41 protein-coding genes (1 of these 41 running past the window's edge) are annotated in these 57671 nt (G+C 67.3%); 28 read left to right on the top strand and 13 right to left on the bottom strand.

Annotation, left to right across the window (positions count from 1 at the left end; translation table 11 throughout):
• The 3 genes from polA to AC5I49_RS14500 all read left to right on the top strand — a co-directional run.
• Positions 1-2448 carry the 3' portion of a DNA polymerase I gene (gene polA, locus AC5I49_RS14510; RefSeq protein ID WP_016451119.1) on the top strand. The gene continues 396 nt to the left of window position 1, outside the view, so only the last 2448 of its 2844 coding nucleotides appear in the window; its start codon lies off the left edge, out of view; the stop codon is at positions 2446-2448.
• 57 nt (positions 2449-2505) lie between these two features.
• Positions 2506-3402 (top strand): dienelactone hydrolase family protein, encoded by an 897-nt coding sequence (locus AC5I49_RS14505; RefSeq protein WP_016451120.1) that lies wholly within the window; start codon positions 2506-2508, stop codon positions 3400-3402.
• A gap of 304 nt (positions 3403-3706) precedes the next feature.
• Complete coding sequence (locus AC5I49_RS14500) at positions 3707-4540, top strand: ZIP family metal transporter (protein WP_016445804.1); 834 nt, start codon at positions 3707-3709, stop codon at positions 4538-4540.
• Between the two features lie 17 nt (positions 4541-4557).
• Here the strand turns inward: AC5I49_RS14500 and AC5I49_RS14495 are convergent, their stop codons facing one another.
• Complete coding sequence (locus AC5I49_RS14495) at positions 4558-5220, bottom strand: response regulator (RefSeq protein WP_017405417.1); 663 nt, start codon at positions 5218-5220, stop codon at positions 4558-4560.
• Entirely contained in the window at positions 5217-6629 is a 1413-nt protein-coding gene (locus AC5I49_RS14490) for a cache domain-containing protein (RefSeq protein ID WP_074921076.1), read from the bottom strand. The genes AC5I49_RS14495 and AC5I49_RS14490 overlap by 4 nt, the downstream gene beginning before the upstream one ends.
• A gap of 638 nt (positions 6630-7267) precedes the next feature.
• On the opposite strand from AC5I49_RS14490, the gene AC5I49_RS14485 reads away from it, so the two are divergent.
• Together AC5I49_RS14485 and AC5I49_RS14480 are read left to right on the top strand one after the other, a co-directional pair.
• Positions 7268-7738 (top strand): Rid family detoxifying hydrolase, encoded by a 471-nt coding sequence (locus tag AC5I49_RS14485; RefSeq protein ID WP_016445807.1) that lies wholly within the window; start codon positions 7268-7270, stop codon positions 7736-7738.
• A gap of 27 nt (positions 7739-7765) precedes the next feature.
• Positions 7766-9250, top strand: a complete 1485-nt coding sequence (locus AC5I49_RS14480) for an aminotransferase class V-fold PLP-dependent enzyme (protein WP_016445808.1) — start codon at positions 7766-7768, stop codon at positions 9248-9250.
• A gap of 158 nt (positions 9251-9408) precedes the next feature.
• Here the strand turns inward: AC5I49_RS14480 and AC5I49_RS14475 are convergent, their stop codons facing one another.
• Positions 9409-10170, bottom strand: coding sequence for a LytR/AlgR family response regulator transcription factor (locus AC5I49_RS14475; RefSeq protein ID WP_034366324.1), 762 nt, complete (start codon positions 10168-10170; stop codon positions 9409-9411).
• Positions 10151-11305 carry a sensor histidine kinase gene (locus AC5I49_RS14470; protein WP_495789558.1) on the bottom strand — a complete coding sequence of 385 codons (1155 nt, stop codon included), beginning with the start codon at positions 11303-11305 and terminating at the stop codon, positions 10151-10153. The genes AC5I49_RS14475 and AC5I49_RS14470 overlap by 20 nt, the downstream gene beginning before the upstream one ends.
• 211 nt (positions 11306-11516) lie before the next feature.
• Between AC5I49_RS14470 and argH the strand changes: the two genes are divergently transcribed.
• The 3 genes from argH to AC5I49_RS14455 are packed head-to-tail and all read left to right on the top strand — an operon-like array spanning position 11517 to position 15540.
• Positions 11517-12998, top strand: a complete 1482-nt coding sequence (argH, locus tag AC5I49_RS14465; RefSeq protein ID WP_016445811.1) for an argininosuccinate lyase — start codon at positions 11517-11519, stop codon at positions 12996-12998.
• 25 nt (positions 12999-13023) lie between these two features.
• Positions 13024-14022, top strand: a complete 999-nt coding sequence (locus AC5I49_RS14460; protein ID WP_016445812.1) for a Bug family tripartite tricarboxylate transporter substrate binding protein — start codon at positions 13024-13026, stop codon at positions 14020-14022.
• Between the two features lie 21 nt (positions 14023-14043).
• Entirely contained in the window at positions 14044-15540 is a 1497-nt protein-coding gene (locus AC5I49_RS14455) for a rhomboid family intramembrane serine protease (protein WP_392415015.1), read from the top strand.
• On the opposite strand, the gene AC5I49_RS14450 is transcribed toward AC5I49_RS14455, so the two are convergent.
• Positions 15541-16866, bottom strand: a complete 1326-nt coding sequence (locus tag AC5I49_RS14450) for a tetratricopeptide repeat protein (protein WP_495789557.1) — start codon at positions 16864-16866, stop codon at positions 15541-15543. It abuts the gene before it with no gap.
• A gap of 420 nt (positions 16867-17286) precedes the next feature.
• On the opposite strand from AC5I49_RS14450, the gene AC5I49_RS14445 reads away from it, so the two are divergent.
• The 13 genes from AC5I49_RS14445 (at position 17287) to pbpC (ending at position 37442) form a co-directional block, all read left to right on the top strand.
• Positions 17287-23349 (top strand): alpha-2-macroglobulin family protein, encoded by a 6063-nt coding sequence (locus AC5I49_RS14445; RefSeq protein WP_495789556.1) that lies wholly within the window; start codon positions 17287-17289, stop codon positions 23347-23349.
• A gap of 89 nt (positions 23350-23438) precedes the next feature.
• Complete coding sequence (locus tag AC5I49_RS14440) at positions 23439-23966, top strand: DUF2867 domain-containing protein (RefSeq protein WP_313280429.1); 528 nt, start codon at positions 23439-23441, stop codon at positions 23964-23966.
• Between the two features lie 206 nt (positions 23967-24172).
• Positions 24173-26260, top strand: coding sequence for a BCCT family transporter (locus tag AC5I49_RS14435; RefSeq protein WP_026062436.1), 2088 nt, complete (start codon positions 24173-24175; stop codon positions 26258-26260).
• A gap of 95 nt (positions 26261-26355) precedes the next feature.
• Positions 26356-27300, top strand: a complete 945-nt coding sequence (locus tag AC5I49_RS14430) for a helix-turn-helix domain-containing protein (protein ID WP_016445818.1) — start codon at positions 26356-26358, stop codon at positions 27298-27300.
• Positions 27301-27431: 131 nt separating this feature from the next.
• Complete coding sequence (locus AC5I49_RS14425) at positions 27432-28832, top strand: amidase (protein ID WP_034396725.1); 1401 nt, start codon at positions 27432-27434, stop codon at positions 28830-28832.
• A gap of 75 nt (positions 28833-28907) precedes the next feature.
• The gene (locus tag AC5I49_RS14420; RefSeq protein ID WP_495789555.1) at positions 28908-29975 is read left to right on the top strand and encodes an ABC transporter ATP-binding protein; all 1068 of its coding nucleotides are present in this window, start codon (positions 28908-28910) and stop codon (positions 29973-29975) included.
• Positions 29976-30066: 91 nt separating this feature from the next.
• Entirely contained in the window at positions 30067-31362 is a 1296-nt protein-coding gene (locus AC5I49_RS14415; RefSeq protein WP_473041782.1) for an ABC transporter substrate-binding protein, read from the top strand.
• 21 nt (positions 31363-31383) lie between these two features.
• Complete coding sequence (locus AC5I49_RS14410) at positions 31384-32280, top strand: carbohydrate ABC transporter permease (RefSeq protein WP_495789554.1); 897 nt, start codon at positions 31384-31386, stop codon at positions 32278-32280.
• Positions 32277-33125, top strand: coding sequence for a carbohydrate ABC transporter permease (locus AC5I49_RS14405; RefSeq protein WP_074921071.1), 849 nt, complete (start codon positions 32277-32279; stop codon positions 33123-33125). Before AC5I49_RS14410 ends, AC5I49_RS14405 begins: the two co-directional genes overlap by 4 nt.
• Positions 33126-33173: 48 nt before the next feature.
• A complete protein-coding gene (locus tag AC5I49_RS14400) occupies positions 33174-33563 on the top strand; it encodes a VOC family protein (RefSeq protein ID WP_016447842.1) in 390 nt (129 codons plus the stop codon).
• A complete protein-coding gene (locus AC5I49_RS14395) occupies positions 33560-34429 on the top strand; it encodes an endonuclease/exonuclease/phosphatase family protein (protein WP_212644961.1) in 870 nt (289 codons plus the stop codon). The genes AC5I49_RS14400 and AC5I49_RS14395 overlap by 4 nt, the downstream gene beginning before the upstream one ends.
• 94 nt (positions 34430-34523) lie before the next feature.
• Positions 34524-35084: an HdeD family acid-resistance protein gene (locus AC5I49_RS14390; protein WP_495789553.1), complete on the top strand. Its 561-nt coding sequence runs from the start codon at positions 34524-34526 to the stop codon at positions 35082-35084.
• 33 nt (positions 35085-35117) lie between these two features.
• The gene (pbpC, locus tag AC5I49_RS14385; RefSeq protein WP_425558414.1) at positions 35118-37442 is read left to right on the top strand and encodes a penicillin-binding protein 1C; all 2325 of its coding nucleotides are present in this window, start codon (positions 35118-35120) and stop codon (positions 37440-37442) included.
• A gap of 38 nt (positions 37443-37480) precedes the next feature.
• Here the strand turns inward: pbpC and AC5I49_RS14380 are convergent, their stop codons facing one another.
• Complete coding sequence (locus AC5I49_RS14380; protein ID WP_016447839.1) at positions 37481-38446, bottom strand: bifunctional helix-turn-helix transcriptional regulator/GNAT family N-acetyltransferase; 966 nt, start codon at positions 38444-38446, stop codon at positions 37481-37483.
• A gap of 155 nt (positions 38447-38601) precedes the next feature.
• Positions 38602-40260 carry an L-lactate permease gene (locus AC5I49_RS14375; RefSeq protein ID WP_016447838.1) on the bottom strand — a complete coding sequence of 553 codons (1659 nt, stop codon included), beginning with the start codon at positions 40258-40260 and terminating at the stop codon, positions 38602-38604.
• A 219-nt stretch (positions 40261-40479) separates the two neighbouring features.
• Here AC5I49_RS14375 and AC5I49_RS14370 point away from each other — a divergent pair, with 219 nt between their 5' ends.
• Positions 40480-41655, top strand: coding sequence for an alpha-hydroxy acid oxidase (locus tag AC5I49_RS14370; RefSeq protein ID WP_495789552.1), 1176 nt, complete (start codon positions 40480-40482; stop codon positions 41653-41655).
• 64 nt (positions 41656-41719) lie between these two features.
• On the opposite strand, the gene AC5I49_RS14365 is transcribed toward AC5I49_RS14370, so the two are convergent.
• On the bottom strand, positions 41720-43420 hold the full coding sequence (locus AC5I49_RS14365) for a 2-isopropylmalate synthase (RefSeq protein ID WP_495789551.1): 1701 nt from the start codon (positions 43418-43420) through the stop codon (positions 41720-41722).
• Between the two features lie 296 nt (positions 43421-43716).
• On the opposite strand from AC5I49_RS14365, the gene AC5I49_RS14360 reads away from it, so the two are divergent.
• The gene (locus AC5I49_RS14360; RefSeq protein WP_017404188.1) at positions 43717-44574 is read left to right on the top strand and encodes an AraC family transcriptional regulator; all 858 of its coding nucleotides are present in this window, start codon (positions 43717-43719) and stop codon (positions 44572-44574) included.
• Positions 44575-44593: 19 nt separating this feature from the next.
• Here the strand turns inward: AC5I49_RS14360 and AC5I49_RS14355 are convergent, their stop codons facing one another.
• Positions 44594-45142: a DUF3455 domain-containing protein gene (locus tag AC5I49_RS14355; protein ID WP_016447834.1), complete on the bottom strand. Its 549-nt coding sequence runs from the start codon at positions 45140-45142 to the stop codon at positions 44594-44596.
• Between the two features lie 304 nt (positions 45143-45446).
• Between AC5I49_RS14355 and AC5I49_RS14350 the strand changes: the two genes are divergently transcribed.
• From AC5I49_RS14350 to AC5I49_RS14330, 5 genes are all read left to right on the top strand, one after another.
• Complete coding sequence (locus tag AC5I49_RS14350; protein ID WP_126310845.1) at positions 45447-46031, top strand: RNA polymerase sigma factor; 585 nt, start codon at positions 45447-45449, stop codon at positions 46029-46031.
• A gap of 37 nt (positions 46032-46068) precedes the next feature.
• On the top strand, positions 46069-46896 hold the full coding sequence (locus tag AC5I49_RS14345) for an anti-sigma factor (protein WP_016451141.1): 828 nt from the start codon (positions 46069-46071) through the stop codon (positions 46894-46896).
• A gap of 232 nt (positions 46897-47128) precedes the next feature.
• Positions 47129-48067, top strand: a complete 939-nt coding sequence (locus tag AC5I49_RS14340) for a DMT family transporter (protein WP_017404187.1) — start codon at positions 47129-47131, stop codon at positions 48065-48067.
• A gap of 42 nt (positions 48068-48109) precedes the next feature.
• Complete coding sequence (locus tag AC5I49_RS14335) at positions 48110-49423, top strand: Y-family DNA polymerase (protein WP_016447830.1); 1314 nt, start codon at positions 48110-48112, stop codon at positions 49421-49423.
• Between the two features lie 191 nt (positions 49424-49614).
• Entirely contained in the window at positions 49615-51174 is a 1560-nt protein-coding gene (locus tag AC5I49_RS14330) for a methyl-accepting chemotaxis protein (RefSeq protein WP_046239606.1), read from the top strand.
• An 86-nt stretch (positions 51175-51260) separates the two neighbouring features.
• On the opposite strand, the gene AC5I49_RS14325 is transcribed toward AC5I49_RS14330, so the two are convergent.
• From AC5I49_RS14325 to AC5I49_RS14310, 4 genes are all read right to left on the bottom strand, one after another.
• A complete protein-coding gene (locus AC5I49_RS14325; RefSeq protein WP_495789550.1) occupies positions 51261-52358 on the bottom strand; it encodes a hypothetical protein in 1098 nt (365 codons plus the stop codon).
• 201 nt (positions 52359-52559) lie between these two features.
• On the bottom strand, positions 52560-53105 hold the full coding sequence (locus AC5I49_RS14320) for a hypothetical protein (RefSeq protein ID WP_495789549.1): 546 nt from the start codon (positions 53103-53105) through the stop codon (positions 52560-52562).
• A gap of 587 nt (positions 53106-53692) precedes the next feature.
• Positions 53693-54241, bottom strand: a complete 549-nt coding sequence (locus AC5I49_RS14315; protein ID WP_310041379.1) for a hypothetical protein — start codon at positions 54239-54241, stop codon at positions 53693-53695.
• Positions 54199-57636, bottom strand: a complete 3438-nt coding sequence (locus tag AC5I49_RS14310; RefSeq protein WP_495789548.1) for an RHS repeat-associated core domain-containing protein — start codon at positions 57634-57636, stop codon at positions 54199-54201. The genes AC5I49_RS14315 and AC5I49_RS14310 overlap by 43 nt, the downstream gene beginning before the upstream one ends.
• Positions 57637-57671 lie beyond the last annotated feature (35 nt).

Genomic DNA, 57671 nt, shown 5'->3' with positions numbered 1-57671 from the left:
AACGTGGTCATCTCCAGTGGAGACAAGGACCTGTCCCAGCTGGTGGATCCCCACATCATGGTGATGGACACCATGAGCGGCAAGCGCCGCGACGTGGCCGGCGTGACGGCCGAGTTCGGCGTGCCGCCTGCGCAGATGATCGACTACCAGGCGCTGGTCGGCGATGCCGTGGACAACGTGCCCGGCGTTGCCAAGGTCGGCCCCAAGACGGCCGTCAAGTGGCTGGCCGAGCACGGCTCGCTCGACGGCCTGATCGCTGCGGCCGACGGCATCAAGGGCGTGGCTGGCCAGAACCTGCGCGATGCCATCGCCTCGGGCCAGCTGGCACTGAGCCGCCAGCTGGTCACCATGAAGACCGACTGCGACCTGAGCGCCGAAGTGCCCACCCTGCCCGTGCTCGACGCGCTGGCGCCGCGCGAGCCCGATACCGCGCCGCTGCGCGAGTTCTATGAGCGCTACGGCTTCAAGGGGCTGGCACGCATGCTCGGCGGTGCCGCGCCCGAGCCCGATGCGCTGCAAGCCGTCAAGGCCGGCCGCAAGCCAGCGGCCAAGCCGCGTGCCGACCAGTCCACGGGCGACATGTTTGCCCAGGAGCAGGCCGAATCCGACGACGCCACCGCCGAGGCCGAGACCGCCCAGCAGCGTGCGCTGGACTACGACGTGGTGCTGACCTGGGAAGCGTTCGACCAGTGGCTGGCCAAGATCAACGCCGCCGAACTCACGGCCCTGGATACCGAAACCACCTCGCTGGACGAGATGCGTGCCGAGATCGTCGGCATCTCGCTGAGCGTGGAGCCCGGCGCCGCTGCCTACATCCCCCTGCGCCATGCCGGCCCCGACGCGCCCGAGCAACTGCCGGCCGACGAAGTGCTGCAGCGCCTCAAGCCCTGGCTGGAGGATGCGGCCCGGCCCAAGCTGGGCCAGCACGTCAAGTACGACCGCCATGTCTTCGCCAATGCCGGCATCGAGGTGCACGGCTATGTGCACGACACCATGCTGCAAAGCTATGTGCTGGAAGTGCACCGCCCGCATGGCCTGGCCAGCCTGGCGCTGCGCCACACCAACCGCACGGGCATCAGCTACGAAGACCTGTGCGGCAAGGGCGCCCACCAGATTCCCTTTGCCCAGGTGCCCGTGGACAAGGCTGCCGCCTACGCCTGCGAGGATGCGGACCAGACCCTGGACGTCCACCGCGTGCTGTGGCCGCAGCTGCAGGCGCACGACGGCCTGCGCGGCATCTACGAGCTGGAGATCGCCACCAGCGAGGCCCTGTTTCGCATAGAGCGCAACGGCGTGCTCATCGATGCCGCCACGCTGGCCAGGCAGAGCAACGATCTGGGCCAGCGCATCGTGCAGTTGGAGCAGGAGGCCTACGACATCGCGGGCCAGCCCTTCAACCTGGCCAGCCCCAAGCAGCTGGGCGAAATCTTTTTCGACAAGCTGGGCATGCCCGTGGTCAAGAAGACGGCCACCGGCGCACGCAGCACCGACGAAGAGGTGCTGGAGAAGTTGGCCGAGGACTATCCGCTGCCCGCCAAGCTGCTGGAACACCGCAGCCTGTCCAAGCTCAAGGGCACCTATACCGACAAGCTGGCCCAGCTGGCGCTGCCGCGCACGGGCCGGGTGCACACGCACTACGCCCAGGCCGTGGCCGTGACGGGGCGCCTGTCCAGCAACGACCCCAACCTGCAGAACATCCCCATCCGCACGCCCGAAGGCCGGCGCGTGCGCGAGGCCTTCATTGCCGCGCCCGGCCATGTGATCGCCAGCGCCGACTACTCGCAGATCGAGCTGCGCATCATGGCCCACCTGTCGGGCGACGAGTCGCTGCTGCGCGCCTTCCACGAAGGCCGCGACGTGCACCGGGCCACGGCATCGGAAGTCTTCAACGTGGAGCTGGAGCAGGTCAGCAGCGAGCAGCGCCGTTATGCCAAGGTCATCAACTTCGGGCTGATCTACGGCATGAGCAGCTTTGGCCTGGCCAAGAACCTGGGCATAGAGACCAAGGCTGCCGCCGCCTACATCGACCGCTATTTCCAGCGCTATCCGGGCGTCAAGCGCTACATGGACGAGACGGTGGAATTCGCGCGCGACCACGGCTACGTGGAAACCGTCTTCGGCCGCCGCCTGTACCTGGTGGACATCAACGGCGGCAGCGGCCCGCGCAAGAAGGCGGCCGAACGGCAGGCCATCAACGCGCCCATGCAGGGCACGGCGGCCGACCTGATCAAGAAGGCCATGGTGGCGGTGCAGGCCGAGCTCGATGCCAGGCAGTCCGAGGTCCGCGTCATCATGCAGGTGCACGACGAACTGGTGTTCGAGCTGCCCGAAGGCGAGTCGGACTGGGTGCGCACCGAGATCCCGCGCCTGATGGCCGGCGTGGCGGAACTGAAGGTTCCCTTGCTCGCCGAAGTGGGCGTCGGCCCCAACTGGGACAAGGCACATTGAGCTTCACGCGCGCATCGTAGACTTGGCCGGTTCTCAACCACCACCAAGGAGAGATGCATGCGTGACGATCAGCAGCAAGACCTGAAGGCCCTGGTTCCGGGGCGCAGCAGCGAAGAGGGGCCCACGCGGCGCCTGGCATTGCAGACGGCCCTGGGCCTGGGCTATGCCGCCGCGGCCACGCCGCTGATGGCGCAGACCGCCATCTCCACGCCGGCCGACGGCCTGACGGCCGGCGAGGTGCATTTCACCGTGAACGGCTTCAAGGTGCCGGCCTACCGCGCCGCGCCCGCCGGCAAGAAGAATGTGCCCGTGGTGCTGGTGATCTCCGAGATCTTCGGCGTGCACGAATACATTGCCGACACCTGCCGCCGCCTGGCGCGTGCCGGCTACCTGGCCATCGCCCCCGATCTGTATGCGCGCCAGGGCGACCCCAAGACCTATACCGAGATCGCCAAGCTCATGAGCGAGCTGGTCTCCAAGGTGCCCGACGAACAGGTCATGGCCGACCTGGACGGCGCCGTGCAATGGGCGGGCACGCAGGGCGGCGATACGGCGCGCGTGGCCATCACGGGCTTTTGCTGGGGCGGGCGCATCACCTGGCTGTATGCGGCCCATGGCCCGGTCAAGGCCGGCGTGGCCTGGTACGGCCGGCTGGAAGGCGCCAAGACCGCGCTGCAGCCACGCCATCCGCTGGAGCTGGTCTCCAGCCTCAAGGCGCCGGTGCTGGGCCTGTATGGCGGGCAGGACACGGGCATTCCGCTGGAATCCGTGGAGCGCATGCGCGAAGCGCTCAAGCAGGGCTCGGCAGCGGCCAAGGCCTCGGAGTTTGTGATCTACCCGGAGGCGCCACACGCCTTCCATGCCGACTACCGGCCCAGCTACCGCGAGCAGGCTGCGCGCGACGGTTGGCAAAAAATGCTGGCCTGGTTCAATAAGCATGGGGTGACCCCCTGAGCGGCTGCGCCGCTTCCCCCCTCTCTCGCTTCGCGGGAGGGGGACGACACCCTCGGTGCGGGGCGGCCCTTCCTCGGTGTCCCTGGTGTGAGGACGCGCCAGTTTTTAAGGTATTGCTGACTAGCTTTCAACTTTATTCGCGCAGGGGGGGCTTGACAGCTTCTGTAGGCTGAAACCGAGGGCGCCCGACACCGTGGCCTGCTTCCTTCATGGGATCGCAGGCCACGGCTGCGATGGGGCCGGTCTTTCTGCGAGAATTCGCGGGTTTCGCCTGCAAGGGCATACGGTTGAAGCACAAATCGCTATGACATTGGTAGCAATCATTCTGGCCACCCTGGCCGCCGGTATTGGCAGCGTCTGGGTGGCCGCGTTGTTGATGGGGCTGGGAGGCAACCGCTCGCCGGGCATGATGCCGCAGCGGCTGTTGAGCCTGGCGGCGGGCGCGCTGCTGGCCACGGCCTTCATGCACCTCTTGCCCGAAGCCTTCGAGAGCGAGGCCGGCGCGCACGACCTGTTCGTCACGCTGCTGGTGGGCCTGGTGTTCTTTTTCCTGCTGTCCAAGGCCGAGCTGTGGCACCACGGGCATGAGCACGGCGCGCCGCCGGCCCATGAGCACGATCACCACGAGCATCACGATCACCAGGGCCACGCCCATGACCATTCCCATGGCCACCATCATGGCCACCGCCACGGCGGCTGGGCGGTGCTGACCGGCGACAGCGTGCACTGCTTCGGCGATGGCGTGCTGATCGCCTCCGCCTTCATGGCCGACATGCGCCTGGGGCTGATCGCGGCGGTGTCGGTGCTGGCCCACGAGGTGCCACACCACATGGGTGACATCGTGGTGCTGCGCCAGTCCAGCTCCAACCGGCGCGTGGCCCTGATCAAGGTGTCCATGGCCGGGGCCGTGACCACGCTGGGCGGCATTGGCGGCTATTTCCTGGTCGGCCAGCTGCAGGAGCTGCTGCCGTACTTCCTGGCCGTGGCCTCCAGCAGCTTCATCTATGTGGCGCTGGCCGACCTGATTCCCCAGCTGCAAAAGCGCCTGAGCGCGCGCGAGACCGTGGCCCAGGTGGGCTGGCTGATGCTGGGCATCGTGCTGGTCACCGTGGTCAGCCGCGCGGCCCACGCGCACTGAGCGGGCGGCGTTTCAGGCTATCCCGCACCGGCCTGCACGGGCGTGCTGCCCAGCAGGTCGGCATAGTCCACGGCGTACTTGATGAAGGCCGCATGGCCGTCGATGCGCAGCTTGCGGCGCAGGTGCAGCCGGTGGGTTTCCACGGTACGCACCGAGGTGCCCATCAGTGCCGCAATCTCCTTGTTGGAGCGGCCCTCCGAGATCCACTGCAGCACGCTGGCCTCGCGCGGCGTGAGGGCGCGCCGGGGGCCGGCACCGGCGCCGTCGTCCTCGACCACGGGCTGCAGGCCGGGGCTGAAATACAGGCCGCCCGCGTAGACCCGGTCTATGGCCTCGATGAGCTGCTGCGCCGGTGCATCCTTGAGCACATAGCCGCGTGCGCCCAGTGCCACGGCGCGCCGCACGTATTCGGGGTCCTCGTGCATGGACAGCACCAGCACGCGCACCAGGGGGAACTGATCGCGGAACAGCGCGGCCAGGTCGATGCCGCTGGCGCCCGGCATGCGGATGTCGGTCACCACCAGGTCGGGCGACAGCTCGCGCGCCAGCGGCAGGGCCTGGTCCATGCTGGCGGCCTCGCCCACGACACGGATATGGTCGGTGGCCTGCAGGCGCATGGACACGCCGTCGCGCACAAGAGGGTGGTCGTCCACCAGGAGGATGCGGATCATGGGGTTCATGCAGCGGCCTGTGGGAGTTCGAATTCCGGTGAGGGAGACAGCGGCATGCCGCCGCTGCGGTAGAGCACGGCGACCAGCCGGGTGCCCCGGGCGCCCGAGCTGATGCTCAGATGGCCGCCCAGGCCCTCGATGCGCTCGCGCATGTTGCGCAGGCCGATGCCGCCCTGGCGGTCGCGCTGCACGCGGCGCATGTCGAAGCCCTGGCCGTCGTCGCTGACCTGCAGCACCACGCGGCGGCGCTGAAAGTGCAGGCTGACGTCGATGCGCGTGGCCTGCGCATGGTTTTGCGCATTCGTCACGGCCTCCTGGGCCACGCGGAACAGGGCCGTGGCGTGGCTGGGCGGCAGAAAGCGGGTCTCGCCCCGGCAGCCGAACTGCATGCGCAGGCCGTCCTCGGCCTGCATCTGCTGGCTCATCAGTGCCAGGGCCGGGGCCAGTCCCAGGTCGTCCAGCAGGGCGGGGCGCAGGCCGTGGGAGACGCGCCGTATCTCCACCAGCGCGTGGTTGAGCTGCTCCAGTCCCTGGTCCACCATGCGCTGGGCCGTGGCCGGGTCCTGTGCGGCCAGGCGCCTGAGCTGGGCCTGGGCCGTCTCCAGCAGGAACTTGGACGAGACCAGCACCTGGACCACCCCGTCATGCAGGTCGCGCGCCACGCGCGTGCGTTCTTCCTCCTGCGAATGCACCACGCGCTGGGCCAGGCGCTGCAGCTTGGTGCTGGACACGCGGTGGTCGCTGAGATTGAACGCCAGCCCCGCCACGCCGATGAGCACGATGCACAGCGCCGCAATGCCGAAGATGCGCCAGCGCGTGGCCGCGATATTGGCCTGGGCGCTTTCGTCGATCTGGCGCAGCGCCTGCTCCACATCGTCCAGGTACAGGCCCGTGCCCAGCGACCAGCCCCATTCGGGGACCGTGGCCACGTAGGCGAGCTTGGCCTCGGTACGCAGCGAGGACGGCTTTTGCCACTGGTAGCGCACCAGGCCGCCGCCGCTGCGCGCGGCATCCAGGATGATCCTGGCGGGCCCTGCGCCGCCCGGGCTGTTGGGATCGCACAGGTCCACGCCCGACAGGCCCATCTGCCGTGCATCCAGCAGCACGTTGCCGTGTTCGTCGTAGACAAAGAAGTAACCGTCCTCGCCGAACTGCATGCGCGCCAGCGTATCCAGCGCCTGGCGCCGCTGCACGGATGGCTCCTCGCCGCTGGACTGGATGCGCGTGAGCGCCGTGGTCGCCAGCTGGACGTAGTGGCGCAGCTCGGTCTCCTTGCTGTGCAGGTAGGCGGTCTCGACCAGTTCCCGTTCCTGGTGGGCCAGCTCCAGTGTCTGGTGTTGCACGGTCACCGCGACCAGGCCCAGGGCCAGCGCGATGGCGGCAATCGACAGAAGCGCAAGTTTCAGCGGAAGTTGCATGGGAGCCTGTGTGGGGTGCACCGACGATCTTTTCCGCCCAGTGCACGGACCTTGTCAACAGGGCTTGCGCGCATGGCGCCGGGGCCCGGCAGCGGACCTTGAATGGCGGGCGTCGTATCTGCCAATGGCCTGTGCGCGCTGCATATCCACGCGCGCAGGAAAAGGAATTTGAATATCCCAAGGAAAATGCCATGGATAATATATTTCGCGCACGAAAGAATATCCCATTGACATAGGGAGTCCGATATGCATTTTCTTGGTGCGTTGTCCCCTTTTTGGGGTCTTGAATAATGGTTTTGCCGTATTGTGGTGCGCCGTCCCTCATCTGTCTGACATGCCTGGCTACGGTTGAGCAGGTTCCGTGCCAAGCCGTTGTTTCAGAAGAGAGTTATCCTGCTGCGTAGCACTGCGCAAGCGGTCCTGCGTAGTGGTGCGTAGGGGAAAATTCATTATCGAATGCTCCAGATCCCTGCCTAGAATTTCTCCGTGAAATCACTGATTCGAATCATTTTGTGTCAATGATTCATGTCGCCTTCGATGACCCAATTAAATGGTGACGAAGTGTTTCCGGGGCGCCGTTGCAGTAATGCGCGGCACGGCAGTGGCAGTTTGTATTCTTGTTTCAGAAAGGCAATACCATGGATATTCGATCGAACCTGCGGCGCGTGGCGCTGGCATGCGGTGTGGCGGCGGCGGTAGCGACGCTGGCGGGCTGCGCCGCGCCCCACAAGCGCGAGGTGCTGTCCACCACGCAGATCTATCCGGCCATCGGCCCGTATTCGCAGATGGTGGCGCATGGCAACACGATCTACTTCTCGGGCGTGCTGCCGCTGAACGCGCAGGGCACGGCCATCCAGGGCACGACCATCGAGGAGCAGACGCGCGCCGTGCTGGACCACATCGGCGCCAAGCTCAAGTCCCAGGGACTGGGCTATGAGGATGTGCTGTCCACCTCGGTCTTCATGAAGGACCTCAACGAGTTCGCCGCCATGAACAAGGTCTATGGCGAGTACTTCAAGACCGGCGCCCCCGCTCGGGCCACGGTGGAGGTGGCGCGCCTGCCGCGCGATGTGAAGATCGAAATCTCGGCCATCGTCGGCCGCCGCTGACCGCTTGCGCAACGACAGGAGGACCGCATGAACGCACGACACCCCCAGATCGCGGCCGAGCAGGCCACATCCCTGACCGCCACTGCGGCCGCCGGCGAATCCGGCTATCCCGCGCGCTGGACTTCCAAGCGCCGCGACTTCCTGCGCATGCTGGGCTACGGCACCGGCGCAGCCACGCTGGGCCCGCTGCTGGCTGCCTGCGGCAGCGGCAATGCCCAGACCTCGGCCGCTGCGCTGCGCGAGCAGCTCATGCGCGACGAGGCCTTCTGGACCGACGTGCAGAGCATGTTCATCCTCAAGCCCGAGAAGACCTATATGAACATCGGCACGGCGGGCTCCATGCCCAAGCTGGTGCTCGATGTGTTCGATACCGAAAACCGCAAGAAGGCCGCCGACTCGGGCAACGGCTACAGCAACCTGCTGGACCTGCGCAAGCAGGTGGCGCCGGGCTTTGGCGTGGATGCCGACGAGCTGGCCTTCTCGGCCAACACCTCCTCGGGCATGTGCCACGCCATCCTGGGCATCGACTGGCAGCGTGGCGACGTGGTGGTGACCACCAACCACGAGCACGGCGGCGGCGACACGCCGCTGAAGATCGCCCAGGACCGCTACGGCATCGAGGTCTCGCGCATTGCGCTGCCCGTGGGCAACAACCAGACGGCCGCCACCTACGTGAACCTGTTCGACGAGCGCATCCGCGCGCTCAAGGCCCAGGGCAAGCGCGTGCGCGCCATGATGTGGTCCTCTCCCACCTACAAGACCGGCACCATGCTGCCCATTGCCGACCTGATGGGCGTGGTCAAGGCGCACGGCCTGATCAGCATCGTGGACGGCGCCCACCTGCCGGGCATGATGGCCTACAACTATGCGGAGCTGGGCATGGACTTCATGTCGGGCGCGGGCCACAAGTGGCAGTGCGGCCCGGGCTCCACGGGCATCCTCATCATCCGCAACAAGATCCGCGCCTCCAACCCGCTGCCCCTGCCCAAGTGGTACCCGGTGCACACCAGCGCCTACCCGGCGCTGGAGCGCACGACCACGGCCAAGGAGACCTACGACATCGCCGCCTCGGTCACTTCCTGCGGCAGCGTGCACACGCCCATGTTCATGGCGCTGGCCCAGGCCTGCGCGCAGTGGGACAGCATCGGCCGCAAGAAGATCGAGACCTATGACCTGACGCTGTCGTCCTACCTCAAGGAAAAGATCGTCGAGCGCTGGGGCGTGGACTCGCTGTACTCGCCCAAGGACGATCCCAAGCTGCTGTCGGCGCTGACCTGCTTCAACCCGTTCCAGAACAAGGACGACGTGATGAACGGGACCAAGTCCTCGACCTTTGTGGCGCGCATGCTCAGCGACTATCCGCAGGGCTTCGTGATCCGCAACTCCAACTTCCCCGTGATCGGCGCGGCGGCAGACCACTACGGCGTGCGCGTGTCCACGCACCTGTGGCATGACGCGCGGGACATCGATCTGCTGGTGGATGCGATGTGGGATCTGTCTAGAAAAATGTAGCCCCCTGAGGCGCTGCGCGCCTTCCCCCCGAGGGGGACGACACCCTCGCTGCGGGGCGGCCCTTGCTCGGTGTCCCTCGCGTTGGGCCATGCTTGTGTTGGGGGCGTGCTTTCTGGCGCAGGGGGCTGTCTTGGGCCGGGCTCCTTGAGCCCTGCGCCTCAGCCGGGCTGTCCTTCGTCGCGGATGGCGGCGCGGACCTGGGGGAGCTGGCGGCGCGAGACCATGAGCAGTTCGGGGATGCCGTGCAGGCGCAGGGCCCAGCCTTCGCCTTCGGTGGGGTCGTCGTGGCGTTCCAGGGCGCGCAGGGCGCTGCGGGCCACCAGCGCGTTGCGGTGCACGCGCAGCAGGTGGTCGGCGTGGCGGGCCTCCAGTTCGGCCAGGGCGCCGTCGAGGATGTAGCTGCGGCCCACGGTGCGCACGGTCACGTATTTCTGTTCGGCCTTGAGATAGAGCACCTCCGACAGGGGCAGGCGCACGGTGGCGCCCCGGTCCTGTATCAGCAGCACGGGGCCGCTGTCGCGTTCGGCCGTCTGGTGCGCGGCCGTGCGCGCGGCCTTGGCCAGGGCCTGCTGCAGGCGTTCGCGGCGCACGGGCTTGGTCAGGTAGTCGGCAGCATCCAGGTCGAAGGCCTCGACCGCGTGGCCGGCATGGGCGGTGACGAAGACCACGGCAGGCGGCAGCGGCAGGCGGCGCAGCATATGGGCCAGGGCCAGGCCGTCCTGGCCGGGCATGTGGATGTCCAGCAGTGCCAGCTCCACGGGGCGCGGGCCCGGCGCCTGCAGCACGGCCATGGCCTGGCGGGCGTCCGCCGCCTCGCTGACCTGGTGCGGGCCGCTGCCCGTGCATGCCTGCACGTCGGCCAGCAGGGTGCGCAGCCGCGCGCGGGCCAGGGCTTCGTCGTCAACGATCAGGATGTGCATGGTGCTTCTTCTTCGATAAAGCCTTCGTGGGTTGGCTGGCAGGCGCAGCCAGCGGCAGGCTGATGCGCACCACGAAATGCCCGTTGAGCGTGCGCGCCGTGAGGTGGGCCTGCAGGTCGTGCAGCAGCGACAGCCGGGCGCGCACATTGGCCAGCGCAATGCCGTTGCCGCGCGTGCCGGCTGCGCTGGCGGAATCGATCTCGGAGGGCAGGGTGTTGGTGATGCGCACCTCCACCAGATCGCCACGGCGCTCGGTGCGCACCTGCAGCTTGCCGCCGCGTGCGCTGGGCTCCACGCCATGGCGTATGGCGTTTTCCACCAGCGGCTGCAGCAGCAGCGGCGGCAGCAGGGCGCCGTGGGCGGCAGGGTCCAGTTGCCAGCGCACCTGCAGCCGTTCGCCAAAGCGCACCTGCTCGATGGCCAGGTAGCGCTGGGCCAGCTCGATCTCCTCGGCCAGCGTGGTCGTGCTGTGCGGCTCGGCCAGCGCATAGCGGAACAGGTCGCTGAGGTCCTCCAGCAGGGCCTCGGCCTTGGCGGGCTCGGCGCGCACCAGGGCGATGGCGCTGTTGAGCGTGTTGAACAGGAAATGCGGGCGTATGCGCGACTGCAGCTCGGCCAGCCGCGCCTGCGTGTCGGCGGGTGCGTGGCCGCGTGCGCGCAGCACCAGGGCTGCGACCAGCAGGGCTGCCAGCAGTCCGCCGGACACGGCGCTGGCCAGCCAGGGGGCGCTGGTGCCGCCGGCCAGGTGCAGCATGGCGCAGGCATACAGCCCGGCCGCCATGCCCAGCAGCACACCGGCCGCGTACTGGCCGGAGGCGGGCAGCCGCTGCAGCGGGTGCTTGAGCAGGCAGGCGGCCACCAGCCAGACCAGCGTGCCGGGCAGGCAGGCGCCGGTCAGCAGGGCCATGCCCTGCAGCCACTGCAGGGGCGAGTCGGCGCCGAACATCGAGGCCGTTGCCACCACGGCCTGCACAAACAGCACGGCGCGCAGCACCACGCCTACGTTGCAGGCGTCAAAGACCAGCGCCGCGGGCAGGGGCGGGGGGGCAGTGGTGGGGGTCGGCTGGGTCGGCAAGGGGCGGCAGGTAGTGTTTCGGCGGGTGGGGTTCGCGCCGCATGCCCGGATTATGGTCATGCCGGGCGGGCCTGCACAGCGGTCACACCGCCCATGCACACCCATGCACGCCCATGCACGCCCATGCAGGCCCATGCAGGCCCGTGTAGGCCCCTGCACGGGCGTGGCGCCGCCCAGGTCGATAGAATCTTCGCTTCCTGCCTGCGCCGGGGGGCGATGCCGCCCGCCGCCTGCGCTGCCTGCACAGCCCCATCGAAGATCGCGTCCTCACATGTCTGCCAATCAACCAACGTCCGCCTCGCACAACCAGCTCGATACCAAGGCCCAGGCCTGGTCCGCTCTCTTCGAAGAGCCGATGAGCGATCTGGTCAAGCGCTATACCTCCAGCGTGTTCTTCGACAAGCGCCTGTGGCAGGCCGACATCACGGGCAGCCTGGCGCATGCCGAGATGCTGGCGGCCCAGGGCATCATCGCCGCCGCCGACCATGAAGCCATCCGCAAGGGCATGGCGCAGATCACGCAGGAGATCGAATCCGGCCAGTTCGAGTGGAAGCTCGACCTGGAAGACGTGCACCTGAACATCGAGGCCCGCCTGACCCAGCTGGTGGGCGACGCCGGCAAGCGCCTGCACACGGGCCGCAGCCGCAACGACCAGGTGGCCACCGACGTGCGCCTGTGGCTGCGCGGCGAGATCGACCTGATCGAAGGACTGCTGGGCGAGCTGCAGCTGTCCCTGGTCGAAGTGGCCGAGAAGAACGTGGACGTGATCCTGCCCGGCTTCACCCACCTGCAGGTGGCCCAGCCCGTGAGCTTTGCCCACCACCTGCTGGCCTATGTGGAAATGTTCAAGCGGGACGCCGAGCGCATGCTGGACCTGCGCCGCCGCGTCAACGTGCTGCCGCTGGGCAGTGCTGCCCTGGCCGGCACCACCTACCCGCTGGACCGCGAGCGCGTGGCCCGCACGCTGGGCATGGAAGGCGTCTGCCAGAACTCGCTGGACGGCGTCAGCGACCGCGACTTCGCCATCGAATTCACCTCGGCCGCCAGCCTGTGCATGGTGCACGTGAGCCGCCTGTCCGAAGAGCTGATCATCTGGATGAGCCAGAACTTCGGCTTCATCCGCATCGCCGACCGCTTCACCACGGGCTCGTCGATCATGCCGCAGAAGAAGAACCCCGACGTGCCCGAGCTGGCACGCGGCAAGACCGGCCGCGTGGTCGGCCACCTGATGGGCCTGATCACCCTGATGAAGGGCCAGCCCCTGGCCTACAACAAGGACAACCAGGAAGACAAGGAGCCGCTGTTCGACACGGTGGACACCCTGAAGGACACGCTGCGCATCTTCGCCGAGATGATCGGCGGCCAGGCCGACCCGGCCACGGGCGGCAAGAAGGGCGGCATCACCGTCAACGCCGAAGCCATGCGCGCCGCCGCGCTCAAGGGCTACGCCACCGCCACCGACCTGGCCGACTACCTGGTCAAGAAGGGCCTGCCCTTCCGCGACGCGCACGAGACCGTGGCCCATGCCGTCAAGCTGGCCTCGCAAAAGGGCGTGGACCTGACCGAGCTGCCGCTGGCCGAACTGCAGGCCTTCAATCCCGGCATCGAGGCCGATGTCTTCGAGGCACTCAGCCTGGAAGGCTCGCTCAATGCGCGCAACACCCTGGGCGGCACGGCGCCGGCCCAGGTGCGCAAGCAGCTGGCAGGCCACCAGGCGCGCCTGAATGCACGCCTGAACGCGCGCCTGGGCTGATCCCCCCGTTCGCCGGAGCCACGCCATGACATCCTCCCGCCGCCAACTGCTGACGGGGGCGCTGCGCGCCGCCGGCGCAGTGACCGCCGTTGCCGCCTCGTCCGCCCTGGCCCCGCTGGCCTGGGCCCAGCCGGGGCAGGCCATTCGCATCCTCGTGGGCTTTCCGCCGGGCGGCGGCACGGATGCCATCGCACGCCTGCTGGCCGACCGGCTCAAGGACGTGCTGGGCACCACGGTGCTGGTGGACAACCGCCCCGGCGCGGGCGGGCAGATCGCGGCGCAGCAGCTCAAGGCGGCTGCGGCCGATGGCCACACGCTGTTCCTCACGCATGACCACACCATCTCCATCCTGCCCCAGGTGGTGAAGAAGCCGGGTTTCGACCCGGCCCATGACTTCGTTCCCGTGGCCGGCTTTGCCACCTTCGTGAACGCGCTGGCGGTCTCCGCCAACACGCCGGCGCGCAACCTTGCCGAGTATGTGGAGTGGGTGCGCCAGGGCGCAAAGCGCGGCAGCATCGGTATTCCCGCGCCCGCGTCCACGCCGGAATTCCTGGTCAGGCTGCTGGGCGAGCACTACAGGCTGGACCTGGTGGCCGCGCCCTACCGGGGCAGCGCGCCCATGCTGGCCGACATGCTGGGCAACCAGATCCCGGCCGGCATCGCCTCGGTGCAGGACTTCATGGAAAACCACAAGGCCGGCAAGCTGCGCGTGATCGGCGTGCTGGGCACGCGCCGCCAGGCCACCATGCCCGAAGTGCCCACGCTGGCCGAGCAGGGCGTCAAGGGCTTCGAGGACACGCCCTACTACGGCATCTATGCGCCGCGCGGCACGCCGCAGGCCTTCATCGACCGCTTCTCCGCCGCCGTGGCCACCGTGCTCAAGCAGCCCGATGTGCACGAGCAGCTCACCGCCCTGGGCCTGACCGTGGGCCACATGCCGCCCGCGCAACTGGCCGAGCGCGAGCAGGCCTATACCCAGGTCTGGAAACGCATCATCCAGACCAGCGGCTTCCAGCCGCAGTAAGCGCGCGTCCAGCGGTCCCGCATGTTCTACGCGATTCCGCTGGAGGACCGGCCCCGCTGGAGCAATCCGCCGTGGATGACGCTGCTGATCATCCTCGTGAACGTGCTGGTGTTCTTCGGGCCGCAGCGCTCCGAGGAGCGCGCCCAGCAGGCGGCAGCGCAGTTCTATGCCGCCAGCGCGCTGCCGGGCATCGAGTTGCCGCGCTTCGTGGACTGGCTGCAGCGCACGGATTCGCCCATTGCCAAGCAGGCGAAGGTGCTGCAGAAAAAGGGCCTGGTCGAGCCGCTGCTGCAGCGCATGGAGCAGGAGCCCGCCTTCCTGGCGCTGCTGCGCAGCGGCCAGATCGTTGCGGCCAGCGATCCCCTGCACGGGCAGTGGCAGACGGACCGCAGCCGCTACGAGGCCCTGAAGCCGCCGCCCTTCACCACGCGCTGGGCGCAAGACTATGGCGAGGACGCGCCGCTGCGCCCGGTGACCTGGATCACGTCGGCCTTCCTGCATGCCAGCACGGGCCATCTGGTCGGCAATATGCTGTTTCTCTTCATGTTCGGCTTTTCGGTGGAGCTGGCACTGGGGCGGGCCACCTATCTGCTGTTCTATCTGCTGGGGGCCGTCGGGGCTTCGCTGCTGTCCTCCTGGGTCCATGGGGGTGCGGGCGTCTATGGTCACGGGCTGGGCGCTTCGGGCGCGGTCGCAGCGCTGATGGGCATGTACGCCGTCATGTACCGGCTGCGGCGCATCCGCTTTTTCTACCAGTTGTTCTTCTACTTCAACTACGTCACGGCACCGGCCCTAATCCTGTTGCCGGCCTGGATTGCGAATGAAGTGCTGCAGCACTTCTTCAGCGGCCGGGGCGTGGACTACATGGCCCATCTGGGCGGTCTGCTGACGGGCGCAGCCCTGATGGCCCTGCATCTGCGCCGCAAGCCACGGGCGGCGTTGGCGGGCCGCCATTCGGCGCCGGACGATGGCTTCGACGCACATGTCGCCAACGCGCGACGCCTGGGCCAGGCGCTGGACATGGAGGGCGCCCTGCGCGCCTGGCGCGCCGCAGCCCAGCTGCGGCCTGCCGACACCGAGGTGCTGCGCGCCTGGTTTGCAGCAGCCCGCTATGCGCCTGCCAGCGAGGACTTCCACCGTGCGGCCCGGCGCATCTTCAGGCTGCCGGCCCGTGATGCCGCCACCCTGGCCTGGCAGCACGACAGCTACCGCATTTACCTGGACCTGGCCCGCCCAGGCGCCAGGATCGCGCCCGAGGACATGGCCAGGCTGGTGCGCCGCTTCACGCGTGCCCGTGCGTTCGACGATGCCGAGAAGCTGTGCCACGCGCTGCTGCAGGCAGCACCCGGCCAGCCGGGCCTGGGCGAGACGCTGTGCCTGCTGGTCAACGGCCTGCTGCAGCAGGGGCTGGCACAGCGCGCCCGCGCCTGGCTGCCACAACTGCAGCGCTGGGCGCCCGATGAGGCCGTGACCCGGCTGTTGCTCGACGGGCAGGCCCGGTCCCAGGCCACGGCGTGATCAGTGCGGGGCCGGGCGCGGGTCTGGTCCCTGTTCCGGTTCCGGGTCACGCAGCAGCCACCGCACCTCCTGCGTGGCCTCGCTGTCGGGATGGCGCGCCTGCAGCGTGGCCAGGATGCCCTGGGCCATGTCCCGGCGCCCGAATCCCTGCAGCATCAGGCGCGCCGCCAGTTCATAGGCATGGGGCACGGCGGCATGGCCCTTGAAGCGTTTGTCGAAGCCCGAGATCAGGGTCAGCGTCGCCTGTGCATCGCCCGCGCGCCAGGTGCTGCGCGCCAGGGCCAGTGTCTGGTCGGCATCGTCCAGCGCAAAGCTCGCTTCCTTGGCGCGGCAGGCCTGGAACACCTTGAGCGCCTCGGCGGTCTGGCCCTGGCGCAGCAGCAGGGCGATGAAGCGCCGGCCGTGGTCCAGCAGCGTGGCCGTCTTGTCCGACAGCAGCAGCAAGCGGTGGTAGCGGCGCTGGGCATGCGTATCGTCGGGGTGGGTGCGCTGGTCCTCGTAGGCCAGGCCCAGCGCGGCGGCCAGGTCGCCAGCGGCCACATGCTCGGCCACGTCCTCGTCCAGCTGCTGGCGGGCGATCTGTTCGGGCGTGCGCGCAGGCGCCCCGTCGGGCCCGCTGTCTGCCTGGGGCGCGGCGTCGATGCCCAGAGCCTCATGGTGCTGGTACATCACATAGCCCAGCAGGCTGGCCATGACCCAGCCGAAATAGATCATGGCGAAGTTGAACAGCGGCAGCAGGATCAGCCCGCTGAACAGCGGCAGCAGCAGTGACATGGTGATCTGCGCACCGCTGCTCAACAGGAACAGAAAAAAGCACAGCAGCGCATAGGGCTTGCCGATGATGCGCACCGTGTCCAGGATCAGCAGCGGATTGAGTGCGGAGAAAAAGCCCGTCGTCTGCACCAGCACGATGATGCTGGCCGGCAGCAAAAAGGACAGCAGCAGCAGGGCCAGCTGCGCCATGCCCAGGCTCACCCGCGCACACCATCCGACGATGATGCCGTGCACCACCAAAATGGCGAACAGCTTCCAGGGCAGATGGGTCCAGTCCGGGTCCAGGTGGCGAGGATAGTCCGCAGCGCGCGATATGCCCTGCGAACCCAGCGCTGCCACCTTGAAACCATAGCGGCTGGCGGCCAGCAGGATACCGATCTGCACCAGCCCGATGGCCAGGGGTGCGGGCAGGAAGAACAGCGCCTTGAACAGCAGGCTGCTCAGCGACAGCAGCAGCGCATAGCCCAGCGGCTGTGACTGGAACGGAAAGGCGAAGAACTGGTTGATCCGGTGCCAGAACGGCTGAGGCACGGCAACGTGGTTCGGCTTCATGGACGGACTCTCTCCCTGTGTTGTATCCGCGCAGTATAGGCAGCACGCTGTATGTAGTCTGACGGGCCTGTGGTGGGACGTGAGCCCTGTGATTGCGCGGATATGACGTGTTGATGCGCCGACGTCTTACAGATGGATACACCGCAGACCCGGTTCCGGGCACCCGCAGCAGGGCCTGCAGCGGATGCGGGCCGGTATCATCCCGCGCAGTGGTTTTCAGCCGCAGCGGATGCGGCCCTGCATTCGGCGCATGCGGGCGGCGGGCATCTGCCTCGTTGCAGCCCTTGCCGCCGAGCCCTGCCGCAGCGCAGGGCTTTTCATTTGCAGCCTGTGCACCGTGCACGGCGCGCGCCGCAGCGCTGAAAGCCTGCTCATTCCAAGAAAACACCGGGCCATCTGAGCCCGACAGAAGGGATTGCCATGGGGGTGCTTCGCACGACAGCGATCAAGGGGTTCCAGAGTCCGCCGGCGCACGGCCGGGCCTGGGGCCGGTGGGGTTTGGGCCTGCTGCTGGGATCGGCGGCGCTGGCGGCGCAGGCCGTGGGCGTGCGCCAGTTCAGCCCGCAGGGAGAGGTGGCCAAGGTCGAGCAGGTGGTGGTGCAGTTCGATGGCACGGCCGTGCGCTTTGGCGACCCCAAGGCCGCCGCGCCGGTCACGCTCAGCTGCAGCGATGCGGCGGCCACCCAGGGCACGGGCCGCTGGAACAGCGACCGCGAATGGGTGTTCGACTTCAAGCAGGCCCTGCCGCCCGGCGTGCGCTGCACGGCCCAGCTCGTGGCCGGCTACAAGTCGCCTGCGGGCACGGCCGTGACGGGCGCTGCCAGCTACCAGTTCCAGACCGGCGGCCCGGCCGTGCTGGACATGGCACCCGACACCTATGAACAGATCGACGAGGAGCAGTACTTCGCGCTGCGCCTGTCGGGCCCGGCCACCGTGCAAAGCCTGCAGCAGCACATGTGGTGCACGGCCGAAGGCGTGGGCGAGCGCATTCCCGTGCGCCTGATCGAAGGCAAGGAGCGCGACGAGCTGCTCAAGCACCGCGGCTGGGACAAGGCCGCTGCCAAGAACCCGCTGCAGTACGCCACGCTGGCCTGCAACCGCCGCCTGACGGCGGGCACGACCATGAAGCTGGTCTTCGGCGCCGGCATTGCCACGCCCAACGGCGTGGCCAGCCGCCAGGACAAGCGCTTCGAGTACCGCGTGCGCGAGCCCTTCGCCGCCGAGTTCAGCTGCGAGCGCGAGAACGCCCAGGCCGCCTGCCTGCCGATCCGTCCCATGCGCCTGCGCTTCAATGCCCCCGTGCCGCGCAAGCTGGCCGAGGGCATCCGCCTGAGCAGCGGCGCCTCCAAGGTGGCGCCCGTGATCGACAGCGAATACGGCGAAAAGCTCAGCGAGGATTCGCTGGTGCAGAACCTGAGCTTCCCGGCCACCATGCAGTCCCAGGCGCGCTACACGGTGGAGCTGCCTCCGCAGTTCAAGGACGCGGCAGGCCGCAGCCTGAGCAATGCCGACATGTTCCCGCTGCAGGTGGCCACGGGCGCGCTGCCGCCGCTGGCCAAGTTCGCGGCCTCGCCCTTCGGCATCGTCGAGCGCTACGCCGAAGGCCCGGACGGCCCGGCCCTGCTGCCCGTGACGCTGCGCAATGTGGAGTCCGAGCTGGCCACCAGGTCCCTGGATGCCAGCCGCGTGAGCACCAAGCAGCCCGGCAGCGATGCCGAGATCATCGCCTGGATGCGCCGCGTGGCCGACTACGAGTCCTCCGACATGGACCGCAAGCGCGCCTCGCGCGACATCAAGGGCCCGCTGCCGCCCGTGATCGACAACGAAAACCGCGACTATGTGCAGACGCGCATGCTGTCGCTGCTGGCCGGCCAGGGCGACGTCAAGACGCTGGAGCTGCCCAAGCCCGTCAAGGGCGATCCGCGCCCCTTCGAGGTGGTGGGCATTCCGCTCACGCCGGGCTTTCATGTGGTCGAGATCGCCTCGCCGCTGCTGGGGCAGTCGCTGCTCGATGAGCGCTACGGCTCGGCGCGCAGCATGTATGTGCGCACCTCGGCCCTGGTGACCAACCTGTCCGTGCACTTCAAGCTCGGCCGCGAGAACGCGGCCGCCTGGGTCACCACGCTGGACAAGGGCCAGGCCGTGGCCAATGCCAGGGTCCAGGTCTCCGACTGCAATGGCAAGGTGCTGACCTCGGCCACCACCGATGCCAGCGGCGTGGCGCGCCTGGACGGCCTGTCGCCCGAGCCGCCCCAGTGCACGGGCGGTGTCGGCTACCGCTCGCCGGCCTACTTCGTCAGCGCACGCGCCCAGGGCAAGGACGGCCAGCAGGAGCTGGCCTTCACCTGGAGCGACTGGCAGCGCGGCATCGAGTCCTGGCGCTTCAACGTGCCCACCAGCCGCAGCGCCCAGCGCGACGAGGTGGCCCACACCATCTTCGACCGCACGCTGCTGCGCGCCGGCGAGACCGTGTCCATGAAGCACCTGATGCGCACCCAGACCGGCATCGGCCAGGGGCAGGGCGGCTTTGCGCTGCCCGAGCAGCGGCCCACGCAACTGGTCATCACCCATGAAGGCAGCGGCCAGCAGTACACGCAGCCGCTGCAGTGGCGTTCCACGGGCACCGGCGGCCTGAGTGCGGAAAACAGCTTCTCCGTGCCCAAGGGCGCCAAGCTGGGTTCGTACTCCGTGGAGCTGCGCGGCGAGGGCAACGGCTCGCGCGGGCGCAACAACCGCTTTGGCACGGGCAGCTTCCGTGTCGAGGAATTCCGCCTGCCCGTGCTCGAAGGCCGCGTGGGCCCCGAGGGCAAGCAGGCCCTGGTCGGCGTCTCCAGCCTGCCGGTGCAGGTGCAGGTGAACTACGTCTCCGGCGGCCCGGCCGCCAATTTGCCGGTGCGCGTGTCCGCCCTGGTGCGCTCCACCTGGATGGACCGCAGCGACTGGCAGGGCTTCAGCTTCTCGGCACCGCGCAGCGCCCAGGACACGGGCCAGAGCGATGACGAGGAGGCCACGGCCTCCCAGGACAGCAAGGTGGTGGCCGACAAGCTGCCCGTGACACTGGACCGTGAAGGACTGGGCAAGCTCAAGATCGAGAACCTGCCCAAGCTGCGCGAGCCGCGCGAGCTGCTGATCGAGGCCACCTATGCCGACCCCAATGGCGAGGTGCAGACCCTGCGCAGCACGCAGATGCTGTGGCCCGCGGCCATCGTGGCCGGCGTGCGCGCCGAAAGCTGGATCACCACGGGCCGCAAGCTGCAGTTCCAGGCGCTGGCGCTGGGCGTGGACGGCAAGCCCCAGGCCGGCGTGCCGGTCAAGGTGGAGGCCATCTCCCGCGTCACCACCAGCAGCCGCAAGCGCCTGGTGGGGGGCTTTTACAGCTACGACAACCAGACCGCGCTCCAATCCATGGGCACGGTGTGCACGGGCAACAGCGATGCCCAGGGCATGGTGCAGTGCGAGGCCCAGCTGTCGCAGCCCGGCGAGGTCGAGCTGATCGTCACCGCCTCCGACAAGGACGGCCGGCCCGCCCAGGCCGCCTCCAGCGTCTGGGTCACGCGCCAGGGCGAACTGTGGTTCGGCGGCGAGGACCATGACCGCATGGACGTGCTGCCCGAAAAGCGCAGCTACGAGCCCGGCGAGACCGCGCGCTTTCAGGTGCGCATGCCCTTCCGCTATGCGACGGCCCTGGTCGCCGTGGAGCGCGAAGGCATCGTCAGCACCCAGGTCATGCAGCTCAATGGCCAGAACCCCACCGTGGAGCTGAAGGTCCAGCCCGACTGGGGGCCCAACGTCTACGTGAGCGTGCTGGCCCTGCGCGGGCGGCTGCGCGAGGTGCCCTGGTACAGCTTCTTCACCTGGGGCTTCAAGGCGCCGCGCGAGTGGTGGAATGCCTTCTGGCATGAGGGCAAGGAATACATCGCGCCCACGGCCCTGGTCGATCTGTCCAAGCCCGCCTACCGCCTGGGCATGGCCGAGATCCGCGTGGGCACCAAGGCCCATCGCATCGACGTCAAGGTCACGGCCGACCAGGCCAGCTACCAGGTGCGCGGCACCGCCAAGGTCACCATCAGCGCCACGCTGCCCGACGGCAAGCCCGCCGCTGGCGCCGAGGTGGCGCTGGCGGTCGTGGACCAGGCCCTGCTGGAGCTCATGCCCAACACCAGCTGGCAGCTGGCCGACGCCATGCTGCGCCGCCGCGAGTGGGGCGTGCAGACCTCGACCGCGCAGATGGAGGTGATCGGCAGGCGCCACTACGGCCGCAAGGCCGTGGCCGCTGGCGGCGGCGGTGGCCGCAGCCAGACGCGCGAGCTGTTCGAGACGCTGCTGCTGTGGAATCCGAGCGTGGTGCTCGATGCCCAGGGCAAGGCCCAGGTCAGCGTGCCGCTCAACGACTCGCTGACCACCTTCCAGGTGGTGGCGGTGGCCGACCATGGCGTGTCGATGTTCGGCACGGGCCAGGCGCCCATCCGCACGGCCCAGGACCTGCAGATCATCAGCGGCCTGCCGCCGCTGGTGCGCGAGGAGGACCAGTTCCGTGCCATGGTCACGCTGCGCAACACCTCGGCCAAGGCCATGAAGGTGCAGGTCACGCCGCGCGCCACGCTGCTGGAGCTGGCAGCGCAGACCGTGGAGATTCCCGCGGGCGAGGCGCGCGAGGTGGGCTGGAACGTCACCGCCCCGGCCCAGCTGGGCCAGACCCGCGCCGAGTCGCTGATCTGGGAGATCGAGGCCCGTGACACCGCAGGTGGAGACAAGCCCGCCAGCGACAGGCTGAAGGTCAGCCAGCGCATCATCCCGGCCGTGCCGCTGACGGTGCAGCAGGGCACGCTGATGCAGGTCGATGGCAGCATCAACCTGCCCGTGCAGCTGCCGGCCGACGCGCTGGCCGGCCGCGGCGGCCTGCGCATGTCGCTGGCGCCCAAGCTGGCCGAAGGCCTGCCGGGCGTGCGCGACTGGTGGGCGCGCTATCCCTACAGCTGCCTGGAGCAGGTCACCAGCAAGGCCGTGGGCATGAGCGACGCCACGCTGTGGCAGTCCACCATGGGACAGCTGCCCAGCTACCTGGACAGCGACGGCCTGGCCAGCTACTTCCCGCTGGCCGGCGACGGCTCGGGCCGTGCGGCCCGCGGCAGCGATACGCTGACGGCCCACCTGCTCAACCTCTCGGCACTGGCACAGGGCGTGGACAAGCGCTTCGTGCTGCCGGCGGCCGAGCGCGAGCGCATGGAAAACGGCCTGATCGCCTTCGTCGAAGGCCGCATCCAGCGCAGCTTCTGGAGCCCGCGCAAGGACCTGGACATGCGCAAGCTGGCCGCCATCCAGGCGCTGGCGCTGACGGGCCGCGCCAATCCGCGCATGCTCGACAGCATCACCATCGCGCCCAACGACTGGCCCACGCATGCCGTCATCGACTGGGTGGCCCTGCTCAAGCACATGCGCGAGCTGCCCCAGCGCGAACAGCAGCTGGCCCAGGCCCAGCAGATCCTGCGCGCCCGCCTGAGCTACCAGGGCACGCGCGTGGCCTTCAGCAACGAGCAGGACGACCAGTGGTGGTGGCTGATGCAGGGCCCCGAGGTCAACCTGGCCCGCCTGATGCTGGTCAACATGGACGACCCGACGTGGAAGGAAGAGCTGCCGCGCCTGGCCAACGGCTTCATCTCGCGCCAGAGCAATGGCGCCTGGGGCACGACCACGGCCAACCTGTGGGGGGCGCTGGCACTGCAGCGCTTCTCGCAGCAGTTCGAGGCCACGCCCGTGACGGGCGCCACCCAGGCGGCTTTGGGCGCGTCCCAGGCCCGCGTGGAGTGGAGCCAGGTCACGCGCATGCGCGCCAGCGACAGCGAGGGCGCGGCGCACCAGGCGTCCAGCTTCGGCGCGACCACGGTGGTCGGCGGCCTGCGCAACAACACCATGTTCCTGCCCTGGAGCGCGGTGGGCGAGGCCCGCAAGGGCCAGCTGACGGTGACCCAGCAGGGCACCGGCAAGCCCTGGCTCACGCTGCAGTCTGTGGCGGCCGTGCAGCTGAAGGCGCCGTTCAGTGCCGGCTACACCGTCACGCGCACGGTCAAGCCCGTGGAGCAGGCCGACAAGAGCCTGCCCGCAGGCCAGTACTCGCGCGGCGACGTGCTGCGCGTCACGCTGGAGGTGCAGGCCCGCACCGACATGACCTGGGTGGCCATCACCGACCCCGTGCCCACGGGCGCCACCATCCTGGGCGGCGGTCTGGGGCGCGACTCGGAGATCGCCTCGGGCGGCGAGCGCGCAGAAGGCGCGGGCTGGCTGGCTTATGAAGAGCGCAGCTTCGAGGCCTACCGCGCCTACTACCAGTACCTGCCCAAGGGCAATACGCGCGTGGAGTACACCGTGCGGCTGAACAATGCCGGCGACTTCGCGCTGCCGCCCACGCGGGTGGAGGCACTGTATGCGCCCGAGATGTTCGGCGAGGTTCCCAACGCCCGCATCAAGGTGGGCGACAAGCGCTGATGCAGCGTTGATGGCGCCATGACAAGGGGGCGGCCCTGCGGCCTATGATGGCTGCAGGACCGCCCCCTTTTTTCATCACCCTCCGCTCCATGGCACAAGTCATCCTCTCCCCGGTTCCCGCGGGCAGCGCCCTGCAGGACCGCCTCAAGACCGCCTATTTCCACGACAGCTACCAGCTGCAATTGCCGGACGACGGCAGCAGCCCCATGGCGCTGTACCTGCGCTGCGTGGGCCGCACGCCGGGCTGGATCGACTTTCTGATGCGCCTGCGCAACCGCGTGGTGGCGCCCTTCGGCATCAAGGACCTGGGCACGCTCAGCGGCGTCGATGCGCAGCGCGCCGCATCCAGCTACCGCGTGGGCGACCGCGCCGGCATCTTCCGCATCCATGCGCTGAGCGATGGCGAGGTGGTGCTGGGCGACAGCGACCGGCACCTGGACGTGCAGGTCTCCCTCATGCGGCTGCCCGGCCCCGAGGGCGCGCCGTCCGCCACCTTCACCGCCGCCATGTCCACCGTGGTCCATGTGCACAATGCCCTGGGCCGTATCTACATGCTGGGCGTGGCGCCGGCCCACCGCGTCATCGCCCCGGCCGTGGTGGCCAGGCTGGCCGGCTGACCTGGCCTGAAGGCATCACGTCAGCAAAACGGAAGCCTTCAGGGCCTGCGTCCGACGCGGGCAGACGCGAAGAGTCACGATACTTGCGGCCTTTGCCCGGCGGACATACCCCGAGCAGGGAACGCGGCCCGCCCCACAAGGGCAAGGCTGCCACCATTGCGAATCGGTTCCCGGGCACACCATTGATCACAAGAGAGAGAGGGTCTATGCCAGACATGAACACCGATCCCCGCACGGCGCCACCGGCGGCTCCGCCACCGGATGCGCCGCAGGCGGCCACGCCATCGCCTGCAGAGCCTGCACCGCGCATCACGTTCTCGGGCCCCGTCGTCATTCCTTCCCTGCTGGTGCTGGGCCTGCTGCTGCTGTACTGCGGCTTCATGCCCGACAGCGCCGACCGGCTGTTCTCCAGCGCCCAGGCCTGGGTGGTGGGGCACATGGACTGGTTCTATGCCGTCTCGGTCACGCTGTTCCTGGTCTTTCTGATCTTCGTCGCGTCCAGCCGTTTCGGCGACATCCGCCTGGGTCCCGATGATGCGGAGCCCGAGTTCAGCTTCATCTCCTGGACCGCCATGCTGTTCGCCGCCGGCATGGGCATCGGCCTGATGTACTTCGGCGTGGGCGAGCCGCTGCAGCATTTCCTCAAGCCGCCCACGGCCGTGCCTTCCACGCCGGCCGCCGCGCGCGAGGCGCTGCAGTCCACCTTCTTCCACTGGGGCTTCCATGCCTGGGCCGTCTACGGGACCATGGGCCTGGTGCTGGCCTACTTCGGCTTTCGCTACAACCTGCCGCTGACCATGCGCTCGGGCCTGTACCCGCTGCTGGGCAAGCGCATCAACGGCCCCATCGGCCACAGCGTGGATGCCTTCGCGCTGGTGGGCACCATCGCGGGTATCGCCACCACGCTGGGCTACGGCGCGCTGCAGCTGGCCGCCGGCCTGCACACCCTCACGGGCTGGGACACCTCTGCGGCGGCTTTCCGCATCGCGGTCATCGTCATCGTGGTCTGCCTGGCCGGGCTGTCGGCCGTCTCGGGCCTGGACAAAGGGGTGCGGCGCCTGAGCGAGTTCAACCTCATGCTGGCCTTCATCCTGCTGGCCTTCGTCATCGTCGCCGGGCCCACGGTCTTCCTGTTCGAGGCGCTGAGTGAGAACATCGGCAACTACGTGTCTGGCCTGGTGCAGCTGTCGTTCCGCACCTTTGCCTACGAGCCGCCCAGCCAGGAAGGCTGGTTCGGCGGCTGGACCATCCTCTACTGGGCCTGGTGGATCTCCTGGTCGCCCTTCGTGGGCATGTTCATCGCACGCATCTCGCGCGGGCGCACCATCCGCCAGTTCGTGACCGGCGTGCTGCTGGTGCCCACGGCCTTCAACCTGCTGTGGATGACGGCCTTCGGCAACAGCGCCATCTGGATAGACACCCACGTGGCCATGGGCGCGTTGGGGCAGACGGCCTCGAACGTGGATGCGCTGCTGTTCCGCTTCTTCGAGTACCTGCCCTGGTTCAAGCCCGTGGCCTGGCTCACCATCGTGCTCATCGCGGTGTTCTTCGTCACCTCGGCGGACTCCGGGGCCTTCGTGGTGGACAACATCGCCTCGCGCGGCCATGCGCGTTCGCCGGTCTGGCAGCGGCTGTTCTGGGCTGCCGTGCTGGGCGCGACGGCCATGGTGCTGATGCTGGCCGGCGGCCTCAAGGCGCTGCAGGCCATGACCCTGGTGGCGGCCCTGCCGGTGGCCGTCATCATGCTGGCGCTGTGCTACGGGCTGTGGCGCGGCCTGCTGGCCGACCGCGCGCACTTCTCGCCCGACCTGGCTCCGGCCACCAGCTTCTGGAGCGGCCAGCACTGGCGCAAGCGCCTGGAGCAGATCGTGCACCAGCCCTCGCGCGCCGATGTGCGCAGGTTCCTGGCCGGCGTGGTGCTGCCCGCCATGAACGAGGTGGCAGCCGAAATGCACAAGCGCGGCGTCGAGGCGGTGGTCACCGAGGACCTGGACGGCGAGGGCGCCGTGCGCCTGACCGTGCCCGATCCCTCGCTGCGCGACTTCGTCTACGGCGTGCGCGCCACGCGCCGCACGGTGCCCACCTTCCTGGTGAGCGAGGCGGCCAACGAGCAGGAGCGCCGCCATGTCTACGAGCCCATCACGTTCTTCGAGGACGGACGCCTGGGCCACGACATCCAGTACCTGCGCAGCGAGGAAGTCATCGCCGACATCCTGCGCCACTACGAGCGCTACCTGTCGCTGAGCGCCGACCAGCGCACGCATCTGCTGAACCGGGCGCCGGGCCACAGCTGAGCCGTGCTTGGCAGCGCCGCCGTCGCGGCACCCCGGGCCTTTGGGTAAACACCGGGGTGCCAGCCGGCGGCAGCCTGCGGATACTGGGCGCTGCCATGCAGCTCGAATACTCTACCCATTCGCAGGAGCCACGCCATCGTTTCGACTACTGGCACGAGGTGGTCTGCCGCCACTGCATCCCGGCCGACAGCCACCGCGCGCAGGGGGATGGTGCAGGTCCCGGCGGCTTCGGGGCCACGCTGTCCGTGCGGTCCCTGGGACTGCTGGAGATCAGTGCCATGTCGGCGCCCAGCCACCGCTGGGTGCGCAACGCAGCCCACCTGCGCCTGCATGCCCGCGATGAGCTGTGGCTGGGCTATCTGCTCCAGGGCCAGGCCGAGGTGCGCCAGGGCGGGCAAGTGGCCCGGCTGAGTGCGGGCAATCTGGTGCTTTATGACGCTGCGCAGCCTTTCGAATTCTCGGTGGCGCCCCGCGATATCCTGCTGATGCGCATTCCGCGCAGCGAATTGTTGAATCGCTTTGCCCGTGCACCCTTGCACGCGGGCCGGGCGCTGCATGGCCATGCCCCGGCCGTGGCGCCGCTGCGGGCCATGCTCGGCGAGGCCATGGCCATGCCGCCTGCGCCGCACGGTGATGCCTTGGCGCAGCGCTTCGGCATGGCGCTGCTCGACGTGCTGGCCCTGGCGCTGGAGATGCAGGAAATGGCCGTGCAGCCCCGCGCGGAAAGGGACCTGCATGGCCGCATCCAGGCGTTCATCCAGGACAACCTGGGCTCGCCCGAGCTGTCGCTGCAATGGCTGGCGCAGCAGCACAACGTCTCGCCCCGTACCGTGACGCGGGCCTTTGCGCGGCACAACCAGACGCCCATGGGCCTGGTATGGCAGCTGCGGTTGCAGGCCAGCCGCCAGGCCCTGATGCAGGGGCGCTGCTCCAGCGTGACCGAGGCGGCCTTCGCGCATGGGTTCTCCGATGCGGCGCACTTCAGCCGAGCCTTTCGCAAGGCGTTCGGCTGCACGCCCCGCAGCCTGCTGGCCGCCTGAGCAAGGTCGCTGACCCTCCCGAACAAGCGTGGGTGCCGCCGGCTCCCTAGCATGGGGCTGCCGCGCGTCCCGTGCGGCTTTTCCAGTGCAACAACGGTGGCGCCCCGGAGCCGGGCGCCGGGAGACATGCCATGAACGACAGCGAACTGCACCATCTCGAACTGCTGGAGGTGGGGCGCGAGATCCAGTCCCGCCGCATTTCCTCGGAAGAGGTGACCCGCCACATGCTGGCGCGTATCGAGGCCGTGGACGCGCGGCTGCACAGCTACGTGACGGTGATGGCGCAGCAGGCGCTGGAGGACGCCCGCCGCGCCGACGCCGAGATCGCGCAGGGCCGCCGCCGCGGTGCGCTGCACGGCGTGCCGCTGGCGCTCAAGGACCTGCTGTGGACCCGGGGCGTCCCCACCACGCATGGAATGACGCTGCACCGCGACCATCGCCCCACGGAAGATGCCACCGTGGTGCGCAGGCTGCGCGAGGCCGGCGCCGTCATCCTGGGCAAGCTGCAGCAGACCGAAGGCGCCTTCGCCGACCACCATCCCGAGATCACTGCCCCCGTCAACCCCTGGGGCGCCCAGCTATGGCCCGGGGCCTCGTCCAGCGGCTCGGGCGTGGCCACGGCGGCGGGGCTGTGCTTCGGATCGCTGGGCACGGACACCGGGGGCTCCATCCGCTTTCCATCGGCCGCCAACGGCATCACGGGGCTCAAGCCCACCTGGGGCAGGGTGAGCCGCCACGGCGCCTTCGAACTGGCCGCGTCCCTGGACCACATAGGCCCGATGGCGCGCAGTGCCGCCGATGCCGCAGCCATGCTCGCGGCCATCGCCGGGGCGGACCCGCTGGACCCTACGGCCAGCCAGTGCAGCGTGCCCGACTATCTGGCCATGATGACGCGCGGATTCTCCGGCCTGCGCCTGGGCATGGACCGGCAATGGGCACTGGACGGCGTGGATGCCCCCTCCCGCCAGGCGGTGGAGCAGGCCCTGGCGGTGGCGCAGCGCCTGGGGGCCAGCGTGCAGGAGGTCCGCTTTCCCGATGCCACCCAGGCGGTGGAGGACTGGCCGGCGCTGTGCGCGGTGGAGACCGCCGTGGCGCACGGCGCCACGTTCCCTGCACGGCGCGAGGCCTATGGCCCCGGGCTCGCCGGGCTGATCGACCTGGGGCTGGGCCTGTCCGCCACCGACTACCAGCGGCTGCTGCTGCGCCGCGCGGACTTCACGGGCCGGGTGCGCGCACTCTTCGCGCAGGTGGACCTGCTGCTGGTCCCCGCCACGGCCTTTGCGGCCCCCACGCTGCAGCGCATGGCGCATTTCGGCTCCGATGCCGAGCTGTTCTCGGGCATGCTGCGCTACACCTGCCCGTTCGACCTGACGGGCAGCCCCACGATCACGCTGCCCGGCGGACGCACTCCCGAGGGCGCGCCCGTGGCCTTCCAGTTCGTGGCCCCCGACTTCCGCGAAGACCTGCTGGTGCGCGCGGGCTGGGCGTTCCAGCAGGCCACGGACTGGCACAGACGGCACCCTGCTGCCTGAGCTGCCTGAGCTGCGCGGGGCGCCAGTCCGGTGGCGCGACACGGGCCTGTCACACAGCCTTCCTAGACTGGCGTGATGTCCTTGATCGAGATGGAAGGTGTCGCCAAGTCCTGGGGCGGCACCACGGCACTGCAGGCGCTGGATCTGCGCATTGAACCCGGATCCTTTTGCGTGCTGCTCGGTCCCTCGGGCTGCGGCAAGTCCACCACGCTGCGCATCATCGCGGGCCTGGAAAGCGCCACCTCGGGCCGCGTGCGCATCGATGGGCAGGATGTCACCCAACTGCCGCCCGCTCGGCGCGGCATTGCCATGGTGTTCCAGAACTACGCGCTGTTCCCGCACCTGACGGTGGCGCAGAACATCGGCTTCGGCCTGTCCGTGCGCAAGGTCCCGGCGGCCGAGGCGCGCCGGCGCATCGACGAGGCCGCCGCGCTGCTGGGCCTGGACGCGCTGCTGGCGCGCCGGCCCGGCCAGCTGTCGGGCGGCCAGCAGCAGCGCGTGGCGCTGGGCCGCGCCCTGGTGGCCCGCGCCCGGGTCTGCCTGATGGATGAGCCGCTGTCCAACCTCGACGCCCAGCTGCGCCAGGAAATGCGCACCGAGCTGCGCGAGCTGCAGCGGCGCCTGGGCCTGACCGTGGTCTATGTCACGCACGACCAGGCCGAGGCCATGGGCATGGCCGACCAGGTGGTGCTGCTCAGCCAGGGGCGCGTGGAGCAGTGCGCCGCGCCCCAGGAGATCTACCGCCGGCCCGCCACCACCTTTGCCGCGCGCTTCATCGGCACGCCGGCCATGAACATCGCGCGCCTCGACGGCCTGCTCATCGCGGGCAGCCATGCCAGCGCCGCGCCCGCCGGCCTGCAGCAGCCGGGCCAGGCGCGCTGGCTGGGCGTCAGGCCCGAGGACATGCGCCTGTCGCTCCATGGCGATGTCGGCAGCGGCCCCGTGGTCGCTGCCGACATCGAAGGCCTCGAATACCTGGGCGCCGACCTGGTGCTGCGCTGCCGCGTGGGCAGCGAACAACTGATGGTGCGCACCGCTGGCAGCCAGCTCGGCGGCCTGCAGCCGGGCCAGCTCGTGGGCCTGCGCTGGGCGCGCGAGGCCACGCATTTCTTTGACGAACAGGGGCGGCGCTGCACGGCCTGAGGCCGTGGCACCGCTCCTATCTTCCTCCGCAGTTCCACCGTTTCAGCCGTTCCGGCTTTCGCACCCGAAGCACCTTCCAGGAGAGTCCGCCATGCAACGCCATGCCTTCCTCAAAACCCTCGCAGCCGCTGCCGCCCTGGCCGCCACGGGCCTGCTGCACACCGCCAGCGCGCAGACGCCGCTGGAGGTGCCGTTCTACTTTCCCGTGGCCGTGGGCGGCCCCATCACCAAGGTGATCGACGGCTATGCGGCCGAGTTCAACAAGGCCCATCCGCAGTACCGGATCACGCCCGTCTATGCAGGCACCTACCAGGAGACCATCGTCAAGGCGCTGACGGCCCACAAGTCGGGCAAGCCGCCGGCCACCTCGGTGCTGCTGTCCACCGACATGTTCACGCTGATCGACGAGGACGCCATCGCCCCCATCGACGACTTCGTGAAGACCGATGCCGACCGGGCCTGGCTCAAGGGCTTCTACCCGGCCTTCATGGCCAACAGCCAGGCGGGCGGCAAGACCTGGGGCGTGCCCTTCCAGCGTTCCACCGTGGTCATGTACTACAACAAGGAAGCCTTCAAGGAAGCCGGCCTGGACCCGAACAAGGCGCCGCAGAACTGGAAGGAACTCAAGGAAGCCGCCCACAGGCTGACGAAGAAGGACGCCGGCGGCAAGGTCGTGCAGTACGGCATACAGATCCCGTCCACGGGCTTTGCCTACTGGATGCTGCAGACCCTGACCACGCCCAACGACGTGCTGCTGGCCAACGAGGCCGGCACCCAGGTCACGCTGGACAGCCCCAAGGTAGTGGAGGCGCTGGACTTCTGGGTGGGCCTGGTCAAGGAAGGCGTGCACCCTGCCGGCGTGGTGGAGTGGGGCACGACGCCCAAGGACTTCATGGAAAAGAAGGCCGCCATCATCGTCACCACCACGGGCAACCTGACCAATATCCGTGCCAATGCCAAATTCGACTTCGGCGTGGGCCAGATCGCAGGCAACGTGCGCAAGGGCTCGCCCACGGGCGGCGGCAACTTCTACCTGTTCAAGAAGGCGCCCAGGGAGCAGCAGGAGGCGGCCTTCCAGTTCATGAAGTGGGTCACCCAGCCCCCGCTGGCCGCGCAGTGGAGCATGGACAGCGGCTACGTGGCCGTCTCGCCCGCCGCCTATGACACGCCCGCGCTCAAGAAGTACGGCCAGGACTTCCCGCAGGCCCTGGTGGCGCGCGACCAGCTGCCCGTGTCGGTGGCCGAGTTCTCCACGCATGAGAACCAGCGCGTGACCAAGGTGCTCAACGACGCCGTGCAGGCCGCCCTCAACGGCAGCAAGACCTCGGCCCAGGCCCTGCAGGATGCGCAAAGGGAGGCCGACCGCATCCTGCGCCGCTACAAGTGATGGCCTCGCGCCGTTGACCGCATGAGCCACGCTTCCTCCTCTTTTGCGAGCGGCCGCCAGGCCGTCCATGCCTGGCTGATGCTGCTGCCGGCGCTGGTGCTGCTGGTGGCCTTCACGCACTGGCCGGCCGTGGCCACGCTGATCGACAGCCTGCGTGCCACGCCGCGCGGCGGCCAGCCGGGGCCGTGGGTGGGGCTGGAGAACTACGCCGTGATGTTGGACGACCCGGTGTTCTGGCAGGCCGTGCGCAACAACCTGTGGTTTGCGGCGGCCACGATTCCGCTGTCCATGGCGCTGGCGCTGGCCATGGCGCTGTGGGTCAACGAGAGGCTGGCCGGCCGCGCCTTCGTGCGCATGGCGTACTTCACGCCCACGGTGTTGCCCATGATTGCCGTGGCCAACATCTGGCTGTTCTTCTACACACCGCAGTACGGGCTGCTGGAGCAACTGCGAGGCGCAGTGGGCCTTCCCGCGCACAACTGGCTGGGCGACCCGTCCACGGCGCTGGCCTGCGTGACCGTGGTGGCGGTGTGGAAGGAGGCGGGCTTTTTCATGATCTTCTACCTGGCCGCGCTGCAGACGCTCAATCCCAGCCTCAGGGAAGCTGCGGCCATCGAAGGCGCCTCGCGCTGGTACTTCCTGCGCCGCGTGCAGTGGCCGCTGCTGATGCCGACCACGCTGTTCGTGCTGGTCAATGCGGTGATCAATGCCTTCCGCCTGGTGGACCATCTCTTCATCCTCACGCGCGGCGGGCCGGACAACGCCTCCACGCTGCTGCTCTATCACCTGTACGAAGTGGGCTTCAAGTTCTGGGACACGGGCTATGCGGCGGCCCTGACCGTGGTGCTGGTCGCCGTGCTGGCGGCCGTGGCGCTGCTGCAGTTCTTCGTGCTCGACAAGAAGGTGCACTACCAATGAGCGCCGCACCCATTGCCCCGCGCCATGCGCCGCCCGCGCTGTACGGCGCCACCTGGCTGGACACGCTGGCCGCCTGGCTGCTGGCCCTGCTGTGGATACTGCCGCTGGCCTATGCGTTCTGGACGGCCTTCCATCCGCCCGAATACTCGGCACGCTTCGACCTGGCCGCGCCCTGGACGCTGGAGAACTTTCGCCGTGCCTGGCAGGCCGCGCCCTTTGCGCGCTATTTCCTGAACACGGCCGTGCTGGTGGTCATGATTTTGGCGGCCCAGCTGGTGCTGGGCACGCTGGCGGCCTATGCCTTTGCGCGCTACCGCTTTCGCGGCCAGGGCCTGGCCTTTGCGCTGGTGCTGGTGCAGCTGATGATCATGCCGGACATCCTGCTGGTGGCGAACTACCAGACCGTGTCGCGACTGGGCGCCGTCGATACGCTGCTGGGCATAGGCCTGCCGTACTTCGCATCGGCCTTCGCGATCTTTTTGCTGCGCCAGACCTTCCTGGGCATTCCCCGGGAACTGGACGAGGCCGCGCGGGTGGAGGGTGCCAGCACCCTGCAGATCCTGTGGCGCGTCTACGTGCCGCTCGCGCGGCCCGTGTACCTGGCGTTTGCGCTGGTGTCGGTGAGCTTTCACTGGAACAACTTCCTGTGGCCGCTGATCATCACCAACAGCGTGCAGGCGCGCCCGCTCACTGTGGGCCTGCAGGTGTTCTCCAGCGTGGAGTCTGGCGTGGAGTGGGCCACCATCACGGCCGCCACGCTGCTGAGCTCGGGCCCGCTGCTGGTGGCCTTCGTGCTGTTCCAGCGCCAGTTCGTGCAGAGCTTCATGCGTGCGGGGATCAAGTGAGGGCGGTGCTAAAGTTCCTTGTCCCAGCCTTTCACCCCGAGGTCCACCATGTCCGGTCCCGCATCCGCAGGTCTGTTCATCTACGCCAAGCAGCCCGACAGGCTGGCGCTGTTCTACATGGAGGTGCTGGCCATGCGCATGCTGCACCACACGAGCGAGCTCATGGTGCTGCAGTCGCCGGACCTGCAACTGGTGCTGCACGCCATTCCCGAGGCGATTGCGCGGCACATCACCATCACCGAGCCACCCCAGCCGCGCGAGAACGTGGCCATCAAGTTCTTTGCCACCGTGAAAAGCTTTGCGGCCGTGCGCCCCCTGGTCATCGCGCATGGCGGCCAGCTGTGGGAGCAGTCCTGGCTGGGCCCGGGCTTTCGCGTCTGCAACGCCATGGACCCCGAAGGCAACCTGTTCCAGCTGCGCGAGCCGCTGTCCGCATGATGCAGATCCTCACCTGGAACACCCAATGGTGCCTGGGCCTGGACGGCCGCATGGACCCGGAGCGCATCGTGGCGCATGCACTGTCCATGGCCGATATCGACGTGCTGTGCCTGCAGGAAATCGCCGTCCACTATCCGGGCCTGCAGGGCGCGCCCGGCGACCAGGTGGAGCAGGTGCGCGCGGCCCTTCCCGAAGGCTGGAAGGTCTTCTTCGGCGCGGCCGTGGACGAATTCACGGCCGTGGGCCGGCAGCGCTTCGGCAACCTGGTGGCCACGCGCCTGCCTGCTCTGCAGGTGGCCCATCACCGCCTGCCGTATCCGCACGATGGCGGCGTGCGCAGCATGCCGCGCTGCTGCACGGCAGTGACCGTGATGGATGCCGCACTGGGCCCCGTGCGCGTGATGAGCACCCACCTCGAATATTTCTCGCGCCGCCAGCGCATGGCCCAGGCGCTGGCGCTGCGTTCCCTGCAGATCGAGGCCCTGGGCCAGGCCGAGGCGCCGCCCCAGCCCGCCAGCGACGGCTCGCCCCAGCAGACCAAGCCGCACACGCCGCATGCCGTGCTCTGCGGCGACTTCAACTTCGAGCCGCACGAGGATGAATACGCCGGCCTGTCCGCCCCCTGGGCGGCCGGCGAGCAGGGCGCCCTGAGCGCAGGCCAATGGCACAACAGCTGGAGCGTGCTGCACCCGGACCAGCCCCAGCCGCCCACCTTCCGGTTGTTCGACCGCCAGTGGGGCCCCGAGCCCGGCGCCTGCGACTTCGCCTGGGTCAGCGACAGCCTGCGCGGCCATGTGCGCGGCTGGGCCGTGGACAGCGACACAAGGCTCTCCGACCACCAGCCCGTGCTGCTGCAGCTGGATTGATCCAGGTCAGGGTCCGCCGCCAAGCCGGCCTTCGCCTACAGACAGTGTGGCGGGCCTGCTCCAAGGTCATGGGGACTGTTTTGAAGGAGCATCCATGAGCCCCAATCCGCTGTCCACGATTCTTCACCGCACCTGGTGGGTGCTGCTGCTGCGCGGCCTGGTCGCCATCGCCTTCGGCGTGCTGACCTGGGCGCAGCCGGCGGTATCGCTGGCGGCGCTGGTGCTGACCTTCGGTGCCTTCACCTTCGTCGATGGCCTGCTGGGCGTGTATTCGGCCATCCAGGGGCGCGACCAGATGCGCCATTGGTGGGTGCTGCTGCTGTGGGGTCTGGCCGGCGTGGTGGTGGGCGTGCTCACCGTGGTCGCGCCCGGCGTCACGGCCCTGGTGATGACGCTGTACATCGGCGCCTGGGCCCTGGTCACGGGCCTGCTGCAGATCGTGGCGGCCGTGCGGCTGCGCAAGGAGATCACGGGCGAGTGGCTGCTGATCCTGGGCGGCGTGCTGTCTGTGCTGTTCGGCGCCTTCGTGCTGGCCCAGCCGGGCGCGGGCATGATGGCCATGCTCTGGGTGCTGGCCACGTATACGGTGGTCTTCGGCGTGCTCATGGTGCTGCTGTCCTTCAAGCTCAAGAAGGGCATACGCCATTCTTCCTGAGCCGCTGGCTCAAAGGCGGACAATGCCGGCTCCATGATCGAATCCCGGCGACCTTCCCCCTTCATGCGTCTTCCCCGCGCGGCCCTGGCGGCCGCGCTGCTGTTCGCGGCGGCCGGTGCCGCCCAGGCGCTGCCCAGCTTTTCCGAAGTCCGCGAAGGCCACCGCTCCTCCGAGACCGAACTGCTCTCGCGCGAGGGCGAGGTGCTGCAGCGCCAGCGCACCGACGCCAGCGTGCGCCGTGGCGACTGGGTGGCCCTGGCCGACATCTCTCCCGCGCTGCGCACGGCCCTGGTGCTCAGCGAGGACAAGCGCTTCTACGAGCACAGCGGCGTGGACTGGGCGGCCGTGTCCGCCGCCGCCTGGGGCAACCTCTGGAACCAGCGCACGCGCGGCGCCAGCACCATCACCATGCAGTTGGCGGGCCTGCTGGACGGCGACTGGCGCCAGGGCCCGGGCGGGCGCAGCGTGGTGCAGAAACTGGGCCAGACCGTGTCGGCCCAGGTGCTGGACCGGCGCTGGCGCAAGGACCAGATCCTGGAGGCCTACCTGAACCTGGTGCCCTTCCGGGGCGAGATCGTGGGCATCGATGCGCTGTCGCGCACCCTGTTCGGCAAGGCCGCGCACGGGCTGGACGCGCGAGAGGCCGCCATTGCCGCCGCCCTGGTGCGTGCCCCCAACGCCTCGCCCGAGCGCGTGGGCCGGCGCGCCTGCGGCGTGCTGCAGTCGCTGGCGCCCGAGGATGCGGCGGCGCGCGACTGCACGGCCATGGAACTGCTCACCGCCAGCGTGCTGCTGCGCCGGCAATGGGCGGCCAGCGAAGGCCAGGCCCCCCACCTGGCGCGCCGCCTGCTGGCCGAGCCGCAGTCCAAAGGCCAGGCCCGCGTGCGCTCCACGCTGAGCGCGCCCGTGCAGCGTTTTGCCGTGCAAAGCCTGCAGCAGCAACTGCGCGAGCTGCAGGGCCGCAACGTGGAGGACGGCGCCATCGTCGTGCTGGACAACGCCACGGGCGAGGTGCTGGCCTGGGTGGGCTCGTCGGGCGAATTGAGCCAGGCGGCCGAGGTGGATGGTGTCACGGCCATGCGCCAGCCCGGCTCCACCCTCAAGCCCTTTCTCTATGCCCAGGCGATTGCCGAGCGGCGGCTGACGGCGGCCTCGCTGATCGAGGATTCATCGGCCCACATTCCCACGCAGAACGGGCTCTACATCCCGCAGAACTACGACCGGCGCTTCAAGGGCTGGGTCTCGGCGCGCACGGCGCTGGCGTCGTCGCTCAACGTGCCGGCCGTGCGCACCCTGGTCATGGTCACGCCCGATGCCTTCTTCTCGCAACTGCAGCGCCTGGGCCTGCCGCTGCGCGAAAGCGGCGGCTACCACGGCTTCAGCCTGGCGCTGGGCAGTGCCGAGGTGCCGCTGCTGCAGCTCACCAACGCCTACCGCGCCCTGGCCAACGGCGGGCAGCTGACGCCCGTGCGCTGGGCGGCGCAGCCCACGGGCGCGGGGTCCGCAGCGCAAAAGCCGGCTGCGCCCGTGCAGGCCATCGATGCACGCGCGGCCTTCATCGTGGGCGACATCCTGTCCGATCCCATGGCGCGCGCGCCCACCTTCGGCACCGACAGCGTGCTGGCCACGCGCTTCTGGACGGCCGTCAAGACCGGCACCAGCAAGGACATGCGCGACAACTGGGCCGTGGGCTGGTCGCAGCGCTACACCGTGGGCGTGTGGGTGGGCAATGCGCGCGGCGAGGCCATGCACTCGGTCAGCGGCACCAGCGGCGCGGCACCTGTCTGGGCCGCTGTGATGGGCTTCCTGCACGCCCACACGCCCAGCCGCGCGCCCAAGGCGCCGGCGGGCGTGCTGCAGCAGGCCGTGCGCTTCGGTCCCGATGCGTCGGGCCTGCCGCTGGAGAGCGCGCGCAGCGAGTGGTTCGTGGCGGGCACGCAGCAGAGCCTGTTCGCCATGGCGGGCAGCGGCCTGCCTGCCGCATCCGCATCGACACGCGGGACTTCGGCCGCCTCGCCCGTGCGCATTGCGCGCCCGGCCAACGGCACCATCCTCGCGCTGGACCCCGACATTCCGCCGGACCGCCAGCGCGTGCAGCTGTCGGCCCGCCCCGCAGGCACGGCCGCCACGCAGGAATGGCAGGACGCCAGCCTGCGCTGGCGCATGGTCAGTGCTGCCGCGCCCGGCGCGGCCGAGCCGCCGCCCAAGGAGATCGGCCGGGGGGCTGCCGCCGCCTGGATGCCCTGGCCCGGCCGCCACCGGCTGGAACTGGTCGATGCCAAGGGGCAGGTGCTGGACAGCGTGCAGGTGGAGGTGCGCGGCGCCGGCGTGGTGGCTTCGCGCGCGGGCGGGCGCTGAACGCCGCAGTGCGGCCCCAGGGCAGCCTCAGGGCAGCATCAGGGCCGAGCCCGCACGAAGCGCTGCTCGGTCACGGTCTCGCCCCATTGCTGGCCCGGCCATTCCTCGGCCAGGGTGAAGCCTGACGATTCGTAGAGCCGGCGTGCCGCATCCAGGCCGCTGAACGTCCACAGCTGGGTGGCCTCGAAGGCCTGCTGGTCGCAGAACGCCAGGGCCTGCTGCAGCAGCTGGCGCCCCGTGCCGGCGCCGCGCAGGCCGTCGTCCAGGATGAACCAGCGCAGGTGCGCCTGGCGGTCCTCGGGGTGCTTGGCCAGGTCTTCGCCATCGATGGCCACGGAGCCCACGACGCGGTCGCCGTCCAGCGCTGTCCACAGCTGGTTGCAGGGCTTGTCCAGCCGGCTAGCGAACTCGGCCAGGCCGCTGGCCACGCGGCTTTCGAAGAAGACGCCGAAACCTGCGTGGCGTGCATAGAAGCGCGCATGCATTTCCACGATGCGGCCGATGCAGCCGGGCCGGTATCCGGGCAGGACCTGTATCTGCGCGGGTGCGGGCAGGGGCTCCTCCTGCCGATGCGCCTGCAGTGCCTGGGCGTAGAGGGCCAGGCCGCGCGAGACCGCCTGTTGTTGCGGCGGCTGCATGCGGTCCAGCGCGGCCGTCACCTGCTGGCGCCCGAAGGCCTCGATGGCGGCCAGCGTGCGCCGGCCCTTGGCGGTGAGGGCCAGCCGCTTGACGCGGCCGTCCTCGCCATCGGCGGTTTCCTTCAGCTCGCCGGCCTCCACCAGCTTGCGCACCATGCGGCTGACGCTGGATTTCTCCAGCCCCAGCGCCTGGGCCAGCTGCGAGGCCGCCATGGACCCCTGCGCGCCGATCTCCAGGATGGCGTGCACGGCCGAGGGCGGATAGTCCGTGGCCGCCAGCGTGGCCTGCATGAAGCCCAGCTCGCGCACCATCTGGCGCGAGGCGGCGCGGATGTCGTCCACCAGGGAAAGATCGTGCTGCGGCATGGGTGCTCCTTGGGGCCGTGCAGGGTTTGAATATGGTTGCATGGTACAACCATAAATGCCGCTGCGCATCTGTTGATGCAGCGATGCGTACCCCAGGCGCAAAAAAGCCGCCCGGCGCATGCGGGCGGCTGGGGCCTGACGCAGATGCGCAAGGCTCAATTGACCATCAGGCGGAACGGCCAGACATAGGCCTGCAGCGTCACGAAGATGCCCATCAGGCAGGCCAGGGCGACGGAGTGGAAGAACACGTAGCGCAGGATGTCGCCCTCGTGGTTGAACCAGCGCGTGGCCGTGGAGGCGACGACGATGGACTGCGCATCGATCATCTTGCCCATCACGCCACCCGAGCTGTTGGCCGCGCCCATGAGGTTGGGCGACAGGCCCAGCTGCTCGGCCGCCACCTTCTGCATGCCGCCGAACAGCACGTTCGATGCCGTGTCCGAACCCGTGAGCGCCACGCCCAGCCAGCCCATCAGCGTGCCGAAGAAGGGGTAGAACACGCCGGTGTTGGCGAAGGCCAGGCCCAGCGTGGTGTCGGTGCCCGAGTAGCGCGTCAGCGTGCCCAGCGCCAGCATCAGCACGATGGTGATGAGCGAATAACGCACCAGCCAGAGGGTGCGCACGAACTGGCTGACCAGTTGCACGGGGTTGTACTTCATGACCAGGCCGCCCACGATGGCCGACAGCAGGATGCCCGTGCCCGTGGCCGACAGCAGGTTCAGCGTGTAGATGGCGCCTTCCTTGGTGGGCTGGCGCACCACGGGCGGCACCTTCTCGACCATGTTGTGCAGGCCTTCCATGGGAAAGGCCGGTGCGAACAGGCCATTGAGCGCCGCCTTGACCGAGGGCAGGCCCCAGATGAAGACGAAGACCGTGAGGATGGCCCAGGGCGTCCAGGCGCGGATCACGTCGGCGCGCGGGTGCTGGGTCACGGCGCGGGGCGCCTGGGCCTCGCCGCCGCTGCTCTCATGGCCCTTGAGCGAGGTCGAGCGCCAGATGGTCCTGGGCTGCCATATGCGCAGGAAGCCGACCGTGCAGACCATGGAGACGATGGCCGCGATGATGTCCACCAGCTCGGGTCCGATGAAGTTGGACACCAGGTACTGCGGAATGGCGAAGGACACGCCGGTCACCAAAATGATGGGCCAGATCTCCATCATGGCCTTGCGCCCGGCAAAGGCCCAGATCAGCCAGAACGGCACCAGCACCGAGAAGAACGGCAGCTGGCGGCCGACCATGGCCGTGACCTCCATCAGGTCGTAGCCATGGACCTTGGCCAGCGTGATCACCGGCGTGCCCAGCGCGCCGAAGGCCACGGGCGCGGTATTGGCGATCAGCGACAGGCCCGAGGCGGCCAGCGGCGAAAAGCCCAGGCCGATGAGGATGGCCGCCGTCACGGCCACGGGCGTGCCGAAGCCGGCCGCGCCCTCGAAGAAGGCGCCGAAGGCGAAGGCGATCAGCAGCAGCTGGATGCGCCTGTCCTCGGTGATGCCGGCAATGGAGTCCTGCAGGATCTTGAAGCTGCCGTTCTTCTCGGTCAGCTGGTGCAGGAAGATGATGTTCAGGACGATCCAGCCGATGGGCAGCAGCCCCGTGAAGCCGCCGAACAGCGCCGCGCGCCCGGCCATGCCGGCCGGCATGTTGTAGACGAAGACCGCGATCACCAGCGCGGCAACCAGCCCGGCGCCGGCCGCCAGATGGGCCTTCATGTGCAAAAAGCCCAGTCCCACCAGCATGACCACGACCGGAATGGCCGCAAGCAGTGTGGACAGCCACATGTTGGAAAGAGGGTCGTAGACCTGTTGCCAAACCATAGGAGCTTCTCCTGAAGAGTTTTTAGGATGTTGTGCGGGGCGGATCGTTACTCCCATGGCGGTTTGGCGCACTAGCGTTAGCCCTGGGTTGGGCTGCGAGAGAGAAAATTTCAATCGGCGCACAAATCACTTCAAACCCGAACGGGTGGCCGGAGCCCGCGCACGGCACTACCATGCTCGGCAGTCCCGCGGCATGCGGGTTCCAGAAAGCCAGAAAACGTGTCCACCGACCTTTCCAAAATCACCTGCATCGAAGACCTGCGCGTCGTGGCCCAGCGCCGCGTGCCGCGCATGTTCTATGACTACGCCGATTCGGGTTCCTACACCCAGGGCACCTACCGCGCCAACGAGGACGACTTCCACCGGATCAAGCTGCGCCAGCGCGTGGCCGTGAACATGGAGGGGCGCAGCACGCGCACCACCATGATCGGCGAGCAGGTCGCCATGCCCGTGGCCATCGCGCCCACGGGCCTGACCGGCATGCAGCATGCCGACGGCGAGATCCTGGGCGCGCGCGCGGCCAAGGCCTTCGGCATTCCGTTCACGCTGTCCACCATGAGCATCTGCTCCATCGAGGACATTGCCGAGCACACGGGCCGCCATCCGTTCTGGTTCCAGCTCTATGTGATGCGCGACCGCCGGTTCATGGAGCGCCTGATCGAGCGTGCCCGCGCGGCCAACTGCTCGGCCCTGGTGCTGACGCTGGACCTGCAGATCCTGGGCCAGCGCCACAAGGACATCAAGAACGGCCTGTCCACGCCACCGAAGCCCACGCTGCGCAACCTGGCCAACCTGGCGACCAAGCCGCACTGGTGCCTGGGCATGCTGGGCACCAAGCGCCGCACCTTCGGCAACATCGTCGGACATGTGGATGGCGTGGCCGACATGAGTTCGCTGTCGTCGTGGACCGCCAGCCAGTTCGATCCCAGCCTGAACTGGGGCGACGTGGAGCGCATCAAGAAGCTCTGGGGCGGCAAGCTCATCCTCAAGGGCATCATGGACGCCGAGGACGCGCGCCTGGCGGCCGACAGCGGCGCTGACGCGCTCGTCGTCAGCAACCACGGCGGGCGCCAGCTCGATGGCGCACCCTCGTCCATCGAGGCGCTGCCGGGCATTGCCGAGGCGGCGGGCAAGGACATCGAGGTCTGGATGGACGGCGGCATCCGCAGCGGGCAGGACGTGCTCAAGGCGCGTGCCCTGGGCGCCCAGGGCACCATGATCGGCCGCAGCTTCCTCTACGGCCTGGGTGCCTACGGCGAGCATGGCGTGACGCGCGCCCTGCAGATCATCCAGAAGGAGCTGGAGACCACCATGGCCTTCTGCGGCCACACGCAGATCGATACCGTGGACCGCAGCATCCTGCTGCGCGGAACCTATCCGGGCGCCGTGCGCTGAACCGGCAAAAGCTGCACGAGAAAAGGACCGCCTCGGCGGTCCTTTTCTCCTTTCAGGCTGCGCCTCAGGCTTGGGCAGGTACGCACCGGTTTTCCGGCTGCGCCGCCACCAGCCGGCCCGCCGCATGCAGCACCGCCAGGATGGAGGCGGTCACGATGTTGGCATGGCGCCCCGCACCGAAGCGCGTGCCCGCCACGCCGGGCAGGGCGGCCTCGACGATGGCCAGCGCCGTGGCGCCGGCGCCCTGGCCCAGGCTGCGCTCCTCGTAGTGGTCTATGCGCAGCGCGACGCCCAGGTGCTGGCCGATGGCAGCGGCCACGGCGTCGATGGGACCGCTGCCATCGCCATGCAGCTGCATTCGAAGCCCGTCCGTCCGCACCACTTCCAGCGCAATGCCCTGGCCCTTGGCGCTGTCGAACAGATGGTGGTTGTGGTAGCGCCAGGGAAGCTGCCGGGGTGCGAGGTAGGTGGACTCGAACAGCTCCCACAGGTCTTCACTGGCCAGCTCGGCCTCGCTGGCGTCGGCCTGGCGCTGCACCACGGCGCTGAATTCCACCTGCATGCGCCGGGGCATGGTCACGCCATGGTCGCGCTGCAGCAGGAAGGCGATGCCGCCCTTGCCCGACTGGCTGTTGACGCGCACGATGCTGTCGTAGGTGCGGCCCAGGTCCTGCGGGTCGATGGGCAGGTAGGGGACGCGCCAGGGCGCATCGGGCCGTTGCGCCGCAAAGCCCTTGGCGATGGCGTCCTGGTGCGAGCCCGAGAACGCCGTGAACACCAGGTCGCCCACATAGGGGTGGCGCGGGTGGATGGGCAGGGCCGTGCATTCCTCCGCAATGCGCGCCACGGCGGCGATGTCCGAGAAGTCCAGTCCCGGCGCGATGCCCTGCGTGTACAGGTTGAGCGCCAGCGTCACCACATCGAGGTTGCCGCTGCGCTCGCCATTGCCGAACAGGCAGCCTTCCACGCGCTGGGCGCCGGCCAGCAGCGCCTGCTCGGCGCAGGCCACGCCCGTGCCCCGGTCGTTGTGCGGGTGCACGGACAGCACGATGTGCTCGCGCCGCTCCAGGCGGCGGTGCATCCACTCGATCTGGTCGGCGAAGACATTGGCCGTGCTCACCTCCACCGTGGTCGGCAGGTTGATGATCATGGGCCGCCCGGGGCCTGCATCCCAGGCGCGGATGGCCGCGTTGCACACGGCCAGCGATACCTCCAGCTCGGCCATGCAGAAGGTCTCGGGCGAGTACTGCAGCACCCATTCGGTCTCGGGGTGGGCATCGGTGAGTTCGCGCAGCAGGGCGATGTGGTGCTCCACCATGGCGATGATCTCGGGCACCTGCATGCCGAAGACGATCTCGCGCCAGGCCGGTGCCACGGCGTTGTAGAAGTGCACGATGGCGCGCCGCGCGCCGGCCACGCTGTCCACAGTGGCGCGGATCAGGTCCTCGCGCAGCTGGGTGATGACCATGGGTGTCACATCGGCGGGGATCAGCCCTTCGTCGATCAGGTGGCGCACGATGGCGTAGTCGGTCTGCGAGGCAGAGGGAAAGCCCACCTCGATCTCCTTGAAGCCTATGCGCACCAGCTCGTGGAACAGGCGCAGCTTGCGCTCGCGGTTCATGGGCTCGAACAGGGCCTGGTTGCCGTCGCGCAGGTCGGTGGACAGCCACACGGGCGCCTGGCTCAGCTGGCGCGAAGGCCATTGGCGGTCGGGCAGGTCGACGGCGGGGAAGGGAAGGTATCTGGACGCGGGATTCTTCAGCATGCGGGCCTCGCAGGAAACGCTGGGTATGCAGCCACCGGATCGGCCGGCAGCCCCGCTCTCCTGGCTTCCCGGTGTGGGGAAGCTGCGCCAGGCCGGGATCAGGGAGAGTCGGTGCGAAATGCGGCGCCTGCGCAGGCGCCCGGACCCCGGCCATGGGCCAGGGATGGTAGGGAGGGCGAGGGCAGGCGGTGCATGGTGCGATGGCGGTGAATCACAGGGAACGGGTGCCAGTTTGCGGGCAGGGCATTTGTCTGTCTTTATAGAATTTCTCATTTTCTCCATGGATCTGGACAAACATGCGCACTGCCGCCGACCTTCCCGCCGTGCCCTGTGGCCATGCCGGCCTGCCTGAGCTGCAGGCTGCCGCGCCCTTGCCCGTCACGGGCGTGGCCGGTGACTATCCGGCCGGGATGGAAGTGCAGGAGCACTCCCACGAATGCTGCCAACTGCTCTATGCCGTGCAGGGCGTGCTGGAGGTGCGCGCGCGCAGCGGGCGCTGGGTGGTGCCGCCCACGCGCGGCGTCTGGCTGTGCTCGGGCGTGCCGCACAGCCTGCGCATGCGTGGTGCCGTGCAGGTGCGCAGCCTGTTCGTGGATGCCCAGGCGGCGCAGGGGCTGCCGGTGGCGGACTGCGTGATCGAGGTCTCGCCGCTGTTGCGCGAGCTGATCAGCGAGGTCGCGCGCTGGCCGGCGGCGCCGCAGCGCGGACAGGATGAAACGAGGAACCGGCTGGTCGTCGAACTGCTGCTGCAGGAATTGCGCCAGCCGCCTGTCGTGCCATTTCACCTGCCCTGGCCGCAGGATGCGCGCATGGCGGCTGTCTGCCGCGCGCTGGCCGAAGGCGGCCAGGCCGTGGGCCAGGGCGGTGAACGGGCTGAAAACCTGGCCGCCACGGCCGCCGACTGGGCCGCACGGCTGGCCATGGGCGAGAAGACTTTCCACCGCCATTTCCTGCAGGCCACCGGCCTGAGTTTCGGCCGCTGGCGGCAGCGCGCGCGGCTGCTGTCGTCCATGCAGGCCCTGCTGGCCGGCCGGCCCATCGTGCAGGTGGCGCTGGAGGCCGGCTATGAAAGCCACAGCGCCTATTCGCTGGCCTTCAGGCGCCAGTTCGGCATGCCGCCCTCGGCCTTCGGGGCAGGGGGCGGGCAGCCGTAGCGGCACCGGTGGCGGCGGATCAGGAAGCCTTCCAGATGATGTAGTCGGCCTGGTACTGCACCACCTGCTTTTGGCCCAGCGTGGAGCTGTTGCAGGCCATGGCCGGCGCCACGCCGCCGCGCGTGGCCACGCGCTGGATATAGGTCACGCCCTGCATGGCGCCCATGCCGGTGGCAGGTTCGGCCTTGACCAGTTGCAGGGGGATGTTGCCTGCGCTGGACGGAGCCACCGCGACCTGGGTGGCCGTGACCTTGGAGCCGTCCTGGTGCGCCCAGGTGGCGGGCGGGCCGAAGTAGCGGCCGATGACGCGGCCCTGGCGGTCCGTCAGGCGGGCATCGGGGCCGACGAAGGCCCACTCCTGCTCCATCGCCTGGTCCTTCTTGGCGCGGCACTCGTAGGTGATCTGGCCGATGCCGACGGTTTCCATGGCGACCTTGTGGCCTGCGGGCACCTGCACGGCGGCCGGCAGGCCGGACTGGGAATAGCTCTTGCTCATGTCCATGGAGGAGCAGGCGCCAAGCGTCAGTGCAGCCATGGTGGCCAGGCCGAGGGGGAGGATGTAGCTCATGAGGTTCTCCAGGTCGAGGGGTTGAGGGATGTCGCCTTGGACCGCTGTCCGGGGCGCGACACACGGAATACGCAGCATGGGTGAGGTTGGATTCACCTGGGTGCAAAAAAAATTTATCCGCATCCGGTTCGCAATGTGCTGCGTATTGCCCAGTGAGAGCCGGCGCAGGCCGGCAGACCGGTACCAGACCCCCTGCAGGCCACCGATATGACCCCTGCAGCCGATTGAAGGACACGACAAGCCCCCCGGGGCGGCGACGCAACAGTGCGGGCCACGGGGCCGCCCGCTCGCCCACAATGCGTGCATGGGCACCACACCAACCGACCAAGAGCTGATGGAACTTCTGGACCGCATCGCAGCGCAGGACGAGCCCGCGCTCCGCAGCCTGTACGAGGCCACCTCGTCCCGGCTGTACGGGCTTGCGCTGCGCATCCTGCGGCACAAGGACTGGGCCGAAGACGTGCTGCAGGACAGCTACCTGCACATCTGGCGCAGCGCCTCGGGCTACCGGGGCTCGCTGAGCCCGCCGCTGGCCTGGATGGGCCTGGTGGTGCGCAGCAGGGCGCTGGACTTCCTGCGCCGGCGCCGCGCCGAACGCCTGCACCTGAACGAGGAGTTCGATGAGGCGCAACTGGCGGCCCATGGCGGCGGGAGCGATGAAAGCCAGGGCCCGCTGCAACTGGCCGAGGCCAGCGAGCAGGCGGTGGCGCTGTACCAGTGCCTGGAGCGGCTGGAAGGCCGCCAGCGCGAGGTGGTCAGCCTGGCCTACCTGCGTGACCTCAGCCACGGCGAACTGGCCGGCCAGCTGCAGTTGCCGCTGGGCACGGTCAAAACCTGGATCCGGCGCGGCCTGGAGCAGTTGCGCCGCTGCCTCTCGCGCCATGCGTGATGCAGATGACATGCTCTGAGCGGCCCAAGGATTTGCCATGAATATTTCCCGACACCCCGAACTGCTGGACCGGCTGGCCGCCGCATACGCCCTGGGCACGCTGCGCGGTGCGGCACGCCGCCGCTTCGAGCAACTGGCCCGTGACCAGGCCCCGGTGCGCGCCGCCGCCCTGCTGTGGCAGGGCCGCTGGTCGGCCCTGTCCGAAATGCAGGCTCCCGTGCGCCCCGACGATGCGGTCTGGGTCCGCATCGACAACCTGCTGCAGGCCGAAAAGGCCCGCGCCGCCCAGCCGCACCGGCGGCGCGCCGTTGATGGGCAAGGCCTGGACGAACGCGCGAAATCCGGCGTGGGCCGTGCCCTGGCCTGGTGGCGCGGCGCGGCCCTGCTGGGCGCCTGCGCCACCGTGGCGGCCGTGGCCGTGGGGCTGTGGTCGCACCAGGACCTGCGCCAAAGCGGTGAGCGCCAGCTGGCCGTGCTGCGCAACCAGCTGCAGGCCGCCCAGGTCGCGCTGCAGGCAACGCCCCAGATCCAGTACGTGGCCGTGCTGGCCGACGACAAGGCCGATGCCTCCATGCTCGTGACCTTCGACCCCGGCAAGAACAGCCTGGTGCTGCAGCGCGTGGGCGACTTCCACGAGGCCGCAGACAAATCGCTGCAGCTGTGGGCCCTGCCGCCCCAGGGCGGCCCGCAGTCGCTGGGCGTGCTGGGACGCGACAAGCTCGTGAAGCTGACGGCAGCGGCCGCCGAAGTCCAGGGCGTGCCTGCCCTGGCCATCAGCCTGGAGCCCAAGGGCGGCGTGCCCAGCCAGACCGGGCCCACGGGACCGGTGCTGTTCAAGGGCGCGCTGATCCGGCGCGACCTGTAGCGCGCCGCGCAGGCCCGCTCGCCATTGGCGACGGCCGTGCTGCTGCACAACGCAGCCTGCTTGCCCTGGCCAGAGCAGGGCGCGCGTGCAGCGTTGGCTGGCCGGCCTCTGTTTCGCTGCCGGGCGCGGCAGCCTTCTCCAAGTGCGTGCGCCTGGTGCCCGACCGGCGGCTATGCTGGCCGGCACTCAGTCGCCCGCGCCATGCCGGCGGTGCCTTCCCTTTTTTGCCGACATGCTTTCTTCCCTCCAAGACCTGACCTGGCTGTGGGTGCCCGTGGTGCTGTTCGCCGCAGCCGCCCAGACTGTGCGCAATACGGCCCAGCGCTCGCTGACCTCCGAACTCGGCACCCTGCCGGCCACCCTGGTGCGCTTTCTCTACGGCCTGCCGTTTGCCGGCATCTACCTGCTGGCGCTGTACCTGGGAGGGGACGGGGCCTGGGCGCTGCCCCGGTTCTCCTGGGCCTACCTGGGCTGGATCGCGCTGGGCGCCTTCTTCCAGGTAGCGGCCACGGCGGCCTTGCTGCTGGCCATGAAGGAGCGCAACTTCGCCGTGGCCGTCACCCTGTCCAAGACCGAGGTGCTGCAGGTCGCCCTGTTCGCAGGCCTCTTCCTGCACGAGCTGCCCACGGCCGTGGCCCTGCTGGCCATGGCGCTGGCCACCTTGGGCGTGCTCATCCTGTCGCTGCCGCCGCGCGGCCAGATGCTGTCGCTGTCGGCCTGGGCCAGCCGCTCGGCGCTCTATGGCCTGGCCTGTGGCGCCTGCTTTGCCATCGCCACCGTGGGCTACCGGGGCGGCGCCGTGGAGCTGGCGCGCCTGGGCGAGATATCTCCCTGGCTGTCGGGCGCCTGGGGCGTGCTGATTGCCCAGCTCATGCAGACCCTGGGCCTGGGCGCTTGGATTGCGCGCACCCACGCGCAGGGCCTGCGCCCCATCTTCCGCGCCTGGCGCGTGTCGCTGCTGGCCGGCGGCATGGGCGCGGCCGCCTCGCTGGCCTGGTTCACCGCCTACGCCCTGCAAGGCGCCGCGCCCGTGCGCACGCTGGGCATGGTCGAGGTGGTGTTCAGCTACATCGTCTCGCGCCGCGTGCTCAGCGAAAGCCTGAGCCGCCAGGAGAAGATCGGCATGGCTCTGATGGTGCTGGGACTGGTGCTGATCTGCCTGCAGGGATGAATGGTCCAGGGCCTGTGGGAACAAGCCCTGCAGGCTGTATGAATGCACAGTTGCCGCAATAATGGCGGCGTGCCTGAAACGACACCCACGACACCCGCAAGCCCTGCCGATGCTGCGCCTGCGCGCCGCATCGCCCACCTGGACATGGACGCCTTCTATGCCTCGGTGGAGCTGCTGCGCTATCCGCAGCTCAAGGGGCTGCCCGTGGTCATCGGCGGCGGGCGCCGCGCGCATGACGAGGCGCTGGATGCGCGCTACGCCGGGCGGCTGCACGAGATTCCGGTGGACGAGTTCTCGCGCCTCAAGGACTACGTCGGCCGGGGCGTGATCACCACGGCCACCTACCCGGCGCGCCAGTTCGGCGTGGGCTCGGCCATGGGCATGATGAAGGCCGCGCGCCTGTGCCCGCAGGCCATCATGCTGCCCGTGGACTTTGCCGAGGTGCGGCGCTTCTCGCGCATGTTCAAGGAGATCATCGTCTCCATCGCCCCGCTGATGGAGGACCGCGGCGTGGACGAGGTCTACATCGACTTCACCGACGTGCCTGGCGGCCAGCGCGAAGGCGGGCGCGTGCTGGCTCGGCTGATCCAGAAAACCATCACCGACGCCACGGGCCTGACCTGCTCCATCGGCGTGGCCCCCAACAAGCTGCTGGCCAAGATGGCCAGCGAATTCAACAAGCCCAACGGCATCTCCATCGTCCAGCCCGAGGACCTGCAGACCGTCATCTGGCCGCTGGCCTGCCGCAAGATCAATGGCATAGGCCCCAAGGCCGACGCCAAGCTGCAGGCGCTGGGCATACGGACCATCGGCGAGCTGGCCGCGCAAAGCCTGCCCCAGCTCGTGCAATGGTTTGGCCGCGCCTACGGCAACTGGCTGCATGGTGCCTCCTGGGGCCGTGACGACCGGCCCGTGGTCACGCACAGCGAGCCCGTCTCCATGAGCCGCGAGACCACCTTCGAGCGCGACCTGCACGCCGTGCGCGACCGGGCCGAACTGAGCGCCATCTTCACCGACCTGTGCGAACGCCTGGCCCAGGACCTGCAGCGCAAGGGCTACATGGGCCGCACCGTGGGCATCAAGCTGCGCTACGACGACTTCAAGACCGCCACGCGCGACCACACGCTGGAGCTGCCCATGGCCGATGCCGCCACCCTGCGCCGCGCCGCAGGCCAATGCCTCAAGCGCGTGCCCCTGGCCAAGCGGCTGCGCCTGCTGGGCGTGCGCGTGGGCAACCTCGTTCGCACGGCCGACTGGAACGCCACCGCCCACGACCCGCTGGCGCGCGAGCAACTGCTCAGGGGACCGGCCCAGCCCGCGCCGGACAGCGATCCCTTTACACCTCAACTGTTCTGAATCATCACCACAAATCTGGCGCACACGCTGTAAAACCATGCACCAGTTCCGAGCATGGGACTGGGGTTGCCGTGCTGTGAGATGATTTGGAAATGTGAATTTGTGTTTCCGTTTGATGGATTCCGGTGGCTTCAGAGCGCTTCGCCTTGCCATTTCACAAGAACAAGAGACATCCCAAAGGAGTGGTACCCATGCGCGTGAATTTGCCCGTCAGCCAGCTCAACTACGACTTTCCGGGCGATGAGCTGCTGGTATCCGTCACCAACACCAAGGGCGAGATCACCCATTGCAACCCTGCCTTCGTGCGGGTCAGCGGCTATACCTACGAGGAGTTGATCGACCAGCCGCACAACCTCATCCGCCACCCGGACATGCCGGCCGCCGCCTTCAAGGACATGTGGCGCACCATCGCCCACGGCTACCCGTGGACTGCCCTGGTCAAGAACCGGCGCAAGAACGGCGACCACTACTGGGTGCGCGCCAACGTCACGCCCATCATGGAAGGCGGCCGGCCGCGCGGCTACCTGTCGGTGCGAACCAAGCCCCGGCCGGACGAGATCGAGGCCGCCGAAGCCCTCTATGCCCGCATGCGCGCCGAAGCCGATGCCGGCCAGGAAACCCTGCGACTGCGCGGCGGCGAACTGCGCCGCCTGGGCCTGGCCGGGCTGTGGGACCGCCGCAGCGACCTGGGCCTGACAGCCCGCATGGCGCTGATGCTGGGCGGCGTGGGCCTGGCGGCCATGCTGCCCGACCTGCTGGGCTGGCAGGGCGCCGCAGCCTGGGGCACGCGCCTGGCCGCCTTGCTGGCGGGTGGCAGCTTTGTGCTGTGGCGCTTCCAGCAGCGCTGCGTGGCGGGCCTGGAGCAGGCCAGCGGCTTTGCCGCCGACATTGCCAGCTGCCAGCTGGGCACGGACATGCAGCACGACTACAGCGGCCCCATGGGCGCCCTGATGCAGCGGCTGCAGCAGATCCAGATCAACCTGCGCGCCGTGGTCGGCGACGTGCGCACCGAAATGCGCGGCTTTGCCACGACGGCCCACGAGATCGCCCAGGGCAGCTTCGACCTCGCGCAGCGCACAGAATCCCAGGCCACCAGCCTGCAGCAGACGGCGGCCTCGATGGAAGAGATATCGGGCACCGTCGCACAGACCGCCGACACGGCCCAGCTCATGGCCCATGAAAGCGACCAGAGCCGCCAGGTCGCCGGCAAGAGCGGCGCCGCCATCCAGGAAGTGGGCGCTGCCATGGAGCACATCCGCGGCTCCTCGCGCCGCATGGGCGAGATCATCGGCGTGATCGAGAGCATTGCCTTCCAGACCAACCTGCTGGCCCTGAATGCCGCCGTCGAAGCGGCACGCGCAGGCGAGCAGGGCCGCGGCTTTGCCGTCGTGGCCGGCGAAGTGCGGGCCCTCGCCCAGCGCAGCGCCTCGGCCGCCAAGGAAATCAGCGGCCTCATCAACCGCACCGTGGACGGCATCAACGATGGCAACGCCCGCATGGACGCCGCAGGCCGCACCATCGACGGCATGGTCGACGCCGTGGGCCGCGTCAGCGACCTGGTCCACCAGATCAGCATCGCCACGCGCGAACAATCCGTAGGCATCGCCCAGGTCAACGACGCCGTGGCCCAGCTCGACTCCGTCACCCAGCAAAACGCCGCCCTGGTCGAGCAATCGGCCGGCGCGGCGGGCTCGCTGCGTGCCAGCGCCCAGTCGCTGGAGCGGTCGCTGGAGGTGTTTACGTTGAGGTGAGGGGGAGGGGCCGGTAGGAGGGGGCCTGCTTGGGGCAGGCCACAGTCAGGCCATGGGCTGTGACTGCCTTGAAATGCCGGGACAGTTCAGAAATCCCGGCTTTCGATAAAACAGAATTCGGTGCGGTTCGCGCCTGAGTCGGTTTTGAGGCGAGAGTCCGCGCTGACGATATGCAGCTCGTTGCCATAAGCATGCACGTAGTTGAAATCATTGCCGGATGCCACTACACCTGATTCTGTATCTATGCTTGTATGGACTGATTGGTCTTGCTGACTGATGCGGTGCACTAGGAGCTTCCTATCATTTACGCCAACCCAGGCAATGTCTTTGCCCACCTCTACCATCTTCCCAAAAATGGAAGCGATGTTCTGGCGTTGATGAAGCTTGGTTCTCCATAGAAATCCAAAATTCTCCGAACGTTTTTCTACATAGAGCTGCTCGCCGATCCAGTAGCTGATGGCCAGGCCTCCATCTTTGAGTGCAATGCCTGTGGTTGCAGTTGAATTCAAAGGGATTTCAATCAACAGATTTCCTGTGGCACCATAGACTCTCAGTGCCGATCCGATAGATTGCTGAGAGATTTTTTCTACGTAATAGTTGATGATTCCGATGATGCGCCCCTGGCTTTCGAACAGCGCCGTTATCTCCCCTTGGCGATTGCCTTGTATTTTTAGTGGCTTGCTTTTCTGTAGGTCATGGCTGAGATGTTGTAGGAATGGCATATCTTTTTCTGTTATTCCTCCTATGAAATAGCCCTTGGCACTTGCGGCGATGCTGCGGACAAGTGTCATTTCGCTCAATGGTCTGGTGCGCGATACCATTGACAAGTCTTTCTTCAATTGCAGAATTGTCGAATCGCCTTTGTGGCCCATGTGAACTAGTAATGGACGGTATTGGGTGGTTTGTGCAAATGACGGGAGAATATAGAGGCTGATCGGTGAATTTATTATCTCGGTGGATTTTTCTGAGCCACATCTCATCTCCTGGGTATATAGAGATGGGGTGTTTTCAGATGAGTGTGTTTTTAATATTGACTTGACTAGATGCGAGGTGCCATTTCGTGAGATTAATTGTACATACGGAGGATGTGCTGGCTTTGTATTTGTAGTGGATAAATTTAACTTTGCGTACGCTTGAGTGATGCTGGTCGCAAAATATATGATCAATAATTGGAATATTTTCATGAAATATTCCGAATGGTTTGATGAATGATTGTCTGGCGTACGACATGTTGTGGAATGTGTTCTGGATTGTTCATGCATAGGCATAAAGTACAACATGAAAGAACACAGGCCTACGGGTTTGCATCCATATCGTCATGGATGGGCTGGAGTTTATTTTCCTGCATATACCCCTTATTGAATGTCCTGAGTAATTGCTTCTGTCTAGCGCCACTTATAAGGTTCAGCGGTGACTTCCACTTTGTCATCTCGAAATATGACAATCATCTTCAATTGGGTATTTGGGCGGTCTGCTCGGATTTTTGAAATAAGCTCTGGAGTCAGTATGGGAGTCAGGTCCACACGCTGTACGTAATGGGGGTTGGTGGCCCAGAGTTTCTCATAAATTTCTTCGCTTTTGCTCGAGTACTTTATTTCTTGCGGAGTGTTTTTTGACCAATCGAGAAATTCATTGCTATAAATAAGCCACTCTATTTCTACAGATCTTGGTATTCCTCCTTGTGTATCTCCTGGCATAAAACTCATATGTGATCCTCCTCCTCCTGGGCCAAGTGGACCAGGAAATGGTCCTCGTCGTCCGTCAAAATCAAAACGCTTTGCTAATAATGAGCTTATTCCTTTGTTGTAAAAAGACAATGACAAGCCAATGCCTTGCTTTCTATTTGCGCAACTGGCTAATGGTAATAAAAATGATGAGGAAAAATAAACTATCGCAGTGCGACGGTTAGTCCATAATTTTCTTGTAGCCATTTTGCATATTCCCTTATATCTATATCTCCAGTAATAGCTGATACACCATCCCTATCAAATCCCGGCCTGTCTCTATATTTGATGAATTTTTGGCTCTCGGCGTGCGTCAGTCCTTCTATCTCTGCAACACGTCGATAGATACAATCACCTTTCTTTTCATTGTTCTTTTTTAAACAAAAAAGGCTGTCTTCTGGAATTCCGCCGGGAGGTGTAGTGCTTTTGTCGTGAAGAACGGGCTCGGTTACTGTGCCCCATTTTCTGTCACCAGCCTCCTACCAGCTTCTCATTGCTAAACCACTCTCCTTTGCCTTCTCTGTAATCCAGTTCAGCGCCACATTGGACAAGTCGCCCGTCCCAAAGCTGCCGCCAATATCGTAATGGCTTCCAATAAATCCCGGTTTTACCCTTCGATTAATAGATTCGCCTGGGAATATTGGGCGTCGCGGTAATGGCCCAGCAGGCGCAGTGCGATCCCTTTGACAGCACCTGCTGCTGCCAAGATGCATTCCACATGGGCGCCATGTCCTGCTGCTTCAGGATGCGCCGGCCTACCACGTCATATTTGGGATTGTTGTGAGAGAATAAAATCATCGCCACTTATAAGGTTTCGCAGTAATTTCTACCTTGTCATCCCGAAATATGACAATCATCTTCAATTGTGTGTTTGAGCGGTCTGCTTGGACTTTCGCGATGAGTTCTGGCGTCAGCATGGGGGTGAGTTCTATGCGCTGTACGTAATGGGGGTTGGCGGCCCAGAGTTTTCTATAGATTTCACGATTTTCTTTTGAATATCTTTCATTGTCTGGAGTATTGTTTGACCAAGCTAGAAACTCCTCACTATGAAGAACCCACTCTGCCTCTACGAATTTCGGAACTCCACTTTTAATGTCTCCTGGCATGAATCCCATATTTTTGCTGTTCGTTAAGCTTGGACCAAGATAGCCCGGTATTGGTCCTCTTTTTCCATCAAAATCAAATCTCCTGGTTGCTAGCGGGTGAGAGCCTTTATTGTAAAATTCCAGTGATAAACCGATGCCTGGCTCCCGATGTGCACAACCAATCAGAGAGGATGAAATTGCTGTGCAACAATAACTTATTGCAGTGCGACGGTCAGTCCGTAATTTTCTTTCAGCCATTTGACGTACTCCTTCATGTTGATATCTCCGGTAATGCGTGAAGATCCGTCCAAATCCATTCCCGGTCTGGTTCTATATATGATAAATTTTTGACTCTCCTCTGCACTCATGCCGCCAGGACTGAACTTTTTTCTAGGGACACAATTTTTTTCTTTTGCATTGTTGTCTCTTATGCAAAAGGCACTGTCGTCAGGTGGGTCAGAATAGATGTAGCTTTTATCGTGGAGAACTGGCTCTGTGACCCTTCCCCAAGCCTCATTGCCAGATTCATCCCATTTTTTCATTTTCAAACCGCTTTCCTTTGCCTTCTCAGCGATCCAATTCAACGCCACATTCGATAAATCCCCAGTCCCAAAGCTGCCACCAATATCCGCATGGCTGCCTATGAATCCGAGTTGAGTGCCTCGGTTTATGTCCTCTCCGGGGAATAGATATCTGTGTTCATTGAGTGCTACTGCATGAAAAACATGCTGCACTTCCGAAGGAATGGCTAGTTGCCATTGTTCGTTGAGGCGCCCATTTGCGCCGAACTGCGCCACCGTATCCCACAGCCCCAGAAACCGAAGCTCCATACATGCGGACTTATCTTTCCAATGCTGTTCTTTGATACGGGTGGCAACCTTGTTTGCAAAGTCCCGGCCCATGGCTGCGCCACGGCTGAACCCAATGATGTCGATACTGACCTTTTTTCCTTCTGCAAACGTATGCTCTTCCATGAATTTATCCAGATTTTTCAGCATATGGTCTACGCGCGCACGTGCTGTACTGGCTACCATGTGGTCATTCCATGGTGCTGTAATTTTGCTTTCGTCGTCATAGCGGCCAACGCCGTTCATGTACCATGATTTTCCATTGATATTTTGGTCATACGCTAAATAGAATTTATAGACGTTGGACCAAGTATCCTTATCTGGCGGTGGATTGGAATTATTGGTCCCATCAAACGCAAAAAGAATCAACCCCTCCGGATCCACATACCGCAGCGGATTGCCCCGCACATAGCTGTAGGGATTGGGTCCATCCGGCATGCCCAACGGATCGGGTGTGAGGTATTGGCCCCGGTCCGGGTCGTAGTAGCGGTGCAGGTTGTAGTGCAGCCCGGTTTCGGCATCGTGGTACTGGCCCGGCAGGCGCAGCGGCATTTCAAAGCCCGGGGCTGAAGGTTGGGACATCACCTGCTGCCGGCCAAACGCCGTGTAGCGTGCACGCCAGATCAACTGGCCTTGCGTGTCGGTGGCCGCTTCCACGGCACCCAGGTGGTTGGTGTGCAGCCAGGCCAGGCGTTCGCCGCCGCCCACCCAACGGCCCGCGATGGTGCCCAGGTCCTGCACGATGCGCCCCAGCGTGCCGGGGCCATCCGCAGGCTTGCGGCCTTGGGGCGTGTCGATGACGGCCAGGGGCCACTGGCCCAGGTGGATGTACTGGCGCGTGATGCGGCCCTGGGCATCGAGTTCGGCGCTGAGTTGGCCAGATTCGTAGAGGTACGCCCGGCTGCCTCCTTGGGCCTTGCCGGTGTGTTTGGCAATGCGCTCGCCCCGGTGGTTGTAGCGGTAGCGGGCCAGCGGGGCGCCCTGTTCGCTGACCTGTTCCAGCCGTCCCAATGCGTCCCAGCGGTAGCTGTGCGGGCCTGCCTGCAGGGGCTGGCCGTTGGCGTTGTACTGGGTGCGCTGGGTGGTTGTGTCTTTCTGGTCCGCTGCACGCTCGGCACTCCAGCGGTGGCTGCCTGGCAGGTAGGCGATGGCCCGCGTGCCCGCCTGCAGATCGCCGGAGGACACGTTCTGCTGGTCCAGGGTGCGCCTGCCGGCCTCGTCATAGTGGTAGCGGCTGGAGCGCAGTTCCTGGCCAGTGCGCTGGACCTGGACGATCAGGCGGTCGTGCATGTCGTAGGCATGGCTGTCCTGGTGCAAAGTCTGCGGGGCTTGGCTGTAGTGGTCCTGGCGCAGCAGCAGGTTGCCTTGGCTGTCCCACAGGTAGCGCATGTCCAGCAGGGCTTGGGGGGCGGTGGGCTGGCCCAGGGCTCCCGGCTGGTCGGGCGCCGGTTCGGCTGTCGTTTGCGCGGCAGTTGCTGCAGTGGCCTGTGCCTTGGCTTGCATGGGCTCGGCCGCATGGGCCGGGGTCAGGCCTAGCAGTTGCTCTGCAATGTCGGTGGGCCGGGCACCCAGCATCCAGTCATGGGATGTGCCAGAGGCAGTGCGTGTGTTGTTCTTGCCGGTCTGGCGGTAGACGATGCGCGCCAGCAGGCCTTCGCGGCTGCGCTGATAGCGGGCCTCGATGCCGTTGCCTGCCTGCCAGCTGCGCAGTCCCACCAGGTCGCGCTCGAATCCGGTGGCAATGGTTTGCGCCGGGCTGAGCCAGCGCAGCCAGGGAGTGCGCACGCGCTGCCGCTGCAGGCCGGTGATCTGGCCATGGCCGTCGCGCAGGTAGTGCAGCCAGCTGCCGTCGGGAAGGCTGGCGGCGGAGAGTCTGCCGTGGCTGTCGTATTCGTAGTGGAGGGTGTGGTGCTGGCTGCTCTCCCCGCTTTCACCGTTTGCACCGCTTTCTTCATGGCGGGTGATGCGCTTGCGCACGCGCAGGCCCCTGTCGTTGTATTCGTAGGCCTCGCTTTGCTCGGGATGCTCCAGCGCCACCAGCCTGGGGCCCTGGTAGCGCCAGCGGGTGGTGGTGGTGCGTGGCCGCGCGCCATCTTGCGGCAGTTGCGTGATGGTTTGGCGCAGGATGCGGCCGCGCAGGTCGTATTCGTAGCGCGCCTGCTGGCCCAGGGCGTCGCGGCCCGAGACCAACCGGTCGGTGGCGTCGTAGCCGCGAATGCTCAGGCCGCTGTCGGGGCTGAGGGTGGCGACGCTGCGGCCGAAGTCGTCGTAGAACTGGCGTGCCTGCGGTGCAGTTTCAGTGCCGGCCTTGTCTGCGGCGGATGGCGGCTGCTCTGGCGCGCCGGGCTGGTAGGTCTGCACCTGGGCCATGAGGCGGCTGCCGTCATCGGCGCGGCCACCGTAGCGACCGGACTGCAGCAGGCGGCTTTCCGTGTCGTAGCGGTGCTGTGTGAAGCTGCCTCGGACATCGGCGCTCCACAGCAGGCGGCCCAGGGCGTCATGGTGCTGGCGGGTCTGGGCCGCATAGGCGGCATTGCCCGTCTTGTCCCCGTTGCCGGGCCAGCCGCCGGTGCCGGTTTCCGTGAGGTGGCCCAGCGCGTCGTAGCGCCAGCTTTGCTCTTGCAGCACGCTGGCGTCGGGGGCCAGGCTGCGCATGGCCACCAGTCGGGCCTGGGCGTCGTGGCGCAGTTCGGTGCGCCAGCCCGTTTCGTCCTCCTTGGCCGAGGGATCCCGGCTGTGCATCTGGATGATGCGCCCGGCCTTGTCATGCTCCAGCGCCACGGCGGTGCCATCGGGCTGCAGCACGCGCGTGACGTGGCTGCCGCTGCGGTCCCAGCGCA

The sequence above is a fragment of the Delftia sp. genome, assembly GCF_059499305.1.
Note: the sequence above shows the minus strand (reverse complement) of the source record. Positions and strands in the feature narration are given on the sequence as shown.

Excerpts from the sequence above, each read along its gene's own strand:
- AC5I49_RS14505 (WP_016451120.1), top strand. The coding sequence starts at position 2,506 with ATGCGTGACGATCAGCAGCAAGACCTGAAGGCCCTGGTTCCGGGGCGC.
- AC5I49_RS14500 (WP_016445804.1), top strand. The coding sequence starts at position 3,707 with ATGACATTGGTAGCAATCATTCTGGCCACCCTGGCCGCCGGTATTGGC.
- AC5I49_RS14495 (WP_017405417.1), bottom strand. The coding sequence starts at position 5,220 with ATGAACCCCATGATCCGCATCCTCCTGGTGGACGACCACCCTCTTGTG.
- AC5I49_RS14490 (WP_074921076.1), bottom strand. The coding sequence starts at position 6,629 with ATGCAACTTCCGCTGAAACTTGCGCTTCTGTCGATTGCCGCCATCGCG.
- AC5I49_RS14485 (WP_016445807.1), top strand. The coding sequence starts at position 7,268 with ATGGATATTCGATCGAACCTGCGGCGCGTGGCGCTGGCATGCGGTGTG.
- AC5I49_RS14480 (WP_016445808.1), top strand. The coding sequence starts at position 7,766 with ATGAACGCACGACACCCCCAGATCGCGGCCGAGCAGGCCACATCCCTG.
- AC5I49_RS14475 (WP_034366324.1), bottom strand. The coding sequence starts at position 10,170 with ATGCACATCCTGATCGTTGACGACGAAGCCCTGGCCCGCGCGCGGCTG.
- AC5I49_RS14470 (WP_495789558.1), bottom strand. The coding sequence starts at position 11,305 with ATGACCATAATCCGGGCATGCGGCGCGAACCCCACCCGCCGAAACACT.
- argH (WP_016445811.1), top strand. The coding sequence starts at position 11,517 with ATGTCTGCCAATCAACCAACGTCCGCCTCGCACAACCAGCTCGATACC.
- AC5I49_RS14460 (WP_016445812.1), top strand. The coding sequence starts at position 13,024 with ATGACATCCTCCCGCCGCCAACTGCTGACGGGGGCGCTGCGCGCCGCC.
- AC5I49_RS14455 (WP_392415015.1), top strand. The coding sequence starts at position 14,044 with ATGTTCTACGCGATTCCGCTGGAGGACCGGCCCCGCTGGAGCAATCCG.
- AC5I49_RS14450 (WP_495789557.1), bottom strand. The coding sequence starts at position 16,866 with ATGAAGCCGAACCACGTTGCCGTGCCTCAGCCGTTCTGGCACCGGATC.
- AC5I49_RS14445 (WP_495789556.1), top strand. The coding sequence starts at position 17,287 with ATGGGGGTGCTTCGCACGACAGCGATCAAGGGGTTCCAGAGTCCGCCG.
- AC5I49_RS14440 (WP_313280429.1), top strand. The coding sequence starts at position 23,439 with ATGGCACAAGTCATCCTCTCCCCGGTTCCCGCGGGCAGCGCCCTGCAG.
- AC5I49_RS14435 (WP_026062436.1), top strand. The coding sequence starts at position 24,173 with ATGCCAGACATGAACACCGATCCCCGCACGGCGCCACCGGCGGCTCCG.
- AC5I49_RS14430 (WP_016445818.1), top strand. The coding sequence starts at position 26,356 with ATGCAGCTCGAATACTCTACCCATTCGCAGGAGCCACGCCATCGTTTC.
- AC5I49_RS14425 (WP_034396725.1), top strand. The coding sequence starts at position 27,432 with ATGAACGACAGCGAACTGCACCATCTCGAACTGCTGGAGGTGGGGCGC.
- AC5I49_RS14420 (WP_495789555.1), top strand. The coding sequence starts at position 28,908 with ATGTCCTTGATCGAGATGGAAGGTGTCGCCAAGTCCTGGGGCGGCACC.
- AC5I49_RS14415 (WP_473041782.1), top strand. The coding sequence starts at position 30,067 with ATGCAACGCCATGCCTTCCTCAAAACCCTCGCAGCCGCTGCCGCCCTG.
- AC5I49_RS14410 (WP_495789554.1), top strand. The coding sequence starts at position 31,384 with ATGAGCCACGCTTCCTCCTCTTTTGCGAGCGGCCGCCAGGCCGTCCAT.
- AC5I49_RS14405 (WP_074921071.1), top strand. The coding sequence starts at position 32,277 with ATGAGCGCCGCACCCATTGCCCCGCGCCATGCGCCGCCCGCGCTGTAC.
- AC5I49_RS14400 (WP_016447842.1), top strand. The coding sequence starts at position 33,174 with ATGTCCGGTCCCGCATCCGCAGGTCTGTTCATCTACGCCAAGCAGCCC.
- AC5I49_RS14395 (WP_212644961.1), top strand. The coding sequence starts at position 33,560 with ATGATGCAGATCCTCACCTGGAACACCCAATGGTGCCTGGGCCTGGAC.
- AC5I49_RS14390 (WP_495789553.1), top strand. The coding sequence starts at position 34,524 with ATGAGCCCCAATCCGCTGTCCACGATTCTTCACCGCACCTGGTGGGTG.
- pbpC (WP_425558414.1), top strand. The coding sequence starts at position 35,118 with ATGATCGAATCCCGGCGACCTTCCCCCTTCATGCGTCTTCCCCGCGCG.
- AC5I49_RS14380 (WP_016447839.1), bottom strand. The coding sequence starts at position 38,446 with ATGCCGCAGCACGATCTTTCCCTGGTGGACGACATCCGCGCCGCCTCG.
- AC5I49_RS14375 (WP_016447838.1), bottom strand. The coding sequence starts at position 40,260 with ATGGTTTGGCAACAGGTCTACGACCCTCTTTCCAACATGTGGCTGTCC.
- AC5I49_RS14365 (WP_495789551.1), bottom strand. The coding sequence starts at position 43,420 with ATGCTGAAGAATCCCGCGTCCAGATACCTTCCCTTCCCCGCCGTCGAC.
- AC5I49_RS14360 (WP_017404188.1), top strand. The coding sequence starts at position 43,717 with ATGCGCACTGCCGCCGACCTTCCCGCCGTGCCCTGTGGCCATGCCGGC.
- AC5I49_RS14355 (WP_016447834.1), bottom strand. The coding sequence starts at position 45,142 with ATGAGCTACATCCTCCCCCTCGGCCTGGCCACCATGGCTGCACTGACG.
- AC5I49_RS14350 (WP_126310845.1), top strand. The coding sequence starts at position 45,447 with ATGGGCACCACACCAACCGACCAAGAGCTGATGGAACTTCTGGACCGC.
- AC5I49_RS14345 (WP_016451141.1), top strand. The coding sequence starts at position 46,069 with ATGAATATTTCCCGACACCCCGAACTGCTGGACCGGCTGGCCGCCGCA.
- AC5I49_RS14340 (WP_017404187.1), top strand. The coding sequence starts at position 47,129 with ATGCTTTCTTCCCTCCAAGACCTGACCTGGCTGTGGGTGCCCGTGGTG.
- AC5I49_RS14335 (WP_016447830.1), top strand. The coding sequence starts at position 48,110 with ATGCACAGTTGCCGCAATAATGGCGGCGTGCCTGAAACGACACCCACG.
- AC5I49_RS14330 (WP_046239606.1), top strand. The coding sequence starts at position 49,615 with ATGCGCGTGAATTTGCCCGTCAGCCAGCTCAACTACGACTTTCCGGGC.
- AC5I49_RS14325 (WP_495789550.1), bottom strand. The coding sequence starts at position 52,358 with ATGAAAATATTCCAATTATTGATCATATATTTTGCGACCAGCATCACT.
- AC5I49_RS14320 (WP_495789549.1), bottom strand. The coding sequence starts at position 53,105 with ATGGCTACAAGAAAATTATGGACTAACCGTCGCACTGCGATAGTTTAT.
- AC5I49_RS14315 (WP_310041379.1), bottom strand. The coding sequence starts at position 54,241 with ATGGCTGAAAGAAAATTACGGACTGACCGTCGCACTGCAATAAGTTAT.